The organism is Gemella massiliensis (assembly GCF_900120125.1).
Lineage (GTDB): Bacteria > Bacillota > Bacilli > Staphylococcales > Gemellaceae > Gemella > Gemella massiliensis.
In genome coordinates this window covers 1-57671 of the sequence record NZ_LT635544.1, presented here as the reverse complement: position 1 = coordinate 57671, position 57671 = coordinate 1, and the positions used below count along the sequence as shown (strand labels likewise).

General features: G+C 29.6%; 57 protein-coding genes, 1 tRNA gene, 1 rRNA gene and 1 riboswitch (1 of these 60 running past the window's edge). Of the genes, 33 read left to right on the top strand and 26 right to left on the bottom strand.

Annotated elements, in window-relative coordinates; genetic code table 11:
• The 3 genes in view from BQ7358_RS00330 to BQ7358_RS00320 are tightly spaced (at most 3 nt apart) and all read left to right on the top strand, a layout consistent with a single transcriptional unit that may run on beyond the window.
• On the top strand, positions 1–163 hold the final stretch of the coding sequence (locus BQ7358_RS00330) for an SAM-dependent methyltransferase (RefSeq protein ID WP_062172163.1). Its footprint begins 767 nt before the window's first position; only the last 163 of its 930 coding nucleotides appear in the window; the start codon falls outside the window, past its left edge; it ends in the stop codon at positions 161–163.
• Positions 156–713 carry a tRNA 5-(aminomethyl)-2-thiouridylate-methyltransferase MnmM gene (locus BQ7358_RS00325; protein ID WP_062172161.1) on the top strand — a complete coding sequence of 186 codons (558 nt, stop codon included), beginning with the start codon at positions 156–158 and terminating at the stop codon, positions 711–713. The genes BQ7358_RS00330 and BQ7358_RS00325 overlap by 8 nt, the downstream gene beginning before the upstream one ends.
• A 3-nt stretch (positions 714–716) precedes the next feature.
• The gene (locus tag BQ7358_RS00320) at positions 717–1298 is read left to right on the top strand and encodes a CYTH domain-containing protein (protein ID WP_062172159.1); all 582 of its coding nucleotides are present in this window, start codon (positions 717–719) and stop codon (positions 1296–1298) included.
• Between the two features lie 150 nt (positions 1299–1448).
• Here BQ7358_RS00320 and BQ7358_RS00315 read toward each other — a convergent pair whose 3' ends face one another.
• From BQ7358_RS00315 to BQ7358_RS00305, 3 genes are all read right to left on the bottom strand, one after another.
• On the bottom strand, positions 1449–2993 hold the full coding sequence (locus tag BQ7358_RS00315; RefSeq protein ID WP_062172157.1) for a thiol-activated cytolysin family protein: 1545 nt from the start codon (positions 2991–2993) through the stop codon (positions 1449–1451).
• 408 nt (positions 2994–3401) lie between these two features.
• A complete protein-coding gene (locus tag BQ7358_RS00310) occupies positions 3402–5015 on the bottom strand; it encodes an ABC transporter ATP-binding protein (protein WP_062172155.1) in 1614 nt (537 codons plus the stop codon).
• On the bottom strand, positions 5015–6736 hold the full coding sequence (locus tag BQ7358_RS00305; protein WP_062172153.1) for an ABC transporter ATP-binding protein/permease: 1722 nt from the start codon (positions 6734–6736) through the stop codon (positions 5015–5017). Before BQ7358_RS00305 ends, BQ7358_RS00310 begins: the two co-directional genes overlap by 1 nt.
• Before the next feature lie 324 nt (positions 6737–7060).
• Here BQ7358_RS00305 and BQ7358_RS00300 point away from each other — a divergent pair, with 324 nt between their 5' ends.
• Positions 7061–7354, top strand: a complete 294-nt coding sequence (locus BQ7358_RS00300) for a PspC domain-containing protein (protein WP_062172151.1) — start codon at positions 7061–7063, stop codon at positions 7352–7354.
• Between the two features lie 216 nt (positions 7355–7570).
• Here the strand turns inward: BQ7358_RS00300 and BQ7358_RS00295 are convergent, their stop codons facing one another.
• Positions 7571–8131, bottom strand: coding sequence for an ECF transporter S component (locus BQ7358_RS00295; protein ID WP_062172149.1), 561 nt, complete (start codon positions 8129–8131; stop codon positions 7571–7573).
• Between the two features lie 148 nt (positions 8132–8279).
• Positions 8280–8392: riboswitch (FMN riboswitch) on the bottom strand.
• 274 nt (positions 8393–8666) lie between these two features.
• A complete protein-coding gene (locus BQ7358_RS00290) occupies positions 8667–9098 on the bottom strand; it encodes a Dps family protein (protein WP_062172147.1) in 432 nt (143 codons plus the stop codon).
• 359 nt (positions 9099–9457) lie between these two features.
• Between BQ7358_RS00290 and yidD the strand changes: the two genes are divergently transcribed.
• Both yidD and hemH read left to right on the top strand, forming a co-directional pair.
• Positions 9458–9700: a membrane protein insertion efficiency factor YidD gene (gene yidD, locus BQ7358_RS00285; RefSeq protein WP_021753478.1), complete on the top strand. Its 243-nt coding sequence runs from the start codon at positions 9458–9460 to the stop codon at positions 9698–9700.
• A gap of 408 nt (positions 9701–10108) precedes the next feature.
• Positions 10109–11182 carry a ferrochelatase gene (gene hemH / locus BQ7358_RS00280; protein ID WP_234971548.1) on the top strand — a complete coding sequence of 358 codons (1074 nt, stop codon included), beginning with the start codon at positions 10109–10111 and terminating at the stop codon, positions 11180–11182.
• Between the two features lie 632 nt (positions 11183–11814).
• Here hemH and BQ7358_RS09095 read toward each other — a convergent pair.
• Positions 11815–11943, bottom strand: coding sequence for a hypothetical protein (locus BQ7358_RS09095; RefSeq protein WP_256386959.1), 129 nt, complete (start codon positions 11941–11943; stop codon positions 11815–11817).
• A gap of 715 nt (positions 11944–12658) precedes the next feature.
• Between BQ7358_RS09095 and BQ7358_RS00260 the strand changes: the two genes are divergently transcribed.
• The 11 genes from BQ7358_RS00260 (at position 12659) to BQ7358_RS00215 (ending at position 23938) form a co-directional block, all read left to right on the top strand.
• Positions 12659–13177: a rhodanese-like domain-containing protein gene (locus BQ7358_RS00260; RefSeq protein WP_062172144.1), complete on the top strand. Its 519-nt coding sequence runs from the start codon at positions 12659–12661 to the stop codon at positions 13175–13177.
• Positions 13178–13634: 457 nt separating this feature from the next.
• Entirely contained in the window at positions 13635–13967 is a 333-nt protein-coding gene (locus tag BQ7358_RS00255) for a PadR family transcriptional regulator (RefSeq protein ID WP_062172142.1), read from the top strand.
• A gap of 378 nt (positions 13968–14345) precedes the next feature.
• The gene (locus tag BQ7358_RS00250) at positions 14346–15251 is read left to right on the top strand and encodes an ABC transporter ATP-binding protein (RefSeq protein ID WP_062172140.1); all 906 of its coding nucleotides are present in this window, start codon (positions 14346–14348) and stop codon (positions 15249–15251) included.
• 1 nt (position 15252) lies between these two features.
• The gene (locus BQ7358_RS00245) at positions 15253–16452 is read left to right on the top strand and encodes an ABC transporter permease (protein ID WP_072520088.1); all 1200 of its coding nucleotides are present in this window, start codon (positions 15253–15255) and stop codon (positions 16450–16452) included.
• A 356-nt stretch (positions 16453–16808) separates the two neighbouring features.
• Positions 16809–18002 carry a dicarboxylate/amino acid:cation symporter gene (locus tag BQ7358_RS00240; protein WP_062172136.1) on the top strand — a complete coding sequence of 398 codons (1194 nt, stop codon included), beginning with the start codon at positions 16809–16811 and terminating at the stop codon, positions 18000–18002.
• 211 nt (positions 18003–18213) lie between these two features.
• Positions 18214–18840: a superoxide dismutase gene (locus BQ7358_RS00235; protein WP_072520087.1), complete on the top strand. Its 627-nt coding sequence runs from the start codon at positions 18214–18216 to the stop codon at positions 18838–18840.
• A gap of 174 nt (positions 18841–19014) precedes the next feature.
• Complete coding sequence (locus BQ7358_RS00230; protein ID WP_106388760.1) at positions 19015–20112, top strand: metallophosphoesterase; 1098 nt, start codon at positions 19015–19017, stop codon at positions 20110–20112.
• 190 nt (positions 20113–20302) lie between these two features.
• Positions 20303–21058: a DeoR/GlpR family DNA-binding transcription regulator gene (locus tag BQ7358_RS00225; RefSeq protein WP_062172132.1), complete on the top strand. Its 756-nt coding sequence runs from the start codon at positions 20303–20305 to the stop codon at positions 21056–21058.
• Entirely contained in the window at positions 21058–21975 is a 918-nt protein-coding gene (locus BQ7358_RS00220; RefSeq protein WP_062172130.1) for a 1-phosphofructokinase family hexose kinase, read from the top strand. Before BQ7358_RS00225 ends, BQ7358_RS00220 begins: the two co-directional genes overlap by 1 nt.
• Positions 21976–21992: 17 nt before the next feature.
• Entirely contained in the window at positions 21993–22520 is a 528-nt protein-coding gene (locus tag BQ7358_RS08830) for a PTS sugar transporter subunit IIA (RefSeq protein WP_234971547.1), read from the top strand.
• A 32-nt stretch (positions 22521–22552) separates the two neighbouring features.
• A complete protein-coding gene (locus BQ7358_RS00215) occupies positions 22553–23938 on the top strand; it encodes a PTS fructose transporter subunit IIC (protein ID WP_234971546.1) in 1386 nt (461 codons plus the stop codon).
• 93 nt (positions 23939–24031) lie between these two features.
• Here the strand turns inward: BQ7358_RS00215 and BQ7358_RS08825 are convergent, their stop codons facing one another.
• From BQ7358_RS08825 to BQ7358_RS00180, 8 genes are all read right to left on the bottom strand, one after another.
• Positions 24032–24241, bottom strand: coding sequence for an SH3 domain-containing protein (locus tag BQ7358_RS08825; RefSeq protein WP_234971560.1), 210 nt, complete (start codon positions 24239–24241; stop codon positions 24032–24034).
• A complete protein-coding gene (locus BQ7358_RS00210) occupies positions 24237–24710 on the bottom strand; it encodes a CHAP domain-containing protein (protein ID WP_234971545.1) in 474 nt (157 codons plus the stop codon). The genes BQ7358_RS08825 and BQ7358_RS00210 overlap by 5 nt, the downstream gene beginning before the upstream one ends.
• 2 nt (positions 24711–24712) lie before the next feature.
• Positions 24713–24868, bottom strand: coding sequence for a YvrJ family protein (locus tag BQ7358_RS09240; protein ID WP_082729109.1), 156 nt, complete (start codon positions 24866–24868; stop codon positions 24713–24715).
• A 39-nt stretch (positions 24869–24907) separates the two neighbouring features.
• The gene (locus BQ7358_RS00200) at positions 24908–25120 is read right to left on the bottom strand and encodes a DUF2922 domain-containing protein (protein ID WP_062172124.1); all 213 of its coding nucleotides are present in this window, start codon (positions 25118–25120) and stop codon (positions 24908–24910) included.
• Between the two features lie 17 nt (positions 25121–25137).
• On the bottom strand, positions 25138–25332 hold the full coding sequence (locus BQ7358_RS00195; protein ID WP_062172122.1) for a hypothetical protein: 195 nt from the start codon (positions 25330–25332) through the stop codon (positions 25138–25140).
• Between the two features lie 204 nt (positions 25333–25536).
• Positions 25537–27897, bottom strand: a complete 2361-nt coding sequence (locus BQ7358_RS00190; protein WP_072520085.1) for a V-type ATP synthase subunit I domain-containing protein — start codon at positions 27895–27897, stop codon at positions 25537–25539.
• A 26-nt stretch (positions 27898–27923) separates the two neighbouring features.
• A complete protein-coding gene (gene ytpR / locus BQ7358_RS00185) occupies positions 27924–28532 on the bottom strand; it encodes a YtpR family tRNA-binding protein (RefSeq protein ID WP_062172118.1) in 609 nt (202 codons plus the stop codon).
• A 25-nt stretch (positions 28533–28557) separates the two neighbouring features.
• Positions 28558–29358: a DUF1444 family protein gene (locus tag BQ7358_RS00180; RefSeq protein ID WP_062172116.1), complete on the bottom strand. Its 801-nt coding sequence runs from the start codon at positions 29356–29358 to the stop codon at positions 28558–28560.
• 435 nt (positions 29359–29793) lie between these two features.
• Here BQ7358_RS00180 and BQ7358_RS00175 point away from each other — a divergent pair, with 435 nt between their 5' ends.
• From BQ7358_RS00175 to BQ7358_RS00140, 8 genes are all read left to right on the top strand, one after another.
• Positions 29794–30510: a YebC/PmpR family DNA-binding transcriptional regulator gene (locus BQ7358_RS00175; protein ID WP_021753449.1), complete on the top strand. Its 717-nt coding sequence runs from the start codon at positions 29794–29796 to the stop codon at positions 30508–30510.
• A gap of 9 nt (positions 30511–30519) precedes the next feature.
• Positions 30520–31080: an RDD family protein gene (locus BQ7358_RS00170; protein ID WP_062172114.1), complete on the top strand. Its 561-nt coding sequence runs from the start codon at positions 30520–30522 to the stop codon at positions 31078–31080.
• 20 nt (positions 31081–31100) lie between these two features.
• Positions 31101–31847: a DeoR/GlpR family DNA-binding transcription regulator gene (locus BQ7358_RS00165; protein ID WP_062172112.1), complete on the top strand. Its 747-nt coding sequence runs from the start codon at positions 31101–31103 to the stop codon at positions 31845–31847.
• A 926-nt stretch (positions 31848–32773) separates the two neighbouring features.
• The gene (locus BQ7358_RS00160) at positions 32774–33943 is read left to right on the top strand and encodes a CD0519/CD1768 family membrane protein (protein WP_062172110.1); all 1170 of its coding nucleotides are present in this window, start codon (positions 32774–32776) and stop codon (positions 33941–33943) included.
• A gap of 146 nt (positions 33944–34089) precedes the next feature.
• Entirely contained in the window at positions 34090–34593 is a 504-nt protein-coding gene (locus tag BQ7358_RS00155; RefSeq protein WP_062172108.1) for a YceD family protein, read from the top strand.
• 36 nt (positions 34594–34629) lie between these two features.
• Positions 34630–34806, top strand: a complete 177-nt coding sequence (gene rpmF / locus BQ7358_RS00150) for a 50S ribosomal protein L32 (protein ID WP_021753442.1) — start codon at positions 34630–34632, stop codon at positions 34804–34806.
• Between the two features lie 228 nt (positions 34807–35034).
• Positions 35035–36360, top strand: a complete 1326-nt coding sequence (locus BQ7358_RS00145; RefSeq protein ID WP_062172107.1) for an FAD-containing oxidoreductase — start codon at positions 35035–35037, stop codon at positions 36358–36360.
• A 190-nt stretch (positions 36361–36550) separates the two neighbouring features.
• On the top strand, positions 36551–36817 hold the full coding sequence (locus BQ7358_RS00140) for a hypothetical protein (protein WP_062172106.1): 267 nt from the start codon (positions 36551–36553) through the stop codon (positions 36815–36817).
• 134 nt (positions 36818–36951) lie between these two features.
• On the opposite strand, the gene BQ7358_RS00135 is transcribed toward BQ7358_RS00140, so the two are convergent.
• The 5 genes from BQ7358_RS00135 to BQ7358_RS00115 all read right to left on the bottom strand — a co-directional run bounded on the left by BQ7358_RS00135 (position 36952) and on the right by BQ7358_RS00115 (position 43326).
• Positions 36952–38937 carry an ABC transporter permease gene (locus BQ7358_RS00135; RefSeq protein WP_062172105.1) on the bottom strand — a complete coding sequence of 662 codons (1986 nt, stop codon included), beginning with the start codon at positions 38935–38937 and terminating at the stop codon, positions 36952–36954.
• Position 38938: 1 nt separating this feature from the next.
• Positions 38939–39691 carry an ABC transporter ATP-binding protein gene (locus BQ7358_RS00130; protein WP_062172104.1) on the bottom strand — a complete coding sequence of 251 codons (753 nt, stop codon included), beginning with the start codon at positions 39689–39691 and terminating at the stop codon, positions 38939–38941.
• A gap of 193 nt (positions 39692–39884) precedes the next feature.
• A complete protein-coding gene (locus tag BQ7358_RS00125; protein WP_234971544.1) occupies positions 39885–40727 on the bottom strand; it encodes a sensor histidine kinase in 843 nt (280 codons plus the stop codon).
• 143 nt (positions 40728–40870) lie between these two features.
• A complete protein-coding gene (locus BQ7358_RS00120; RefSeq protein ID WP_062172100.1) occupies positions 40871–41539 on the bottom strand; it encodes a response regulator transcription factor in 669 nt (222 codons plus the stop codon).
• 509 nt (positions 41540–42048) lie between these two features.
• Positions 42049–43326 carry an O-acetylhomoserine aminocarboxypropyltransferase/cysteine synthase family protein gene (locus BQ7358_RS00115; RefSeq protein ID WP_062172098.1) on the bottom strand — a complete coding sequence of 426 codons (1278 nt, stop codon included), beginning with the start codon at positions 43324–43326 and terminating at the stop codon, positions 42049–42051.
• A 645-nt stretch (positions 43327–43971) separates the two neighbouring features.
• On the opposite strand from BQ7358_RS00115, the gene BQ7358_RS00110 reads away from it, so the two are divergent.
• A complete protein-coding gene (locus BQ7358_RS00110) occupies positions 43972–44256 on the top strand; it encodes a GNAT family N-acetyltransferase (protein ID WP_072520084.1) in 285 nt (94 codons plus the stop codon).
• A gap of 296 nt (positions 44257–44552) precedes the next feature.
• On the opposite strand, the gene BQ7358_RS00105 is transcribed toward BQ7358_RS00110, so the two are convergent.
• The 7 genes from BQ7358_RS00105 to rpmH form a co-directional block, all read right to left on the bottom strand.
• Positions 44553–45080, bottom strand: coding sequence for a GNAT family N-acetyltransferase (locus BQ7358_RS00105; protein WP_072520083.1), 528 nt, complete (start codon positions 45078–45080; stop codon positions 44553–44555).
• Between the two features lie 2 nt (positions 45081–45082).
• A complete protein-coding gene (locus tag BQ7358_RS00100) occupies positions 45083–45847 on the bottom strand; it encodes an exodeoxyribonuclease III (RefSeq protein ID WP_072520082.1) in 765 nt (254 codons plus the stop codon).
• Positions 45848–45889: 42 nt separating this feature from the next.
• Complete coding sequence (gene mnmE, locus BQ7358_RS00095; RefSeq protein ID WP_072520081.1) at positions 45890–47272, bottom strand: tRNA uridine-5-carboxymethylaminomethyl(34) synthesis GTPase MnmE; 1383 nt, start codon at positions 47270–47272, stop codon at positions 45890–45892.
• A gap of 129 nt (positions 47273–47401) precedes the next feature.
• Positions 47402–47770: a response regulator gene (locus BQ7358_RS00090; protein WP_062172088.1), complete on the bottom strand. Its 369-nt coding sequence runs from the start codon at positions 47768–47770 to the stop codon at positions 47402–47404.
• 18 nt (positions 47771–47788) lie between these two features.
• A complete protein-coding gene (gene jag, locus BQ7358_RS00085; protein WP_062172086.1) occupies positions 47789–48571 on the bottom strand; it encodes an RNA-binding cell elongation regulator Jag/EloR in 783 nt (260 codons plus the stop codon).
• Positions 48572–48584: 13 nt separating this feature from the next.
• Positions 48585–48917 (bottom strand): ribonuclease P protein component, encoded by a 333-nt coding sequence (rnpA, locus tag BQ7358_RS00080; RefSeq protein WP_062172084.1) that lies wholly within the window; start codon positions 48915–48917, stop codon positions 48585–48587.
• A gap of 289 nt (positions 48918–49206) precedes the next feature.
• Positions 49207–49341 carry a 50S ribosomal protein L34 gene (gene rpmH, locus BQ7358_RS00075; RefSeq protein WP_062172082.1) on the bottom strand — a complete coding sequence of 45 codons (135 nt, stop codon included), beginning with the start codon at positions 49339–49341 and terminating at the stop codon, positions 49207–49209.
• 523 nt (positions 49342–49864) lie between these two features.
• Between rpmH and dnaA the strand changes: the two genes are divergently transcribed.
• The 7 genes from dnaA to BQ7358_RS08710 all read left to right on the top strand — a co-directional run.
• The gene (gene dnaA, locus BQ7358_RS00070; RefSeq protein WP_072520080.1) at positions 49865–51340 is read left to right on the top strand and encodes a chromosomal replication initiator protein DnaA; all 1476 of its coding nucleotides are present in this window, start codon (positions 49865–49867) and stop codon (positions 51338–51340) included.
• A 136-nt stretch (positions 51341–51476) separates the two neighbouring features.
• Positions 51477–52616, top strand: coding sequence for a DNA polymerase III subunit beta (gene dnaN, locus BQ7358_RS00065; RefSeq protein ID WP_072520079.1), 1140 nt, complete (start codon positions 51477–51479; stop codon positions 52614–52616).
• Between the two features lie 137 nt (positions 52617–52753).
• Positions 52754–53944, top strand: a complete 1191-nt coding sequence (locus BQ7358_RS00060; RefSeq protein ID WP_062172073.1) for an MFS transporter — start codon at positions 52754–52756, stop codon at positions 53942–53944.
• A 640-nt stretch (positions 53945–54584) separates the two neighbouring features.
• Positions 54585–55538 (top strand): L-lactate dehydrogenase, encoded by a 954-nt coding sequence (locus BQ7358_RS00055; RefSeq protein WP_062172069.1) that lies wholly within the window; start codon positions 54585–54587, stop codon positions 55536–55538.
• Positions 55539–55886: 348 nt separating this feature from the next.
• Positions 55887–56927: a LacI family DNA-binding transcriptional regulator gene (locus tag BQ7358_RS00050; RefSeq protein WP_062172064.1), complete on the top strand. Its 1041-nt coding sequence runs from the start codon at positions 55887–55889 to the stop codon at positions 56925–56927.
• Between the two features lie 457 nt (positions 56928–57384).
• Positions 57385–57458, top strand: a tRNA-Gly gene (locus BQ7358_RS00045).
• A 118-nt stretch (positions 57459–57576) separates the two neighbouring features.
• A 16S ribosomal RNA gene (locus BQ7358_RS08710) occupies positions 57577–57671 on the top strand; the annotation flags it as partial.

Below are 57671 nucleotides of genomic sequence, written 5' to 3'. Positions count from 1 at the left end.
AAAACTTAGAGAAAATAGCAAATCTAGTGATTTATCTCAAAAAAATACAGAGTTGCTGGCAAAGTTAATAAATACAGCACTGGATTTTACAATAGCGGGTGACAGCTATTATGAATTTTCGGATATTTTAGATGAAATGAAAAAGGATAGAAAAAATGGATAATGTTTTAATTTTTTCCAAGAAAATATTAAAAGAAAAAATTGATAAAAACAGCATAGTTGTAGATGCGACATGTGGAAATGGAAATGACACGTTATTTTTAGCGAAAACCTCCGCTAAAAAAGTTTTTGCTTTTGATATTCAAGAACAGGCTATTTTTAATACAAGACAGTTACTCCTAAACAATGAGGTAGACAGTAAGTGTGAACTTATTTTGGATTCTCATTTTAATTTTGATAATTATATTAAAAGTAAAGTACGTGCCGTAATGTTTAACCTTGGATATTTACCTAAAGGAAATCACAATATCACGACGACAGCTGATACAACCGTTACGACAATAGAGAAGTTTCTGAAAGTTTTAGAAATTGGAGGAATTATTGTTATTGTTGTCTATTGGGGTCATGAAAATGGTAAAATAGAAAAGGCGGCACTTTTAGATACGCTAACCGCACTTAATCAGCACAATGTTGAAGTTTTGCAGTATCAATTTATTAATCAAAAAAATAATGCACCTTTTGTTATTGCACTTGAGAAGAAAAAGGAGTTTTAGGCGATGAGAGAAAAAGAAATAGAATTTAAAAATTTATTGACGGAAGATGAATATCAAAGATTATTCACAGCCTTTAATTTAGGAGAAATTAATACAATTATTAATAAAAATTATTACTATGATGATAATGAAAAAACATTAAAGAAATTCGGTGCGGCATTACGATTGAGATTTAGTGGGAGAAAAAATGAAATAACACTAAAAACAAGAAAATTAAAGGGTAATATTGAGATTAATGTTCCGATAGACAACAAGCTTTATCCTAACGCTCCGCAAGTTTTATCGTCATTGCCGGAAGTAATAATGGCGGAATTGAAAGCCATGAATGTAAACATTAAAACACCACTCCTTTTTCAGAAAATAACAACCATACGTAAGGAATTAAGACTATCGCAAGGGTTATTAGTTTTGGATAAAACAATATTTTTAAATGATGTTGTAGACTACGAATTAGAATTTGAAGTTAGTGATTATAACGATGGGAAATTAGCTTTTGAAAAAATACTAAGGGAATTTAATATAATAAAGCGTTCGACAAAACCGAAAATCGCAAGGGCGGAGGAATATGCTAAAAACAAATTATAATACTATATTAATAACGTATTATTCCTTTGAAGTTGAATTTTTCAAAGGAGTGTTAGCATCTTGTATTTATTATACAACCATAAAAAACCTAACTCCATTAAATTATGGAATTAGGTCTTTTTTTCTTTTTAAATTAATTTTTCGTTTTAACTAGTTATTTTTAACTTCTTCAGATAATCTTGGGCTTAAAGTAGTTCCCCAATGACTGATAGTTCTATTTTGTACTAGAGGTATATCGGTTTTGTCATAAATAGTTCTCCACCATTCCCAAGCAAGACCTGTACATTCTTGTACTTGAACGTGTAAGTTACGAACATTTCCTTTAAATTCAAGGGTTGTTGAGAATCCTGAAGTACGACCGTATCCGTTATATGTCCAAGATTTAGGAGTTAGAATTTCGTTTCCTTTAGCATCATAGCTAACTTCATTCCAAGTAACATAGTATCTAGCTACATAAGCACCGCTGTGGTTTAAAGTAAGATAACCATTTTTGTAAGAAGTTACTTTTGTTTCGATGTAATCTGTATTATTTTGAATAGTAGCAGGTTGGTTGTCTTTTAAGAAGTTAGTTGTATAAGAAATAGCAACGCCGGGGTTATTTTTATTAAACATACTACCCTCTTGGATAAGTTTTTTGAAATCATCAATATTTCCTGTAACGACTTTGCTGGCACCATTAGCGTTACCACCTAGAATAACCGCTGTAATAGAGGTGTTTTTCAAAATGTTGCTATATTCACTGTTAGCTTTAATGTCAACTCCTTTAATAAGTGCATTAATAGCTGCTTTTACTTCTGTACTTTTACTTGTAGTTTCAAATTTTACGTACATACTTCTACCATAAGAAACATTTGAAACATATACAGGAGGTGTTTTTTCATTAACGCCACGATTTATTAAATCTTGAGTAGTTGTATTTTTTCCTAAGAAATCTGCAGGATTGTTAGGAGCATCTACACTGGCATTAAAGTACACTTGTTTAAAGTTAACGACTTGAACTTGTTTTTCTCCTGAATGTACAGCAGAGAAATCAATATTAAGAGGTACACCGATTTTTTCAAAGTCAGCACCGAATTTTGCTTTTAATTGGCTCATACTATAAGCGGTAGTTTCATCGTATTGCATTTTTGCAGGGATACTATAAGAAGAACCGTATTTTGAAAACCATCTGTCTACCAGTGCATTAACTCCACCTCTTACTGAACTTTGTGTAGGATTATCAACGGTTAAGCGTCCGTCTTCGCCGCTCATACCCGGAAGATCAACACTTAGTGTAACAGGCCCACGATTTAAAGAGATTAAAGTAGGGTTATTTTCAAGAAGAGCACTATCCCCTTTTAATAAAGCTCCCGGAAAAACTACGTTGCTGTTATTAGCGTTTATGCTGATGTCGGAAGTTCTTTGTGATAATGAACGTTTGATTTTTTCAACAACAACAAATTCTCCATTTTTGTTCGTACCCGTTTTGTTAAACATATTAGAAAGAGTTTCACCCTGACGTGTTAAAACAGTGCGACTGTCGTAAGAAAGACCATATAAATACTTATTAAGGTCAGCTGAATTATCTTTCTCTTTTTCTGTAACGGAAGTTCCGGCATTCTGAACAGGAGTATCATTTGCAAGAACTTGCACAGTTAGTAAAGACATAGTGGTACTTAATGTTAAAAAAGTTTTGAATAATAATCTTTTATTCATAGTTTCATCTCCTTATATAATATTTTATATAAATAATATAATATATATAAAATAAGATGTCAAATATTTTGAAAGGGAATTCATAAAAAATTATTAATAATATTAGATAGCGTTATTAGAAGCAACAGACAAATACATTGTGCTACAATAGAAAATATCTTCTAAATGTATTTTGTAGATAATTATAAAGTAAAATCAAATAATAAAAAAATAAATTTTCCAAGATTAACAAGGTAGAAAGTTATACATAATATCTTTAATATAAAAAATTGTTTTTTGAGTAAAATATATTATTTTATTTATAAAATAGGATAATAATTTTATTATTTAGAAAATTATTTTAGTTCCAACATTTTGAAAATAATTCAGAAAAAAGTACGAGCAATTTACATATTGCCCGTACTTCGGTTATTCTCCTAATTTTATTACTCTATCACAGATAGATAAAGTGCTTTTATTATGGGATATTATTATAGTGATTTTGTCATTTTTATCTTTTTCTAACGCTTTTAATACCTCGATTTCGCTAAATATATCGATATTTGCAGTAGCTTCATCTAAAATAAGTAGCTTGCTCTCATTGTAAAACGATCTGGCTACGGACAATCTTTGTTTTTGTCCTGAGCTTATATTAGCGCTACGCTCACTTATAGTTGTATCAGTTTTATTACGCAGGCTATCAACATGATTTTTTAGATTTGTATTTTTTAACGCTTTATCAATTAAATTTTTATTAATAGTTTTATCAAAAAAAGTAAGATTATTTTTAATAGAGGTGTTAAAAAGATAACTGTCTTGTAAAATAATAGATGAATGTTTTCTAAAATACGCATTATCAATATCTTGTACGTTAACACCATCAATAATAATATTACCGCCCATTTTACTATTGTCAATAAATTTCATAATAAGTTTTGCAATAGTTGATTTCCCACAACCGCTTGGGCCGCTAATACCGATAATTTCACCTTTATTAACTGTAAAGTTAATATCTTTAAATACAGTTTTATCATCATAATGATATGATAAGTTTTTAACAGTTAAGGTATTAAAAGGAACTTTTACACCGTCATTAACATTTTCTTCCGGTGTATTCATAAGTTCAAGAAATCTTTTACCGCTTGCCATAGTTTGACTAAGTGTTGAAGCTAAGTTACCCATATACAAAATCGGAATAAATGAAACTATAAACATTGCCGATAAGGTGATTATTATATTAGGGTTGTTTATGTGTTTAGTTGCAGCAAAAATAAATGCAAGAACTCCAAAATTATAAGTTACGATATTAAGTGCATTCAAATCAACAAGAAATTTATTTTTTAAATAAGCACTATATGTTAATTCCTCAGTTTCGCTGACTAAATCTTTTTTGGTTTCTCCTATTTTATCATATTGGACGGTTTCAAAAATACCATATGCTTCTTCTGATGAGTGGTTATTAACCTCTGCTAATTTCCTTCTATAACTATCGCCTACCGCCTGTCCTTTATTTTTAAATGTCAACGGGTAGATAAGTCCGATAATAATATAAATGACCAACGCCAATATACCTAGCGGTACGCTAAATATCATAACAAATATTGAAACAACACATGCTTGGACAATATATATCATAAATGGAGTGATAGTATGAGCGTAAAATACTTCAAGTAATTCGATGTCCGTTGTAATCATCGTCATATAATCACCCGAACTGTTTTGTGTGAAACTGTTGATGGATATTTTTTTGAATTTATCCATAACCTTAATACGCAATACATGTAGTACCTTAAACGCAACATAGTGGTTAAGCAGTTGTTCTATATAGCTGAATAATCCTTTCAGTATTGCTAATGCAAGGATTATAATAAAAAGTATAGCTGCTACAGTCGTAATTTTTGCAATAAAGAATAATGTAAGGAAGTAAGTGAAAATAACAAGTGTTAAATGTCCTAAACTCCCAAAGAGTGTTGCACGTAGTAGAGGGCGTTTAAACTCTTTTGTGATATTAAGCAATTGTTTTAATTCTTTTAATGATGTCATTACTCTCCCTCTTTAATTAAAAATTTTGTTTTTAATTCTTGTTGCTCGGTAAACAGTTTTTTGTAAAGTGTTTCGCTATTCATAAGGGATTTATGCGTGCCGGTTTCAGCCACTTTATGGTCGCGAAGTACATAAATATTGTCGGAATCTCTAAGAACATCAAGATCGTGAGAAATAACGATAATTATTTTATTTTCTTTTACGGCATTAAAAGCATCTAAGACAATACGTTTACTATAATCGTCAATATTTGATACAGCTTCATCCAAAATATAAATATAGCTGTCCTTTAATATAGCTTTAGCAGCGAGTAGGCGCTGTTTTTGTCCTCCGGATAGATTACCTGCACCGGCAGAAAGCGGATAATCAAGCCCGCCGTTATTTAGGACAAAATCTTTTAAATTCACCTGTTCCAAAGCGTGCCACATTTTATCTTCTGTAATATTTTTATTAACTGAAAGATGTTCGCGGATAGTTCCTTTTACAAGGTAGCTGTCATTGGTGATAAGTGTGAATAATTTCGAGATTTCTTTTGTAGGAACAGTATCAATATCGATATTATCGTAACGGATAGTTCCTGAATAATTCGAGTATAAACCTAATATTAATTTTATTAATGTAGATTTTCCGCTACCGCTTTCTCCGACAAGCGCTATTTTAGTGCTTGGTTTAAATATCATATTGATATTTTCTAATATCGCTTTATCATTGTATGCAAAACCTACATTAGTTAATGCAATATTTTTTCCGGGTTCAATGAAAAGGGAGTTATCTTTTTCCTGTTCAGGATAATCAAGCAGTTTATAAATATTTTCCAGTTCAACATTTCCTTTCATCGAAATATGGAATAGACCGCCTAAGGCACGAAGAGGTTTAAAACATTCCAAACTTGCTACAATAATAAAAATAATGTATTTATTGTCTTTTATTGTAAAGATTGCGATAATTGATAAAATAAAAATCGAAATATAAGTAATCGCATCCATAACATTAATAGAATTAAGTTGATGGCGAAGTAACTCCATTGTAGATTTTCTATAGCGAGAACTGCGAGTATCAACATCACGGGTAACATTATCTTCTTTTCCATAAATTTTCGCTGTTGTAAAGCCGGATAACCTATCATAAAAAACTTCAGATAAACTTAGGAAATCACTAAAATTTTTCTTATTAGTTTTTTTTGATTTTTTCACAATTACCATAATAGAAATAGGTATTAACGGATACAAAACAAGCATTGCAACAAATAACCAAATATTAATGCTGCCGTAAATGATAAATGAACTTAGAACGATAAATATAGTCGCAAACATCTGAGGAACAAATTTATTAAAATAAAATTCAATATTAACGATAGATGATGAGTTCATTACGAGTAGTTGACCGGTATTAACGGCGTTTGTGTAGTTAAGCGACAGCTTTTCAACCTTATTATAGATCTCCGAACGCAATGCGGTTCGTACTTTGCGTGAAATATTGTGGCTAAAATAATTATCGCCGGTAGTTGCCAAATAGTAGATAATTAAGCTGAGTACAGTACGCAGTGTAAATATTAGAATAAAATTATCGTCGTAGTTATTATTGAGTAGATAAAATAATAAATCGACAAAATTATAAACAAAGTATAATGAACACCAAAATGTGAGTAATTTGCATAAAGCAACGATATATACTTCCCTTTTTATATTAAAGAGTGCTAAAGCACGTTTATCGATTTTCATAGAAACTCCTTTCCGATGATAATAGTTATCACTTGTTGTAGCCTTAATTATACTATATAACTTCATTAAAGAAAATGAAAAATAAGAATGTTACGAAAAAATTCAAAAAGATAAAAAGATGACAAAAAATTATTATTTGACTTGTTTATTAACGGTGATATAATTAAATTATAAAATACGAAAACAAGACATATTGTTGAAATTTTTTATTTAACGAAAAAATTAATGATGTAAAAAACAGAAATTGTTAGATTTATTAGGGAGTTTAATGCACATTTTAAGTGTTGATGTTACAATCTTCAAAAGAATAGGAGTGGTAGATTTATGATTAATAATTTAAATAAATTGTGGGAAAGATTTTTAGGTTACTTGGAAGATAAAAAAATTTATAAAGAACCTAGTGGAGCGATGATTGCCGGAGTTTGCCAAGGACTATCCAATCGTTTCGGTATCAATATAACATTGTTGCGTGTTCTATGGCTTTGTGTCAGTTTAATTTCATTCGGTGGAGCGATAGTGGTATATATTATTTTAGCGATGACGCTTCCGACAAAGCCACGTAAAAATAATTATCAAAAATCTAATTATATTAACGGTAATGCTTGGGAGAAAAAATAGAATATAACGGAAAAGCACGTTGAAATAATGATAAAATAGTATAGAGAACTGTTTTGAAGTAATTGAAACAAATACCTATTTAACAGATAGGAAATACCAAAAAATAAAATTGGGTTTAAACAAAGGTAAAATGTAAAATCTCGTCGTGCGAGCGAGTAATCTTTGAATTATACCCGTAAAGAAAAAGCCACCCCTTAAAAAAGGGGTGGTAATTTTTTAAGCAAATCTTGTTTTAATACTCGCCGGTATAGACTTATAAACTCTTTTCGTAACAAAGAATAAGAAAGTAACCAACGAACCTTTTATAAGATTAAACGGAATAATCCCAACACTAACTATAGTTTTAATATTTTTTACAATGTCGCCTAAATTCATAATATAACCATAAGCCGGCAACAAAACGAAGTAGTTAAATAGAGCCATGAAAAGCGTAATTGCAATTGTTGCGACAATACCGCCTATTATAATTTTGAAAATACCTTTTTTATAAACCAGTATAATAATACTAAGGAAAATAAATTCTACCGCAATATTTGCCACAGCTCCTACCGGTTCATGAGAAACAAGTGCGAAGTGTAAGAAGTTTTTTAAAAGAGAAACTACCAACGCTTCCTTATAACCAAGAAGTAATATTGCCATAAATAATGGAATAAACGTAAAATCAAATTTTAGAAATGGTGGCAAAAACGGCACAGCAAAACTAAAAAAAGATAGAAGTAGAGCGATAACTGCAAGCATTCCGCTAAGAACCAGCGAATGAACATTTTTTTTATACATATTAAACCTCTTTCCTATCTTCATAGGCAAAAAAATAACCGTATTCTAAAATACGGGACTAAAGGTATGAAAATAATTTTATTAGAGAAAAGTACAACAAATATACGTACGCTAAAAAGAGTACCACTTCAAATCAAAAATTATTATTCTATATCTTCTATCATCCAGACTATACTGTCGGTTTTGGAATTTCACCAAATCAACTTTCGCTCGCGGACTTTAACCGCCGGTCGGGAATTACGCCCTGCCCCGAAGATAATTTATATTATTTTTATAGTTTCATTATACAACTATAAAAGTTAAATGTAAATAATTATGTTTTAAAAAATTTAATTAAGTTTCAACATAGATGATAAAATATTGAATATTGGTAGAATTTTTCTTGTATTATAATAATGTAATAACCCTTTTAATTTTGAAATTTTGTTGTAATAAAATATTATTTTTCAGTTAAGAATACAATTTATTATGTAAATTAAAAACCTAAACGATGATTTTATCAAAGTTCAGGTTAATAAAAAATTTTAAATAAATATTATGCTAAGTATGCTTTTAACATCCACACATTTTTTTCCAATTCTGTTTTTACCCCAAGTGCAAAGTCAGAAGTTCCTTGGTCTCCTTCGTTTTCTGCTACGCTCATTAGGTAGGTAAGATCATTGATTAATAATTCGAAATCTTTTAACACTTGAGCGACCATTTCTTGTGTTGTTTCTTTTTCTGTTGCTTCCTTAATAGTTGCCAATTCTAAAGAACCTTTTAATGTAGAAACCGGATGCCCGCCAATAGCTAGTAATCTTTCAGCTGCTTCGTCTAAAGTTTCAGTTACGTTATTATAGTAATTTTCAAATACTTGGTGAAGAGTATAGAACGAATGTCCTTTAACATACCAGTGAAAACTGTGTAATTTCGTGTATAATACTGTTAGATTTGCTACTAATTTATTTAATTCTTTTTTATGTGTCATATTTAAATCTCCTTTGTAAAATTTATATAGGTTATATATCAACATTTTGAAATTAAAAGCTGATTAAGAATGATTAATATTCTTAAAACCATAGTTCGATTATAACATCGTGAAAATTTGATGTAAAGAAAGACGGGTTTTGAAAAATAATGAGAATTATTATCGTATCTTTTGCCGGTGAAAAAACACTAAGTTAAAAATTTATAATGAAATTTAAAAAATAATTAACTTAAATAAAAACTTTTGGTAATTAACTGATTTAGAAAAGACAAAAAAACCAATAGACATTCAGCAAGAGTTTTGATTAGTTGAAATAATAATTGTCACTTGGTAGAATTAGTGTAGAAAAGAGGTGTACGATGGCAAAACTATGTATATTTTTAATTAATTTATATCGAAAACATTCTGCCCATACTCCAAGTACGTGTCGATTTTCTCCGACTTGTTCGGCGTATGCTTTGGAGAGTTATCAAAAATTCGGATTTTTTCTGGGAACATACTTAACTGTAAAAAGATTACTAAAGTGTCACCCACTTTATAAGGGTGATTATTTTGACAATGTACCTTTATTTAAAGAGGATATATTTAAGAAGAAAAAATAAAAAATATAAACGGGAGTGACTTGAAAATCTTGATTTCGTTAGAAATAGATTTTCAGTCGCTCCCGTCCAGTTTATTAGATTTTAGGGAAGCTCTTTAAAGCGAATTTCCAAACTGATGAACCCTTATGTTTAATTGCTAATAAGAAAATTCTATTAGAAATTTCAGTTTTGAATTCGTTTTAAGTTGTATCTATCAATACTAGGCGGAAATATATGGAATATTATTTTATAATTTTTATTTTGGTTATACCGCTTTTAAAAATGATATAATATCTTTAATAATTTTCTTCAACTCGAGTTTATTTTTTTTATAAAATATAAAATTTTGTTATCTTTTGTAACATTTTTTCGCTTTTTTAATTTATAAATGCTATAATGTAAATATAAAATAAAAATGAGGTTTTTAGTATGGTGAAAAAAGCAATTTTAGTTATGACATATGGTTCTCCTGCAGAATGTACTTTTGAGGGCATTGCGGAATTTTTTACAAATATTCGCCGTGGGGTTAGGCCAAGAGATGAAGAAATAAATATTTTATTAAACAATTATTTAAAAATTAATGGTTCTCCTTTGCAAGAAATTACTAAAAAAACTGTAGAATTATTTACAAAAAAAGTTTCAGATGAGTATCAAGTATATTTTGCAAATAAATTTTCTGCTCCGTTTATTCCGGATGCGATATGTCAAATGGAAAATGATAATATTGATGAGTGTATTTGTTTAATACTTGAACCGCATTATTCTTTTTATTCCATAATGGGGTATGAGAAGTTTATTAAAAGTGAAAAAATTAAATTTAATATTATTAAATCGTGGTATGATGAAGAAAAATTGATTAATTATTGGGCAACGGAGATTGGAAAAATAATTGAGAATAAGGTTAAAGGTGATAGTTATAAAGTTATTTTCTCAGCACACAGTGTACCGGAAATAGCTTTTAAATATAGTGATCCGTATATCGAACAAGTTTTTAATATGACAGATTTAATCGCAAATACCATTCGACTTGAACCGGAAAATTACGTTAATACTTGGCAGAGTGAAAGTGATATTGGTATGCCGTGGGTTAAACCTGATGTGTTGGAGTATTTAAAAGGACAAAGTTCTCATCCGGAACACTACATTTTTGTTCCGCTTAGTTTTGTCAGCGAGCATATAGAAGTATTGTTTGATAATGATGTAGAATGTAAAGACCTTTGTGAAGATTTTGGTGTTAATTATCACAGACCGCCGATGCCGAATTTTGATGAGCGTTTTATTGATATTTTGGTCAGTGTTGTTGAAAAAAATAAACATAACGAGTTTAGATTTTCAAATCCGGAGAAAAGTACCTTTGATGAGATGAATCCTGATAGTATGGAAGACAGTGTACCTGAAATGCCGGAGTTCGTTAAAGAACTTATCGCTAAAAAGGGTGGAAATGTGGAAATGCCGGAGTTTGTTAAACAGATGTTAGGGCGTACCGACAAATCTGCAAAATAGAGAAAAAGAGAGTGGAAAAGGATAGTTGATTTATCAGGAGGATACTCCTTGCGGCATAAACCGCAAAATAAGAAATGGAAGCCAAAAGAGAAATTAGAATTAATCTATTAAAAATATCCGGCTTATCTTTATACTTAGAATTAAAAAAAACAATGTTTTAAATATAAATCCTGTAATAAAAAGTTTATAGTTATTATACCGTTCGTAGATAAATGATGAGAACAATGTCACTTATGACAAATTTATATTTAATAGGGATTTTAGGGGTTTGGTAACAAGATGTGATATTTTAGATTACATATTTTAGTTGTTTCTAGGTGTAAAAAATTTTTATTTAAATAGTAATTAAAAAAATGCTAAACAATAGGGTGTTGCTTAGCATTTTATTCTTATTCTTTCGTTCTTCGTATTTGCTAATGAAGAAAATTTAATTGTATCTGTTTATTTAATTTTTTTATTCTTGTTCCTAATTTCTTCCAAAGTATGCCAATTTTCTGCGTTGTCATTCTTATTAAGTTCTAATATTTTCTTGAAAATAGATATAATCAAATCTACTCTACTTACCCAAATCCGTGTAATAAAAAACCATATAATACAAATGACTAAAAAGATTAAAAAATATGTTAGCCACCTCATAGCTTATTTACCAGAAATTTTTTTGAAAATGTATCAAATTTGTCATATTCTTCCGGTTGGTATACATAAGCAAGAAATTTTTCATCATTTCCTGCCAAAGTTGCAAATTGAGTATATCCTGCCATCAATCCGCCTTGATGATAAATGGTATACATACCTATAGCAATTTTTGCTTTTTTAATATTGTCTTTTCTAAAAATTTCAGCTTCACTGCATCCCTCAAGTACCGGAGTTGTTTACAAGAGAGCTATGCTCAATAATTAAACTTGTATATGTGTATGTGGTTTTACGCGCCAAAATATAATCACTATTTTTATATTTAAATTATACTCATAAACAATATCATAGGAGTCTCCGTCCTCCATAACCCTATTAAATAATTCTCTTAATCTGCTCTTGTTTGCGTCGGATTTTTAAGTATCCCATTCTTTCTTCTTTCCAAACCAGCCCATAATATATTCCTCCTGTGTAATTGTAATTTTACTCCATAAGATTATAATATATAAAAAATGAAGCGAGTTTTTATAAATTAATTATATTATTTTAAAAGTAAATTTTATAATATAAAGGTGTAAAAATTAGTTTAAGATAATAAAAATCCCCTTAATATTTTTTAGGCAACTAATTTAATTTTATAATCTTCATTTAATTTTATTTATAGTTTATGCTTGTATTAATTAGGTGAAATAGCGATCAAAGTTTGAATTACGGCGTGAAGTTATAAAAAATTTTTTTCTTTAACTATTAACCTTATTTATAGTTGTTATACATCATTATTTTTACTTTGTTTTTATGTTATAATTGTAGTGTAACTATATAAATATAAAGGAGATATATTATATGAAAAAATTTAAAAAAATCAGCACCGGAATAATGGGGTATCTTTTAGCAGTTACTATTGCGGGATGCAGTAGTGGGGACGGACTTAATCGTTCGGCAAAAGACGGTAAAGAAAATGCTGTAGAAAAATCTGCGATTAGGTTGGTAAACGCAACTAAAGAGGGAGATTATAATCTTATCAGTACAGATGAATTAAAAAAAGCGATTGATTCTAACGAAGATATACTTTTGATTGATACAATTCCTGCAGAGCGATTTGCTGAAACTAAAATTAAAGGAGCGGTTAATGCTGGGCTTCCTAAAGAGATGAAGGATTTAAAACAAGAAGAAAAAGATAATTTCTTGAAAATTTTAGGAGATAATAAAGATAAAAAGATTATTCTTTATTGCGGATTTACATCATGTGAAAGATCTCATGTCGGTGCTGTGCTTGCCAGACAAGCAGGATATAAAAATGTTTATAGATACCCCGGAGGTATTGCGGCGTGGTTAGATGCAGGGAATAAAGTTGATAAGTAAAACTCTTTGGTAATGATTTTATAAGGTGACTTTAAAATTGAGGTTTAGAAGAAATCTATTTTGTAAAGCTGGCTTTGGAGATTATTAGGTATTTAGAAGTTTTTGTTAAGTAGATTTGGACAACGGTTAAATCAATTATAGACATCTTTATAAAGTTGTTGGTTTAAGACAAGTCCACGAGAAAAAATAATTGATAAATTTTGTATTAAGTTTAATATGGAACATGAAAAAATTCAGGTTCCATATTTTATTATGCAATCATTTATTAATAAATTCATTGCAGGGTTTATGATTAAGAAATTACAGAGATATAAGAATGTTTTAAACAACAATTATTTTAATTTGAATTTTTCTTGACATATATTCATAATGGATATACAATAATATCAATGATGGGTATATCTATTATGGATATTATGGATATAGATAATCTCTAATTAGCGAAAGGAGTGTAGTAATGGCAAAGTTAAGCCCCTATGAAACAGGAGAGTTAACTGATAGCATCTTCTTTACGTTATTGGTGTTAACTGAACCGATTCATGGGTATATGATTATGCAACGGGTGAACGAGTTAACGCAAGGTAAAGTTATTATAGGTCCTGCTACAATGTATACAACACTTGCAAAAATGGTTGCTGCTGGGTGGATTGTCGAACAAGAGGTTGATAATTCGAAAAAAGAATATTACATAACAACTAAAGGACGTGAAATTTTAAATAATAACTATAAACAACGTGTATTTCTGCTTAGTGTAGCAGAAAAAATATTAGGAGGTGCGAACAATGAGTAAAAGGAAGTGGTTGGTTAATTTTTCTTGGAGTAATAAACATTGTATTCGTAGACCGGAATATATGAGTAGCCTAGGATGGCATTTTAATTGTTTGGGCATTTTATTATAGCTAACTTATATATGGATATATTATATATAATAGCCGCCTTACGCAGTGGTATATTTGAGTTTGGTGTAGGAGGTCTATGTATTTTTATTCCAAAGTATATTAGATTGAAAAAAGAATTAAGTGGCGAGTAATTAAAATTATTATGAGCTGATAATAAAAAATTTTACACGCTATATATGTACTTTGTTTAAAATAGATTTTTAAGTTGTATATTAAAAAGTTTTAAGAAAACTATTGAATAGAATAAAAAATGAAGAGGAGTTACGAATATGATTTTGGAATTTAGAAATATAGAAAAAAAATTTGGTGATAAAAAAGTCCTTAAAGGAGTAAATTTCACCGCTAAAAGTGGTGTTGCAAACGGATATTTAGGGAGAAACGGTAGTGGTAAAACGACGAGTTTTCGAATATTGTTAAATATATTCAAGGCTGATAAAGGAGAAATTTTAATTGACGGTAAACCTATTAATCATAATGACATAAAAATAGGATATCTTCCGGAAGAGCGTGGTATGTATGACGGCATCGGTTTAGTAGACCAATTAGCGTATTTCGGAATGTTAAAAGGGATGACAAAATCGGCAGCAAAAACCGAAGCGAAACGTTGGTTAGATTTTTTTGAATTGGAGGATAATAAAAAAGCGTTAAAAACTTTGTCAAAAGGTAATGCCCAAAAGGTACAAATTATTCAGAGTGTTATTAATAATCCGGATATTTTAGTTTTTGATGAACCTTTTAGCGGACTTGATCCTGTTAACGTCGGAAAATTGAAAGAAATTATTACAAACTTTATAAAAAAAGATAAACTCGTTATTTTTTCTTCACATCAAATGCCGGTCGTTGAAACTTTCTGTGAAGATATTAATATATTGGAAAAAGGAAAAATAGTTTTGAGCGGTAACTTAGATTACATAAAAAAACAACTTGGGCATGGTAAAATGCTGTTAAGTGTCAGCGATATTCAAGCAGAAGAATTACTTGCTAATCTTAAAACTATTCCGCTCGGGATTGATTATTCATTGAACAACGATATGGTTCTCCTTGATTTTAAAGAAGAAGAAGCTAAGAAAAAACTTTTTTATAAGTTGTCACAAAGTAATTTTAATGTTGAAGAGTTAAAACTTTATAAACCATCTTTAGAAGAGATTTTTGTAGAAAGTATCGGGGGTAAGTAAGATGAAGAATTTCAGTACGGTTTTTAATTTCGAATTTAAACAGTTTTTCGCAAAAACTTCAAACAAGGTTATTCTTTTTGTTTATCTTATAATTGCTATTGGAATAACTTTTGTTCCATCTATAATGAGCAGCAGTATTTTTAAAGGTGAAGATAATTCAAGTTTTCAACGTAGTGCCTATGTCATAAAAGATGTGACCGTTTCAACGGATAATTTAAAAGAGGCGAAAAAATATGACAGTAAGGAAGCGGTTGAAAAGGATATTAAAGAAGATAAACTGGATGAAGCGATTGTTTTAACTAAAGACAGTTATGAATATATTTCTAAAAAAAGTATTTTTGGTAACTCATCTTCTGAATTTTCTAATGCTTTTAATCAAAATATAGAGCGTTTAGTCTATTCTCAAAACGGCTTGGATTTAACTAAGATTAATGAAGTTAAAGCCAGTGTACCGCAACCTAAGATTATAAATGTAAGTTCGACGGATAACCAAGAAAGACAAGCTGTTAATACGGTAGTTGTTTATGTGCTAACATTTATTATTTATATGACAGTTATTCAATTCGGTAGTGTTGTTGCTTTAAATGTTGTTAAGGAAAAAAGCAATCGTGCCATGGAGCTTTTAGTAATTACTGTAAATCCGATAACCCTTATTTTAGGGAAAGTTCTTGCACTTTCTATCGGAGTTTTAATTCAAATGGGAGTTATTATAGGTGGACTTGTGGTAGGTATAAAGTTAAATTTATCAAATTATAGTGATAAGTTAAAATTTGTTGTTGAAAACTTAGATTACAAAGTTGTCGGCGTTGGATTGCTGTTTACTTTAACGGGATTTGTAATGTTTATGTTCTTGTATGCGGCATTCGCTTCGTTAGTTAGTAAGGTGGAAGATGTTAACGGAGCTATAACAATACCTATGATATTATTTATCGCAGCATTTTTTATTAATTTTTATTTGATGGGTTCAAGTGCTAATACAAAATTATCAGAAATATTATCGTATTTTCCATTAACTTCATATTTTGGAATGGTTACTCGTTATGCACTGACTGATGTAAGTTATTCTAGTTTATGGTTATCATATGGAATATTAGCTTTAACAACTTTTGTTTGTGCTTTGGGTAGTGTTAAAGTTTATCGCTTGGCAACATTAAGATACGGGCAAAAATTAAACTTTTTTAAACTATTGCTAGGTAAATAAAAGTATATATTTATATACAAAATATTATTTTTTGCTGATTTTATAGTGGTGTAGCAACCTTAAGAACTAACTGCTACGCAGTTTTCTTAAGCTTCACCTGAGCTTATAATCTCAGGTGAAGCCAGTATTCCACCACTAAGAACAGCAACGAACTTAATAGCAATCAAATGGGTGATAATGAAATAAATTTTTAATAATATAATAATAATTTTGTGTTGTTTATTATTTATTATTTACAAAATTTGTAGAATATTGGCTTATTTTAGAGATTATTTCCTTTACAAAGTCGAAAAATTCTTGTATAATACACATATGTCTTTTTAGAAAATACAATAAATTGTAAAGGAGATTTGTATATGAGTATTTATAAAAGAATTCCATTGCTCGTTAAATTAATAGCAGCTATAGCACTAGGTATTATTTTAGGGGGTATTTTACCAACATCTATTATCCGAGTATTCGTGACATTTTCATCAATATTTAGTTCATTTTTAGGGTTTACTATTCCACTAATTATCGTCGGATTTATTGTCCCGGGGATTAGTCAAGTATCAAATAACGCCGGAAAACTTCTGGGACTTTCAACCGGAGTGGCTTATATTTCTACTTTGATAGCGGGAACGTTCGCTTTTATCGTGGCTAAACTGGTTCTTCCGGGCATATTGGCTAATGCAACCCTACAAACATTTCAAAATCCGGAAGAGCTAATGCTTAAAGGTTATATCGAATTTAAAATGAACCCTATTTTTGATGTAACAACAGCACTTATTATTTCGTTTGTTTTAGGAATAGGCATTTCTGCTGTAAAATCAGAAGGTTTAAAACAAGGATTTAATGATTTTGGCGAGATTATTGAAAAATTACTTTCAGTTGTAATTATTCCGTTACTTCCATTGTATATCCTAGGGGTATTTATGAATATTACCGCTTCAGGTGAAGTATTTAAAATTTTAAAAATCTTTATTTTTGTTTTTGCGGTGATTTTAGTCTTACATATTATCATTATTCTTGCTCAATATACTCTTGCCGGAACCGTAAATGGACGTAATCCGTTTAAAATGCTGGCAAACATCATTCCGGCTTATATGACAGCCGTAGGAACTCAGTCATCAGCAGCAACTATTCCGGTAACACTTCGCAGCACTAAAAATATGGGAGTAGATAAAAATATTGCTAATTTTACAATTCCCTTATTTGCTACTATTCATTTATCAGGAAGCACAATCACATTAACCACTTGTGCAACAGCTGTTTACTGGCTACAACACGGTGCAATATTCCCGACAACAGCAGTAATGATTAAATTTATTATTCTTCTCGGAGTAACAATGGTAGCCGCTCCCGGTGTCCCCGGCGGTGCAGTTATGGCAGCTCTTGGTTTATTGCAATCAGTTTTAGGTTTTAATGAGATTATGTTATCATTAATGATTGCTTTATATATTACTCAAGACAGTTTTGGAACAGCTTGTAATATTTCAGGTGACGGTGCATTATCTGCAATAGTGGATAAATTAAATCAGATATTATTTAAAAAGAAAAAAACAACTTAAAATATAAAATCAAAATAACAAAAATAAAGAACTATATGTATCTCAAAAATCTTAATTTTATTGGAAGTTGATTTTGGTCAAGTAGCTTTCTATAATTTAAAATACTTTTTCCAATAACGTGAAAAAAATATTTATTAAGCAAGTTTGTTGTTAAATTTTAAGTTTTTTCTTATAATTAAACTATAAATGTTTACCTTAGGAGGATTTTAAAATGACATTCAAATTACCAGAATTACCTTATGGATTTGATTTTTTAGAACCGGTTATCGATGCTAAAACTATGGAAATTCATCACGATAAACACCATGCTACATATGTTAATAACTTAAATGCGGCATTAGAAAAACACCCTGAATTCGAAGCGAAGTGTGTTTGTGGTTTACTTCGTAACATAGAAAAAGTTCCAACCGACATTCGTCAAGCTGTAATAAATAATGGCGGCGGACATCACAATCACTCACTATTTTGGAAATCTTTAACTAAAGTAGACAGCTCAGAATTTTCAGGATTAATTAAAGAAAAAGTTGATGCTGAATTAGGTGGATATGAAGAATTTGTAAAAAGTTTTTCTACTGCTGCAGCTACAAGATTTGGTAGTGGTTGGGCATGGTTGGTACTGAATAAAGAAGGAAAACTAGCAGTAACTTCAACAGCTAATCAAGACAGCCCATATTTGAGCGGTTTATACCCATTATTATGTCTTGATGTATGGGAGCATGCTTACTATTTAAACTACCAAAATCGCCGTCCGGATTACATTAGAGAGTTTTTCCGCATCGTAAATTGGGACTATGTAAATGAACGTTTAACAAAAGGTTTAGAATATTTTAAAAAATAATTATTTATAGAAGGAGAGTTGGAAAACAATTTTTAACTCTCCCTCTATTAAATTTAATAAAAATTTTTTAACTTTATTTTAACATCTTATTTTATACTATTAGTTACTTTAGGAGTAGGGCAACCTAACTCCTAATTTTTATTAGAAAAGTAAGTTAAGTTTGGAGGATTTTTTATGTTGGGTAATTGGAAAACATTCGCCGTATTTATAGGGGTTGCTGTTTTTTATGAATTTTTGATACTTCTTCTCTGGTTTGGTTTAAAATGGATGATAACTCCATATACAACGCAAAAAGTTAGACTTTGGCTTTGTATAATATTGTTTATAGTTGCCGATTTTTCAATATTAAGTTATATACTGAGACTTGGTGCACCTATTGTAAATTATGGAAATATTTGGTTTTTCTATTTCAGTAACGGCTTTGTGGCTTTAGTTGTTTTGACTATTTTATACCGGATACTAAAATTATTTAAAATAAGTTTATCACAAGGCATAAGTTTAACACTTACAGGTATATTTTTACTAAATATGACTGCACTGGGATTATTTTGGGCATATTCACCGACAGTAAAAAATCAAACTGTAAAAGTTAATAAACACCTTGAAAAACCACTTAAAATCGCTATGGTAGCCGATTTACATCTCGGAACCTTCTTCGGTAACAATCAACTTGAAAAGTTAAACACAATAATAGAAAACCAAAAACCTGATGTTGTTATTATTGCCGGGGATATAATGGATGATGATATGGTTATGTACAAAAAACTTAACATGGGAAAAACTCTTAGCAAACTTCACGCTCCCCTCGGTGTTTATACTGTAATGGGAAATCACGATCATAACACGGAAGATATTATTAATGAAATTTCTAAAACAGGGATAAAAACTCTTGCGGATGAAACCGTAAAATTAACCGACGATATAACACTCGTCGGGCGTAAAGATAGAAGTGTTAGTAGAGATAGATTAACGACTATGGATTTATTAAAAAATGTTGATACCGATAAGACTACAATTTTAATAGATCATCAACCGAATGCCGTAGAAACACACAGTTTATTACCGATTGACGTACAATTATCCGGACATACTCACCGTGGTCAAATTTGGCCGTTTAATTATATAACAGATAAGGTCTATGTTTTAGATCATGGCTATAAAAAAATCAATAATAAACACTTCTTTACTACAAGCGGTTACGGTTTCTGGGGTCCACCATTCAAAACAACCGCTCGCTCGGAAGTTTGGATAATAAATTTAGAAGGGAAGTAAAGTTAAACTTACTAAAATATTAATTCACTGCATAATAAAACGCTCCTCATAATGAAAAACATTCAAGTAAAACAAAACAAACACTCAAAAACAATCTATAAAATGACTGTTTTTGAGTGTTTTTACTTGAAAAAGATTGTACAACTGTATTACATTAGATATAATAAAAGAAGAATAAGGAGATTAGTTGATGAGAAACGAAAGGCACAATAAAATATTAGAGTTATTAGAAAAAAACGGTTTTGTTACTCTTCAAGAATTAATAGAAAAACTCGGGGTGTCAGAGGCAACCGTTCGTCGTGATTTGACCTTGCTTGAAGAAAAAAATCTACTTTACAGAACTCATGGCGGTGCATCTAAAAAAACATCAGCACGCGGTTTAGAAGAAAGTGTTATTATTAAACGTTCAGAAAATATTAAAGATAAAAAAGAAGTTGCAAGATATATAGCAAACAATATTATAGAATCCGGTCAAACAATTTATCTTGATGCCGGGACTTCAACATTTGAAATAATTGATTTTCTTCGTGATAAAAGAATTACCGTTGTAACTAATTCAAGTTATCACTTAGCAAGATTAATACACAACAAAATCCACACTATTATTTTAGGTGGAACAATTAAACACTCAACACAAGCTGTAATCGGTCATTCCGCAATAAAACAACTTGAAAATTACAGTTTTGATATGTGTTTTGTCGGTTGTAACGGTGTAGATGCGAAGTTCGGGCTTACTACCGCCGAAGAGAGTGAAGCATTTATTAAACAAATAGCCCTAAAAAATAGTAAAAGAAAATTCATCTTGGCTGATAAAACAAAATTTGGGCATAGAAAATTTCAAAAATTTGCAGATTTAAAAGATGTAACGATAATATCATATTCCGTTCCGGAAGAATTTAAAATATATGACAACATAATAGAAGTAAAAACAAAGGAGGATAAATAGTGTATTATACAATAACTCTTAATCCGGCTGTCGATATGCTAGTTAGTGCTGAAAATTTCGAACTTGGAAAACTTAACAGAACAAAAGAAGCGCAATATGTAGTCGGCGGCAAAGGAATTAATATTTCAATGTTATTAAATAATGTTAATGTAGAAACTAAGGCACTTGGTTTTGTGGCAGGTTTTACAGGTTATTTTATAAAATCAGAACTAGATAAGCTAGGTATTCATTATGATTTTGTAGAAACTGCCGGAGTAACAAGAATCAATATGAAACTTAAAACCGAAACCGAAACTGAAATAAATGGACAAAGTAGTGCTGTAAATAATAAAAATATCGTAGAATTTTTTACGAAATTGGAAAATCTAACAGACAATGATGTCGTTTTTCTATCAGGAAATGTTATTAGCGGTATGAATATTGAAAATTTTAAACGTATTGCTAAAACTATTTCACAAAAAGGTGCCTTACTCGTTGTTGACAGTAATAAAGATCTGGTATTGGAAACATTACAATATAAACCGTTTGTAGTAAAACCGAATGAATTTGAACTGGGAGAAATGTTCGGAGTAAAAATTATCAACGAAAAAGATATTTTGACTTATGCAACGAAATTAAAAGACCACGGAGCAAAAAATGTCCTTGTTTCACGTGGAGCAAAAGGAGCAATACTTCTTACAGAAAACAATGAAGTTTATTCGGTTAATGTAGCTAAAGGAGATATTATTTCAACGGTGGCAGCAGGTGATAGTATGCTTGCTATGTTTGTTGCTATGTATAATAAAACAAAAAATTATGAAATAGCGTTAAAATATGCCTCTGCGGCAGGGGGTGCTACGTCATTTTCGGTCGGTGTCGGCAGTAAAGAATTAATTGAAACGGTAGTAGAACAAATAAATGTTAAAAAAATAAAATAAGTTATAAGGAGAATAAGATGAAATTAACAGATGTTATAAATTTTGACTTAATACAATTTAATTTCAGTGCAACTGATAAACAAGAAGCATTGGATAAACTTACAACATTATTAGTTGAAAAAGATATTATCGCTAACAAGAAAAGCTTTTATGATGCTTTAATGACACGTGAAAAGCAATCAACAACAGGTGTTGGTGAGGGTATTGCTATTCCTCATGCTAAAAGTGCAGATTTTAATAAAGCTATGATTATTTATGCAAAAAGTGATACCGGTGTTGAATGGGAAAGCTTTGACGGTCAACCTGCCAACCATATCTTTATGATTTGTGCACCGGACAGTGGTGCTGATGAACATTTAAAGGCGTTAGCTTCACTTTCGCAAGCATTAATGGATATTGATGTGAAAAACGGTTTAAACAAAGCAACTACAAAAGAAGAAGTAGAAAAAGTATTTACAAACTTTATAGCAAAAACCGAAACTACAAAAAAAAAGAAAACCAAGAAAAATTATCGACCGAAAAAAAAACTTATATTATCGCTGTAACAGCATGTCCTACAGGTATTGCTCATACATTTATGGCAGCTGAAAAAATTAAAGAAACAGCAAAAGAGATGGGATTGGAAGTTAAAGTTGAAACGAACGGTCAAATCGGTATTGAAAACAAATTGACAAAAGATGATATTAATCGTGCAACAGGCGTTATTGTAGCTGCGGATAAAAAAGTTGAAACAGCACGTTTTGCAGGTAAACCGACTATTATAACAAAAGTAGCAGATGGAATTAACAAACCGCAGGAATTAATTCAAACAATTTTAGACGGTGAAGCACCTATTTACATTCATGACGGAGCAAATGAAAAAATACCGGATAATACCGGTGATGAAACAGTTTGGCGTAAAGCCTACAAACACCTAATGGAAGGTGTTAGTAATATGTTACCGTTTGTTGTTGCAGGTGGTATACTAATCGCTTTATCATTCTTCTGGGGAATTAATGCTTTTGATCCGAAAGACCCATCATATAACAAAGTAGCAGAAGTATTATTCTATTTCGGTAAAATTTCATTTAGTATGATGTTACCGATATTAGCAGGATTTATCGGACGCAGTATTGCGGATAGACCCGGATTTATCGTAGGTATGATCGGCGGTATATTGGCAGACCCAAGTATTTTAGGATTAAAATCTGATTTATTAGCTTATATGCCGTCAGGATTTTTAGGTGCATTGGTTGCCGGGTTCTTAGCAGGCGGTATTATCCAAGTATTAAAAGCGGCGTTTAGCTGGATGCCTCGTTCATTAGACGGTATTAAACCTATCTTCTTATTCCCAATTCTCGGGTCACTTATTATGGGATTATTAATGATCTATGTAATCAACGCACCGATGGCAAGCGTTATGGAAGGTTTGAAACACTTTATCGAAAGTCTTAACGGTAGTGGAAAATTTGTTCTGGGATTTGTTGTAGCATCAATGATGGCTATAGATATGGGTGGTCCTATCAATAAAGCATCTTATGTAACAGGAACAGCACTGGTAACAGCAGCTGGTACGGCAGGCAGTGATGTAATGGCAGCTGTAATGATAGGTGGTATGGTTCCGCCGTTAGCGATAGCAGTCTCAGCGACAATTAATAAAAATATTTGGCCAACATCACAACGTAGCGGTGCATTGGTAAACTATGTAATTGGCTTATCGTTTATCACTGAAGGAGCAATACCGTTTGCAGCAAGCAATCCGGCGCGTGTTATTCCACCATTGTTTATTTCCAGTGGAGTAGCGGGAGCATTAAGTATGACATTCGGTGCAGTATCAAAAGCACCACACGGAGGTATTTTTGCTATAATTGCCGGAGCGGTAAGTAATTGGCAGATGTACTTGCTGGCTTTAATAATAGCTTCAATATTAGGGGCGGTATTATTAATAGTTTCATTAAGTTACGGTAAAAAAACAGAAAAATAGAAAATAAAAACCAAGATTTTGAGAATTATACATTTCTCTAATCTTGGTTTTTACGTTATCAAATTAGCTGTTTTCAAAAAATTCCACTAATTTTTATTGTTCTTTAAATTCACCCCAGCTACTGGTACATTTGTTTCCATCATGTGTTCCGGTTGCTACATAATGACGTTCTCCGCCAAAAGAAATATAACTAATCCAGATAAATCCTTCATTAATAACATAGTTGTCATAATAAATAATTTCTCCTTGCGAATAATTATCTACTATTTTTGCTGTAACGCTGGGTTTAACCCGAACATTAATAGAAGTAACAAGAACAGTAAATTTTCCATTTTCTTTTTAATTCCCAGTTACGACTTTCGTCATAAAACGGGCGTATAAAACCTACCAAATGAGCATTATCTCGAGTTTTAATTCTAGCAACTCCGCCACGTTCCGGCGTGCCGTCAACATTTTGTTCAACTGAGGTTATAAGGTTATTATTGACAGAAATTACAATACCGACGTGCCCAAAAATATCATTAGCACTCCATTGCCAAATAGCAATATCTCCGGCAGCAATTTTTTCTTCTTTTGCAGAGTACCTTATCCAATTTTTAGGAATAGGATTTTTTAAATAATCAAGGGCATTACCGTACATTTGGTATCCACCGAATATTTTAGTATAAGCCATAGTTAAATCAACACATTGCGCTCCATAATAACCGTCAATATCAATCCAACGATAAACGCAATCTTTCGCCCAATTAATCATTTCTTCTTTTGTTGCCATACTTATTCCCCCTTAGAAAGCAATTTTTCTTTAATAATATTAGTGAGTTCATCGACATTGTTGCCAATATTTTGTAAAGTTTTATCAAGCTTAACCAAGAAAAATACAGCAACAAAAATCGGAAAACCGACAGTATTAATAAAATTTAATATATCCATAATAAAAAAGGTGTGACGTTTGCCACACCAACCTCCCTACTACTCTAAGACCGCTTCTTCACGAGTTACATAAGCAACTTTTTTTAAAGAAGTAAGAACACGTTTATCGCTATTAAACACTTTGCTGTCAATAATTTTTTGTGCTACAGGTTCAACAGCAGCTTTATTCAAATTATCTTTAGGGTGATTAATATTTACACGATAACTTTTTTTGTCTTCAGTAATAAAATCTAAAATTAATGTTTTTTCCATAATAAATCTCCTTTATATTATATTAGTGCAGTGGTAGTAAGCGATACATTCTCAATATTTTTTTCAACTAATTTAGAAAGTTCATCCCCTACTTCTTTAAGCACTGAATCTTCAATATTTGTATTTGCTTCAAAGTTGTAACTTTTTTGAACAGTTTTCTCACCTTTTGGAACTGAATAGTTAAGGTGCAAAGTTTTTTTAAGTGTTTTCATTTTTAAAATCTCCTTTTATTTAAAATATATTTTGTGTCTTTGGCCTCTGACATTATATATATCGTACTAAAAATAAAAAATTCTCAAAAATAAAAAAAGAAACGACTTAAAAATCGTAATTTCATTAGAAATTGATTTTTAAGTCGTATCCGTACAATTCATTAGATTCCCGGTTTTCAGGTCAATCACTTAAAATTGGAAAAGTTATTTTTTTGTTTTTTTGTTTTTTACTTTATTTTTTGGAACACGCTTTGCTGATCCGATATTCCAAACAGTTTCTTCTTGAGAAGCAATTTCTTTATAAAGATTCGCATCCGTTAATTTTGATTTTTCTTCTTTTTTTTGAGATAATTTGGATTTTGTCGTTTTTTTGGTAGAATTACTATTAACAATATTTCTAGGACCTGATCCATACACAGAAGAATAGACAGGTGTAGGTTTAAATTTTCCTACCGGAGCCTTAGGAGTAATAGTATTTGTTTCCATTATTGTAGCGGTCACCGATTTTTTTGAAGGTGTCAGATTATTAGAAGAACATTTTTCAAAAATAGCCTCCAGTATTTTTTGATTATTTTCGATTTTTTCCTTACTAACAGGTCTATAGCCTCTATCTACAGTTTTATATTCCCCTAAAGTATAACCTTTAGATTTTTTAAAATAATCATCCACTTCATTACTGTAAAGTTTTTCGGTATATTCAATACCACGTTCAATATCCTCCTCTTTATTTTCCTTATCCTCGGTTTGTTCTACCGTTTCGGTTTGTTCAGCTGTAGAAACTTTTACTTTCGCCGGCATTGTTTTTTCCTCAACAAATTTATCAATATCGTTGTTTAGATTAACACTCTTCACACTCGGTGCCACTTCACGTGTTAGACTGTCAATATCCATATCATCGGCGTAAGTTTCAATTTTATTTTGTTTTTGAAGTTCTTTTATTTCATCTTCGTCCAAATGATAATCGCTATAATCCGCTAAAATATCTTTAGAAGAATTTTTTATTTCATCATAATCTTCGATTTCAATATCTTCTATATGAGCAGCCCTTTGAATAAGTTCTTCATCTGAAATTTGTTTTTTAGTATCACTTACTTCAACCGTATTTTCTTTTTTCAATTCTGCTAAATTAGAATTTAATTTTTCAATTTCTGAAAGAGTTTTTGTTTTCTTATTAGCCAAATCTATGTTTTCACTAATAATTAAATTATCCAGTTCAGTTTTTTCCGGTTCTTCTTCATTTTTTTGGTAAACATCTTTTCTAAAATTCATTACATCTTCAGTAGGCAGCTGATTTTCTTTTTCAAAATTTTCACCAATAGTTTTTTTGCTGGTACGATCAATATCATCTTCAAACAAATCCTCTGAGCCTTCCAATACATCATCAACACTTGTATATTTTAATTTTTCACGACGATCTTCTATAGATTCCAACTCTCTTACGTCAATATCTTCTACCAGTTTTTCTTTTGTTTTTTCTTCTTTTTCTTTAATATCGGAGAAGATTTTCTCCAACTTATCGTCTTCTTTTTTTGTTAAAGGTATGTCCGAAGTAACTCTGTCTTCTTTTCTGGCAATTGTATTAAAATCCGAGTTCAGTTGATTGCGTTCTTCCTGATGTTTAGAATTACGTTTTATTTGTTCAGAATAGCTGTCTTCAACGGTATTTGTTATTTTAGGGGTGATATTTTCTTTAAACTCTTTGCTGTCTTTTTCAAGAATCAAATCGTTACTTAAATTATCCATTTGATGATCTTGTTTAAGTCGTTTAGTTCTCACAGCTGCAAGTGTAGGATGTGTTCTTCTTTCAGTTTTATCAGCAAAAATATCAACATCTTTTATTTCAACATCATCAACTCCAAGTTTTCTCAATGTCGAGTTTAAATTTTGAGTATCTGTTTTTTCAGATTCATTGAAATGTTCCGGTATTACTTCGCTATTATCAACGTCTTTTTGGACTGTTTCAAATTCTTCTTCGAAAGTTTCCTGTTCTACATCTTTCGCTTTATTATTTTCTTCTTCAAAATCATCAAGGATAGTATCCAACTCTTCTTTTTCAATATCTTTATCAGAAACAGCAAAAAGTTTATCCTTTAACTTTTTCAAACTGTTTAAAAAGCCGCCTTGTTCTTGAACGTCATCTTCTTCGGTCTGTATATCATTATCCGATTGCGTAGTTTCTTTTTTCTGACGTTCTAAATAAGTTTTATAATCTTCCGTCTTTTCGTCTTTTTTAATATCGTCAAATTCTTCTAGTAAAGTTTCATCTTCATCATCATAACCGACCTGATCTTTTGTACTGAATAGATTTTTTAATTTATCAAAAAAACCGACTTTCTTCTCAGCACGAATATGGCCATCTTCATTATCTTCTAAAACTTCATAATCTTCTAAATAAAGATCATCTTCACCGGCGTCTTTGTCAGATGATGTATCGTAATTTTTAGAAAAAATTTCTCCCTCGTCATCAGCAAACTCTATATCAAATTCGTTATCCTCTTTTACCTTTTTTTCTTCAAAAACAGTGTCTTCATCTTCTTCTGAAAACCATTTTTTCCAGTTTACCATAATATTGCTCCTCCTTATCTACAGTTTTATTTTAGATTTAAGTCCTTAAAACGAGTTCCTACTTCCGTATTTTTATCCAAAATTAAGATACCTTTTACCCCTTCTTCATAAGAAAGTCCCAATTCCCTACGAGAACAAAGCATACCGTCAGATTCGACACCACGAAGTTTAGATTTTTTAATCAATAATCCGCTCGGTAACATAGCACCGATTAGGGAAACTACAACTTTTTGTCCCACATCAACATTAGGTGCACCACAGACAATTTGCAATACTTCAGTATCTGAAACTTTTACCGTAGTTACTGATAATTTATCGGCGTCGGGATGTTTTTCTTTTGTAAGAACCTCTCCAACGACAAAATAATCATCATTATTTCCTTCCGAATCAATTTTAATACCGTTTTTTTCAAGGCTAGCTTGAAGTTTTTCTTTTTGTTCGTCAGTAAGATCAATACTTCCTTCTCCGGATAATTTTAAATTTTCAACGTTAAAAATATTTAAACCGACAAGGATATTATCCTTATCTCTAATCAGTGTAATATTCTTTTTATTTTCAAAAGTAACTCTGTCTTCATTTTTAATAGTGATTAATAGCGTTTCACCTAACATTTTTTTATTGTAAAAAAATAACATAACACAATCTCCTAAATTATTTCTTTTATTCTATAAATATAAACAAACTTTCGATATTGCTGCCGTCATATTTAAAAGTAATTGTTGTAATAGGAACCAACCCTTCGGTAAAAAAATGAATCATCATTTTTTGCAAAATCTCCAACCCTTTTTTATTTTTTATGTCAGCTATAACGAGAACATCCTGATGAGGCAATCCCAAATAATATTCACCGCCAATTTTATCATAAAAATAATTAAGAACTTTTTTATCAAGAATTCTGGCGCCGTCATAACCGTCTTTAGCATTTAAAAAATAAAATGTATTGCCTGCTACAATGTCCGTATTGAATTTTAACGGTAATTTCTCCAAATTACTTTCTGCAATTTCCAGTAAGGTTTTTTTATTTGTATTTAGCTGTTTCAGTATGTCTTTGTCTAATAATTTATATCCTGTATCAAAATCATAAGCTAAGTATATAGCCGTTTCATTGGTATGACTGAATTTAATCAAATCTACCTTATTATCTTTATTAAAACCGGTAGATCTGATAACGGGATATATTTTTTTAAAACTATCTTCTTTGACTAATTCATTTTGAGTAATTTTGTTTTGAGAGATAAAATTCTGCTCAAGATGATAAAGAAACTCTTCAAATTTTTTATCACTAATTTTTGTTTTATCATTATTTAATCGTTTAACAAAATTATCAATATCAACCTTAGCCTTATGCCCATTATAATCTAAAATAAAAATACTTTTTTCCTTCAACTTACGTTCATAAATTTTAATTTTAGGTAATTTTTCTAAAATTTTTTCTAAAATATAATCTCTTGTATAAGACATAACGCCCCCTATTAATATATAATATGGCTATTTAATTATATCATAAAATACAACAAGCAAGCAATACTAACAAAGGGGACAATCTATTAAATTAGAATTTAATAAAAAGATAAATTTTTAAAGGCTGACATAAAAAAGATTATTACAATACTTTAAATAAAAAGATTATAAATTTTAAAATTTAGTTTAGGGTTGCGATTTTGTTCAAATAAACAATAATTAAAGTGTTGAAAAACTATAATAAATATTGTAATATAGAGAGGTATATAACATTGTTTTACATCAATATTAGATTTAATATTTTTAGTGTTGTTTAGTATGAAATTTTTATTTAACGATGATGTTTGAGAATGTTTATAAGATAAAATACAATGTGATTATAAAAAAACTATAATCTACTAAGAAAATTTAAAATAATAGAAAGAGAGAATTATTATGGGTCGTAAATGGAATAACATTAAGGAAAAAAAAGCGGCAAAGGATGCGAATACCAGTAAAATTTATGCGAAGTTCGGAAGGGAGATTTACCAAGCCGCAAAAAGTGGTGAGCCGGATCCCGAAAGCAACAGAAACTTAAAAGTTGTTTTGGAGCGTGCTAAAACTTATCGTGTTCCTAAAAACATTATTGACCGAGCTATAGAAAAGGCTAAAGGCGGCAGTGAGGAAAACTACGATGAACTGCGTTATGAAGGATTTGGCATAAGCGGGACAATGATTATTATTGATACGCTTACCAATAATGTTAATCGTACTGCGGCGGAAGTTCGTACAGCTTTAGGAAAAAATGGCGGTAATTTGGGTGTGACTGGTTCTGTGAATTATATGTTTGACAATACGGCTGTTATCGGTGTCGCAGATAAAAGTGCTGATGAATTGTTAGAAATCTTGATGGAAGCGGATATTGATGCACGTGATATCGTTGAAGAAGAAGGATTGGCACTCGTTTACGGAGAGCCTGAAAACTTCCACGAAATTCAAGAAGCATTAAAATCTGCCGGAATAGAAGAATTTGAAGTAGCTGAAATTTCTATGATTCCACAAAATGAAGTAACATTAACCGAAGAAGACAGGGTAAAATTTGAACGCATGTTGGATATGCTTGATGACTGTGACGATGTTCAACAAGTATACCACAATGTTAACTTGGATTAGAGGTTAGCGATGGTAAAAAAAATAAAGAAAAATAGTTCATACAGCTATAATGATAGAAATGTAAAGCCGACTTTTTCCACAGAAGCAACAAGATCTTTAGTAAAAAATTTTCCGGATATAGTAAACGAAAATGCTAAAAGTGGAAAAAGAGTTATCGCTTATGCAATAGATTTATTAACTTACGTGCCGATAGCAGCGTTATTTCATTTTACAACATTAAATTTACGCCAAGCAGGTGGGGCTGAAAATGAAAGAAATGCAATGTATATGATGTTGGCGATTGTTGTCTACGCTTTACTGTTGTTCGGTTATTTACCAAACAAATGGCAAGGGCAAACTATTGGGAAAAAATTACTAAAAATTCGTATGGTTCCGACAAATAACCAAAAAGTAGAATTTTCAAAATATATTATAAGAGAATTTTTAATTAAAATTGTACTAGGTTGGATATGCGTACCCGTTATTTTAGCACATGGTTTATATAAAAAATTATTTGAAAAACAAGCCGATATTACATTATTGCACGATAAATTATTGCAGACAAGGGTTGTGGAAATATCCCAAAAATAATTCTTTAGAGGTGTTATATGATGAAAATGGATAGACATGCTTATATACTGGAAGAATTAAAGAAAAAACACTTAGTCAGAGTCAGTAAACTCGCTTATGATATGAAGGTTACGGAGATGACTATAAGGCGTGATTTACAAGAACTGGAAGATTATGGTCATTTAACTCGTATCCACGGTGGAGCAAAATTAAAACCCAAAAATTTTTATCAGGAAGATAACTACAACAAAAAAATTCTGATAAATGTTGAAGAAAAAAAACAAATTGCTAAAAAAGTAGCGGATATTATAAAAAATAATGAAACAATTTTTATAGGGGCAGGGAGTACAACGAGTTACTTAGCGGAGTTTTTACAAGATAAAAGCATTAACATAGTAACCAACTCCATTACAGTTTTTGAGCAATTTAAAGATAATAATTCATGTGATTTGATTTTTATTGGCGGAAGGTATCGCCCCAAAACAAAAGGTTTTGTAGGTTATTTTACACAAGATGCCCTCAGCAAAATAAGTGTCAACAAAGCATTTGTAGGAGTGAACGGTATTGATTTGGAAAAAGTTACAATTTCCGACGAAGAAGAAGGGCGTTGCAATGACACTATACTAAACAATGCGACTGAACGCTATGTTTTGGCAGACCACAGTAAATTTTCCACTCATGCTTTCTATTCTTTTTATCGCTTAAAAGACTTAACAGCGATAATAACTGATAACATACTGGACGAAAATATTAAAGAGCAGTATAAAAAAGAAGTGGAAATTATTTAACTACAAAAAGCTATATTTAATCATTAGCTATTAAACAATAAAATATACAAATTTTAAAAAAAGCAGAAAAATTAACTATACCGGTTAGTTTTTCTGCTTTTTTCTAAGGTTTTCATTTAACTTGGTCTATTTTGTTACAATATTCAAAAACAAAAGAATTGTTCAGTCTTTATAATAGTTTGAAATTATTATAAAGATTTTTCAAAATTTAGTGGACTGTATGTAATAACTTGATAAAATCAATTTATAATGAAAATACAAGTTTTGAATTGGTTTTATATTTTTTAGATTAAGAAAATTATTAAAACTTAGATAAAAGTTAACCCCACTACAAAATCTCACATAATTTTAAAAATTTTAGTTGAATGTATCTCTCAGTTAGCAAATTTTATTATAAAATATGATACTAAAAATTATAGAAATTATTTTTAAGTAATGTAATATATATTATAAAAATAAGAGTACAATGATTAAGAGGTATTTTTAAATTTTTCTTTTCATTAATATTACAAAAAAAATTTAAGTGTTGAAGATAGATGGTCAATGTTTTTTGGACAAAGACAAAAAATTTCAATTAACGAAAAGATACAGCTGTTTAAAACTGTATTAAATACTGTACTAGGGCGAAATTACCCTTAAGCAATTACTAATTATCTCTTAAATAGAATAACTTTAAGTTATGGATAAATTTTTTTTATATTATTTTCAAGTTATGATAAGTTTTTTTCACAAAAATTATAAAAATAAAGAAATTAAAATCATAAAATATTAAGGTGTTGATTTAAGAGAACACTAGAGGGTAGTTGAAAAAATATTTTATTGTGATATAATATAAGTACAGAGTTGTAGTATAACAAAAGTTAATATAAACTTAGCAATAAACAATAGTTTTTAAAAATTAAATAATTAAAGAAAGGTTGATTTATATGGATGCAGACAGGAAAAAAAAGAGTAAAAGTATTGTAAAAAAGGCAATCAGTATTGAAACATTTGTTTTTCTTATCGTGTTTTTATTAATCTTCGGACTTATGGCACGTAAGATGGGAACTCCTTTAATGTTTAAAACAATGATGGCAACCGCCCACGACTTGCTACTTAATACAGTATTTTTCATAATGGCGATGGCGGTCATTGCTGGGGCTATCAGTGCATTATTATCAGAATTTGGTGCAATAGCACTTATTAATAAAATTTTCGCACCACTTATGAAACCACTTTGGGGAATGCCCGGTGCGAGTGTAACAGGAGCAGTTGCGACTTATTTATCAGATAATCCGGCTATTATCCCTTTCGCTAAAGATACTCGTTTTATATCATTTTTCAAAAAGTATCAAGTTCCGGCATTATGTAATTTAGGAACCGCTTTTGGTATGGGGCTTATTGTTACTATGTTTATGATGGGACAAGGTACAGGTTTTGTTAAAGCCGCACTAATCGGTAATGTAGGAGCTATTATCGGTAGTATTATTAGTGTTCGTTTAATGTTAAGACAAACGAAAAAATTTTTTGGTGATAAGGCTTACGAACCTGCGATTGAAGTTAAAGATGGTGAAGAAGACCCTAATAAAGTCCGAATTATTCGTGACGGTAATATGTTCCAACGTGTACTGGATACCATTTTAGAAGGAGGTAAAACCGGTGTAGAAATGGGTATGGCTATAATACCGGGTGTTTTAATAGTTTGTACATTTGTTATGATGCTAACTTTTAAAATGCCGGCTAACGGATATACCGGTGCTGCTTATGAAGGTGTTGGTTTCTTACCTTGGTTAGGAGAAAAATTAACATTTATTTTAGAACCGTTATTCGGTTTCAAATCAGCAGAAGCAATAGCGTTCCCAATCACAGCATTAGGTGCTGTTGGTGGCGCAATATCATTAGTACCCGAATTTCTTAAAGGAGGACTTATTGGACCTAATGATATTGCTGTTTTCACAGCGATGGGAATGTGTTGGAGTGGATATTTAAGCACTCATATAGGAATGATGGATGCCTTAGGTGTAAGAAAACTGTCATCAAAAGCGATTGTTTCACATACAATCGGTGGTATAGCAGCAGGGATAGTTGCACATTACTTATTCTTGTTATTAGGTTAAATTAAATTTAGGATATTCATAAATAAACCCGAACCTCACTTTTAATTATTAAAGTGAGGTTTTTTATTACTTAGGTTCAATAAAAAAACTTGACAGCTAATTTTAAAAGATATATAATAAATATTGTGTTTATGGGGTGATATTTAATGAAATGGTTAAGATCTTCTTTATTCAAAAATAATAGTAATACTTTTACTTTTGAAGAGAAAATTAATATTAACGTAAATCACTATAATGCCTCTTTAAAAAATATTAAAGATGTTATTGTTAGTGGAACTTTAACTAGAGGCGGTAAAGATAAAATATACGCCGATTTAAAAATTATTGGAGTTTTCGAAATGATTTCCGGTAGAACACTAAATAGTGTTGAATTGCCGTTTGAAATTCTTGAAAAAGAAGAGTACATTGATAAATCATTAATTGGAAATGACATAATTGATGTAAATCTTATGGATATGTATATTGATTTGAAACCTTTAGTACATGAACTTATAATTTTAAATATTCCGATTACCTCATCAGCTGATGAACAAATGGAGTTGGTTTCCGGCAAAGATTGGAAACTGCTTTCTGAAGATACTTTAGTGGATCTTGCGAAAAAAAAAGAATCTCCATTTGCTGCACTTAACGGATTATTTAAAGAACAGTAAGTATGTGATTTTTATAATAATTGGAGGAAATTAACTATGGCAGTTCCTTTTAGAAGAACATCAAAAACAGCTAAAAGAAAAAGAAGAACTCATAAAAAACTATCTGCACCATCAATTTCTATCGATAAAACAAGCGGTAACTATGTAATGGGTCACCGTGTTGATAAAAAAACCGGTATGTATAAAGGCAGACAAGTTCTAGATGTAAAATAATTAAGTATTACCGAAAAGACTAAGTTACACTTGGTCTTTTTTTTTGTATATATTTTTTCAATAAATTTACACTTTAATTTTATTACAGCAAAAAGATATGTTTTACAAAAATAACTTCTAATTTTGAATTAAACTCTAAGCAAAAAAGTTGTACCGTTCGGTAAAAGAGTGTATTATATTTTATAAAAGTTATTTGAAATAAATTATTAAAATTTTAAGGAGTTAATTATGGTAAAATATGATTTATTAGTAATCGGCTTTGGGAAAGCCGGAAAGACCTTAGCAACCACATTAGCAAAAGAAGGAAAAAAAGTAGCCGTTGTTGAAGAAAATAGTAAAATGTATGGAGGAACTTGTATTAATATCGGCTGTATTCCGACAAAAACTTTAATTGTCGCAGCTGAAAATAAAAAAAGTTATGCCGAAGCAAAAGCTACACGTGACAAAGTCGTTTCAAAATTAAACGCTAAAAACTTTGCAATGTTAAATAATAATCCTAATATTGATATTTATACTGCAAAAGCAAAATTTATCTCCAATAAAGTGATAGAAATTTTCGAAAACGGCGAAACTAAACAACTGGAAGGTGAAGTTATCGTTATTAATACCGGTGCTAAAAATAATACTTTGAATATTCCCGGTTTAACAACATCTAAAAATGTTTATGATAGTACCGAACTTCAAAAGTTAAAAACACCTCCGAAAACATTAGGAATTTTAGGTGGAGGTAACATTGGTTTAGAATTTTCCAATCTTTATTCTAAATTAGGTGTTAAAGTGACACTTATAGACTTTTCACCGACTGTTTTAGGTCGTGAAGATACTGATATTTCAATACTTGCTCAAAAATATCTCAAAGAACAAGGGGTAGAATTTAAACTTGGAACTGCTACTAAAGAAATTCGCAACAACGGTAATAAAGTAATTGTTGATACTGAAAAATATGGAAACTTGGAATTTGATGCCCTACTTCATGCGACCGGACGCCGTGCTAACACCGAAGATTTAGGCTTAGAAAATACCGACATCAAACTAGCGGCTAACGGCTCTATTGTAGTTGATGAATTTTGTCGCACTAATGTAGAAAATATTTTTGCTGTTGGCGATGTAAATGGCGGCTTACAGTTTACTTATGTATCACTGGATGATTTTAGAATAGTAAATAATTATCTACATGGTAATAAAGAATATACACGTCTAAATCGTGAAAATATACCTTACTCAGTATTCATTACCCCTACCTTATCACGTGTAGGTCTTAATGAAAATCAAGCACGCAAATTGTATAAAAATATCGCCGTTGCCAGTCTACATGTAGCAAATATGCCGCGCGGTGCAGTTAATCAAGATCAACGTGGAATTTACAAAGTAATTGTTGACAAAGATACAAATTTAATCCTAGGTGCTACATTATTTAGTAAAAACTCTGAGGAAATAATTAACCTTATTAAACTGGCAATGGATAATAATATTCCTTATACCTATATTAAAAACCAAGTATTTACCCATCCTGCAATGGCTGAAAATTTAAACGATGTTTTTAAATTAATTTAGTATCCCTTTAAATCGTAAATAATTTTTAAAACAATTTTAATAAGAGTAACGACAACTTATAAAAAATGTTAAACAGTTAATATAAAACTCTACACTAAGAAATTGATACTAATTCTTTTTAAATATATTGCTTTGTGGCAATAAACACTATATAATAGAATTAATCTAATAAATTTAAAGGGGTATAACCATGAATCTTAATACATTTTATGTGTTGTTCGGTTTCTTAGCTCTCTACGGAATTATCACTACTCTTCGTGATAAAAAGAAAAAAAGAGATGAAATTAGTAAAGAAGCCTTAACAAGATTGCAAGATAGACAATATAAAAAAGAATTGGAAAAAGTTATAAATTTTAGCCAAGATGATGCCATAAATATTGCTGAACTAAGAAAAAAATACTTCTTAAACTACAAAGATGCAAAGCAATTACTTGAAATTATAAAAAATAAAAGATAATATACAATAAAATTATCCCACCTAATTTTTATAGAGTTAATTAATTGTTTTCTATTTTAAACAGTTAAAAACCAAGATTAAGAAAATATCATTTTCAAAATCTCGGTTTTTTATCTTTTAAATCAACTTCTTTTTTAATCCTTTATAATTCTATAATAGACACGTGATGTTAAAACATAGACTATCAGATAAAATAAGGTAAATACTCCTACTGCACCCGACATTCCTATTAAGAAAGCTGTTGTCTTTTTCAATAAAAACAAATTCATTATTTTTTCAATAAATGGAAAAGCTACCGCTGTATGTATTGTCGCTATGACTAATGGTGCAAAGAAAATCAATAATACTTGCGAACGAATTGATTGTTTTATTTGTTTTTCTGTTAAACCGACTTTTCTCATTATTGAAAATTTATTTTTATCTTCATACCCTTCAGATATTTGTTTATAATACATTATTACCACTTGTGAAACTATAAAAATCAAACTGATAAAAATTCCGATAAATAGAAATGATGCGAACATTGCTTTAAATTCATCTTTATTTTCATATTTTGACTCTGAAAAAACTTCATATTTTTTATTTAAATTATTAATATCTTTTACTATTTCTGCTTCTTTATTCGGATTTTTTATATTAAACATTATGTTTGTTGTCAGCATTTCATCAGATTTACTTTTTTCAGCACTTTCAGTGACCATTAATTTCTCAGCTATTTTTGTCCTAATACTTTCATCTTTTACAACAATATAATAAGTTGGCATAATATTTGCTTCTGTATGCCCGATTTCTCCTGTTATTTGATTCAGTTTTTCTTTTACCTTAAACTTCTCGTTTAGAATTTGTATATCACTATGTTGATATTTTGCCTTTTTGTCAAGATAAAGTAGCACTTCGTCAGGTTTTAACGTTTTATTTTCACCATTCATTTTATTATAATCGCTTAATGTGCTTACAATAACAATTACCAAATTGCTTATTTTATTGTTTTCCGGAGCTGTTATTTTTCCGTCTTCCATTTCTCCTGCCGTCATTAAGGTATTATAGAATACTTCATCAGATTTTTTTACGTTATGTTTTTTCAAAATTTTATCAATTTCTTTTTGTACTTCACTTGCTATTTCTTTATTACTATGTTTCACCCCAACACTTATATCTCTTGGATATCTATTTTCATATGCTTCGTTTACTCCTGCATACATTGTACTGGTAGCTCCCATCGTAACAAGAACCATTGTCGATAGGATACAAATATTTGCAAGCCCTACCGCATTACGTTTCATACGATACAATAATCCCGATACACTGATAAAATGTTTCGGTTTGTAGTAGTAACGTTTATTATTTTTCATTATTTTTAACACAGTAATGCTTACCGTCATAAATATCAGATAGGTACCCAATATTACAGCCATAACGGCATAAAAGAATGATGTTAATGCTTCAATCGGATTTCCTGCAGTAAGTGCCGTATAGTAACCATATCCTACCAATCCGATTCCTATTAATGTTAAAATAAATCGTGCCTTAGGTTCTTTTTCACCCGTACTTCCTTCTTTTAACAAAGTTATTATTTTTAAACGTGATATTTTTATAACAGTATACAATAAAATTAAAAAGTAAATCCCTCCGAACAAACCAATCGTCGTAACAACGGCAATTACCGGTATATCAAATCCGAATACCACACCTTTGCTAAACAATTTTAAAAGTGCCAATAAGGTAACTTTACCGAACATTATTCCAAATGCTAAACCGAACGTTAATGTGATAAGACCGATAAATATTGTCTCTCTCATTAAAATTTTGGCTATTTGCTTTTTAGTCATTCCAAGCACAGCATAAAGACCAAATTCTTTAATACGGCGTTTAATCAAAAAGCTATAGGTGTAGAAAAGAAAAATCATTGAAAATATCGCTATTACTATAAGACCTAACGACAAAATTTGTTTTGTTTGAGCTGAACCGTGTTCCAATTTATTTAAACTTGTACCAAGAGCAATAGAGCCTAATATATAAAACGATGCTATTGTAAAAATTGATGCAAATATATATGGTAATACCAACTGTTTGTTTTTAACTATATTATTCCATGCAAATCTACTATAAAAGAATCTCATTTTACTCACCTGCCTGCATTAATGTTAAAGTATCGTTAATTTTCTGATACATTTCACTATGGTTTTGCGTTCCTCTACGCAACTCATGAAATACAACTCCATCTTTAATAAAAAGTACGCGTTTTGCTCGACTGGCTGTTTTTACAGAGTGAGTAACCATAATAATAGTTTGACCGGCTTCGTTTAACTTATCAAATACTTCCAACAATTGCTCTGTTGATTTTGAATCTAACGCTCCGGTAGGTTCGTCCGCCAATATTAATGCCGGATTGGTGATAATGGCACGTGCTACAGCAACACGTTGTTTTTGTCCACCCGATACTTCATAAGGATACTTATTAATCAATTTATCTATACCAAGCGGTTTTATTATATTATTTAATCTCTTTTCCATATCTTTATAATTTTTGTTTTCTAATACCAACGGTAGTAAAATATTATCTTTTATAGAAAAATTATCCAACAAATTAAAATCTTGAAACACAAACCCCAAATTTTCGCGACGAAAATTTGCCAATTCTTTATCTTTTAGTTTACTTAAATCTGTTCCGTTTAACCTTATATTACCGGATGTAGCTTTATCAAAAGTAGCGATAATATTAAGTAATGTAGTCTTACCACTTCCGCTTTCTCCCATAACTGCTACATATTCTCCTTTATCTACTGCAAAATTAACATTTTTCAACGCCTCCGTACTATTTGTACTTAATATAGTTGCATATACTTTTCTTAAATTATTTACCTCTAATAACATATTTATAACTCCTTTATCATTTATTCGATATACTTTATTGTGTTTTACAATTATTATTTTACAGCAAAGTTTTCATTCGTTCTATCGAATTTCCTTACAAAATATAAATAAACCTTACAAAATCGTAAGGTTTGTATATTTTTATTTATATAATTGACCGAAATAAAGTTATGTTTTACTTATAAGTATCTTTTCACTCTCTATAATTATAATTTTGAGAAAATCCTATTTCTACCGTTGTTCCAATTCCTGTTGTTGACGTAATTTTTATCGTGTGTTCAAGATTATCAAGTATTTTTTTACACAAATATAAACCTATACCACTTGATTTTTTCTCATAGCGTCCGTTAAACCCTGTAAATCCTTGTTCAAATATCCTTGGTAAATCTTCTTCTTTTATACCTATACCGTTGTCAGTTATTGTTATTTTATTTTCTTCCAAAGTTATCTTCACCGTACCGCCACGTGATGTATATTTTATTGCATTACTGATAATTTGTTCCAATGCAAAACTGAACCATTTTTTATCTGTTATTACAAATGTTTCTTGTGGAACAAAATTAAGAGTTAATTTTTTGTTGATAAATAAGCTGGCATATTTTTTTAATATTTCTCGTGTTATTTCACTTAATTCAATTTTTTCAAATACATAATCGGTATTTTCACTTCCAAGCCTTATATATGTCAGCACCATTTCAACATAACATTCTATTTTAAATAATTCTTGTTCCAACATATAATTATCATGTTCACTGTTATCCAATATAAAATGTATTGCCGCTATCGGTGTTTTAATCTGATGTACCCACATACTGTAATAATCAACTAACTGCGTTTGTTTTTTACGATTTTCTTCAATAGTTTTTTCTAATTCATTAAATAACCTTGTAATTATTTTTTGATAATACTGAACCCTAATATCCAAACTAATCGGCAATTTATCTAAATCATTAATAAGATTATCTTTTAAAAAATGCAACGCACTGAAACTTCTTTTATAATTGTTAAAATCAAAAACACTTACGATTATAGCCAAAGTAAAACACAATAACCCGCTATAGTAAAGAACTTCTCTCGGAATATCATACAGGTAAAACATTATAAAAAAGATTATAATAAAAGAACAAAAAAGTAGGTATATTTTTAAATTTTTCTTTAAATAACTATATAATACTTTCATTAAACTAAATATCCCTTTCCTTTTTTAGTCATTATTAAATCATTAACACCGATTGACTTTAACTTTGCACGCAAACGATTAACATTAACCGATAAAGTATTCTCATCAATAAAATGATCACTCTGCCACAGTGTTGTCATTATCAATTCACGACTTACAATTTGTTCTCTATGTTCTAATAAGACGGTTAAAATTCTACTTTCATTTTTAGTCAGCTGTGCTGTTTTTCCCTGAAACTTAACCTCGTCTTTATTTATATCAAAAATAACATCTTTATAGGTTATTAACTGTGTATTAGCATTAAAGTTATAAACTCTTCTTAACAGCGCTTCTATTTTTGCTTTAAGAACAACAAGTTTAAACGGTTTTTCTATAAAATCATCTGCCCCTATTGTCATAGCCATTACAATATTCATATCGTCACTTGCAGAAGAAATAAACATTACCGGTACTTTAGAGATATTACGTATTTCTTCACACCAATAATACCCGTCAAAATAAGGAAGATTTATATCCATTAATACCAAATCAGGTTTTTTCTCAACAAACTCCGTCAATACCTGTTCAAAGTTATTTACTTCATAAGTAGTAAAATTCCATTTCTCTAAATATTGTGCTATGCTGTTAGAAATTACTTCATCGTCTTCCACTATCATTACTGTATACATATTTATTTACCTCTTATTATTTATCACCTATCACTTTACAAAATTATACCACAAATTAATCTCAAAAGTTAATATTTCCATAATTGTATTTTTTATTTATATAATTAATTTTTTATTATTTATCTCTACGAAGAAATATTTATATAATGATTATTTTTTTATTTTTATATTCTTAAATTTAACCGTTAATCAGGAAAATATTAAAAAAAATTAATTAATTGTTAAATTAATATATTTTTATAAAATAAATAATCTCTCCGTTACCGAAGAGACTATTTATAATTTAAAAAGAGAAAATTGAATTTTTTGTGGGTCAAGATAGAGAGAATTAATTTCCTTTAACAAACTTTATAAATTACGTTCTTGACCCACATTGGAGAACAACTTAAAACTTATGATTTCTTTAGAAATCGACTTTATTAAGCTACCTTAGACGTAGTATATTAGATTACTGTTAATAAGATATTCTACCAAAATTTTAACCTTTAGCATCATAAACCTCTAAAAGATTATATTTGTTCTAATGCCAACCGTAAATCTTCTATTAAATCATCTCTATTTTCTAAACCGATTGACAAACGAATTTGTGTAGGTGTTATCCCTGTATACGCTAATTCCTCAGGACTAAGTTGACCGTGCGTAGTCGAAGCCGGATGTACTACCAAACTTTTCGCATCTGCAACATTTGCTAAATTGGAAAAAATTTCTAAACTGTCTATTACCTTACGTGCGGCTTTCTCTCCACCTACAACATCAAACGAAAAGATTGAACCACTTCCTTTTGGTAAATATTTTTTAGCTAATTCATAATATTTGCTATCTTTTAATCCCGGGTAATTTACATGAGCCACTTTCGGATGATTTACTAAGAAATCTACTATTTTTTCTGTATTTTCTATATGACGTTCAACACGTAGTGATAATGTTTCCAAACCTTGTAATAATAAAAATGAATTAAACGGTGATATTGCTGCCCCTGTATCACGTAGAAGTTGTGTTCTTACATTTGTAATAAATGCCGCCTCTCCAACATCACGTGTATAACTTAAATTATGATAACTTGGATCTTCTTCTACTAATTGTGGAAATTTCCCGCTTGCTTCCCAATCAAATTTCCCGCTATCAACAATTACTCCGGCAATTGATGTGCCGTGTCCACCAATAAATTTAGTTGCAGAGTGAACAACTATATCCGCTCCATGACTAAATACATTAATTAAGTAAGGTGTAGCAAATGTATTATCTACTACAAGAGGAATATTATGACGATGTGCTATTTCCGCCCATTTTTCCAAATCCGCAATATTAGCTAACGGATTTCCCAATGTTTCGACAAACAATGCACGTGTATCATCTGTAATAGCTTGTTCTATTTCTTCAAAATTATCAGGATCAACAAAGGTAGCATTTACACCATAACGAGGCAAAGTCAATTTTAATAAATTATACGTTCCGCCGTAGACATTTTTTGATGACACAATATGATGCCCGGCATGTGCCAAAGTTAAAAATACATATGTTAATGCAGCCATTCCCGAAGCAGTCGCCAACGCCCCAACTCCCCCTTCTAACGCATTAACACGTTCCTCAAAAACTGCCGTAGTAGGGTTAGTTATTCTTGTATAAATATTTCCATTTTTTCGTAATGCAAACGAATCTTCTGCGTCTTGCGTATCGTCGAATACGTATGATGTTGTTTGATAAATAGGAACTGCTCGCGATTTTGTGTCCCCAACCGTTTGCCCTGCATGTAATTGTAATGTTTCAAAACTAAATTTTCTTGTCATAATTATTCCTCCTTTTCAAGTTCATTTACCTTAATAATAGACGTTTTAAGATAAATAAAAAATCGCCCTCATTGCCCTAAGACAACGAAGGCGAACTGTTAATTCGCGTTACCACTTCGATTTATATTAACCTTGCGATTAATACCTTATTCAGTACCATCATACTGCGTGCTTTAACGTGCCACTTTCCGTCATTACCTATTAGATAACGATAACTAAAAGACCATTTTCAATTAACCTTCACCACGTTTTCTCACACCAACCGAAAACTCTCTGTTTTAGCTACGCTATTAATTTACTTATCCTCTCAACGTCCATTATTAAATTTAAACTAATTGTACATCTGTTTATTATTTTTGTCAACACCTTTTTTTAAAATTTTTTTGAAACCTTCTTGCTGTAAGGTGGATTTTTATTTATAACTTTTACGATAATAATTTATCTAAATATTTATTATAAAATATATTTTCTTAATAAAATCATTTATTTATTAATAAAAATTTTATTAAATTTTAATTCCTTAATAATATAATAAAATTAATCTAAAAAATAGTATCTAAAACGTTTTTATGTTATAATTACATTATCAAAGGTTTTAAAGAAATAACAAATTATTACTATTTATTAATTTTTAGGAGGTTTTTTATGGAATTTATTAAAACAGAGAACGGTTTTGTTAAATACGACGAAAACGGTCGTGTTATTGCCGAAATTACTTATAAACAGACTAACGATCCTAATATAGTTATAGCTGATCATACTTTTGTTGATTCCTCTTTACGTGGACAAGGTGTTGCAAAAAAACTACTTGACACCTTGGTTGCTGATATTTCAACACAAAACAAAAAAATTAAACCGACTTGTTCTTACGTTGTTAAAAAATTTTCAGAAGATTCTTCTTACGATTTTATAAATGCAGAAAAAAAATAATTTTTTCTATATTTTAAAATTTTTAAAAAAATAAAAAACAAGAATAACTTTTTAAATTTATTTTAAAATTCTATTATTCTTGTTTTTTTACCGTTTTTTAGTATATGTTTTATATGAAACAATTAATATTATATGTTTATATAAGTATTCAAAAAATTCTATCCCGAAATAAATATAGCCGACTTAAAAATTTAAATTTCAGATTAACAACACACCGAATATAAGCAACTGCAATAATATTTTGTAAGAAATTATATAAAAAATATGTTATATTTTCTATTTATCTTAATAATTTTTTATAAGTTGATTATTGCTTTTTCTATCTTAAATTCATAGGCTATTCTTTTTTTATCATCTAAATTATTTTTTATTGAAAGTGTTATTTCTCCTAGTTCTCTAAATCCAAAATTTGTTAAAAATCTTCTCATTATAATATTATCTTTATGAGTATCCACTTTGATACTTTTGATATTATTATTTTTAGCATATTCTATAATTGAAAACAAAATTTGTTTAGCAACACCTTTTTTACGAGCAGATTTTAATACTGCTAATCTATGGAGTGCAAGATACTTTTCAGATGTTGACCAAAGCGTTGATTTTTCATAATCAAAATCATAATTTGCTAATTTTAACGTTGCTACAACTTTATTTTCTAATTCATAAACAAAGGCTGTTTTTTCTTTTATATCATTTTTAATATCTTCAATAGATAAAGAGCCGTGTTGCCATTGATTAATATTCTGCTCCTTTAGAAATTTTTTACCGTCTTCCAGTATTTTCTCCACTATTTCTAAATCGCTATACTTGGTTTTTCTCAACATAACTACAATATTTCCTCTTTCAAAATTAATTCCACAGGGCAATGATCACTTCCAAATATATCGTTATGAATTTTTGCAGATTCTAAATAACATTCTATTTCTCTACTGATAAGAAAATAATCAATTCTCCACCCGGCATTATTTTTACGTGCATTAAAACGATAACTCCACCATGAATATACTCCTGTTAAATTTGGATAAAAATATCTGAATGTGTCAATAAAGCCTGCATTTAACAATTCTGTAAATTTCCCACGTTCTTCTTGTGTAAAACCTGCATTTTTTGTATTAGACTTTGGATTTTTTAAATCTATTTCTGTATGCGCTACATTTAAATCTCCACAAACCACTACACCTTTTTTAGTATTTAACTTAATTAAATAATCTTTGAAATCTTTTTCCCATTCCATACGATAATTAAGGCGCTTCAGTTCACTACCTGAATTAGGTGTATAAACCGTAACAAAGAAAAATTTTTCATATTCCAGCGTAATAACCCGTCCTTCCGTATCGTGTTCATCAATACCTAACCCATAGGTCACCCTTAAAGGTTTATGTTTCGTGTAAATAGCCGTTCCTGAATATCCTTTTCTTTCTGCATAGTTAAAATAACTATAATAGCCGTCAAACTCTAAATTTAATTGTCCTTCTTGCATTTTTGTTTCTTGTAAACAGAAAAAATCTGCATCCAACTTTTTAAAATTTTCTTCAAAATTTTTCTGGACGATTGCTCGCAATCCATTAACATTAAAACTAATACATTTCATTAATCATTCTCTCTTTCTTTTTTTTTGTTTCATATGAAACTTTTATTTTCCCAAACAAAATCGACTGAACAGTTCGTTAATTAATTCATCACCAGAATTTTCCCCTATAACTTCACCTAATAAATTGAATGTAGCCGTATAATCTATTAATACCATATCAACTTCAAGTCCCGAGCTTGCTGCACTGATCGCCTCATTTAAACTGGCTAACGCTTTTTTTATTAAATTTATTTGACGTGTATTAGATAAATAGGTGGCATCTTTCGGCTTTGTTGTGCCGTTAAAAAACATATCTTTAATATTTTTTTCAAGCAGTTCTATTCCTCTATATGTTGTCATAGAAGTTTCAATAATAGGGTGGTTGTACGATAATTTTTTCACTTCTTCTACGTCAATTTTTGTTTCTAAATCAAGTTTATTTAAAATAATTATGGTTTTTTTCTTTTCTGTCAATTTTAATAATTCTATATCTTCAGTTGTTAGGTCTTCGTTGCTGTTAAGTAAAAATAATACTAAATCCGCTTTTTCTAACGCTTCTCTGCTTCGTTTTACACCTATTTTTTCTACGACATCATCTGTTTCCCGGATACCTGCCGTATCAATCAATTTTATCGGAACTCCTTTTATATTAACATACTCCTCGAGTATATCTCGTGTTGTCCCCGCTATATCAGTAACAATAGCTTTATTTTCCTGTAATAAATTATTAAGTAAAGAACTTTTTCCTACGTTCGGTCTACCTATTATTGCGGTATTTATTCCATCTTTTATAATTTTTCCTTGTTTTGATGTTTCTAACAATTTTTCCAAACGAACTTTAATTGCTGTTGACTTTTCCAATATCGTTTGTGTAGTTTCTATCTCTAAATCATCATATTCAGGATAATCTATATTCACTTCAACTACTGCCAATATATCCAAAATATCCGCTCTCAATTTTTTTATTAAATTTGATAAACGCCCTTGCATTTGATTATTAGCAATCATACCGGCTTCTTCTGTTTTACTTTTAATAAAATCTATTATTGCCTCAGCTTGCGTTAAATCTATACGTCCATTTAAAAAAGCTCTTTTTGTAAATTCCCCCGGTTCAGCCAATCTTGCTCCACATTCCAGACATAATCCCAGTATACGCTGTATTGTAATAATACCGCCGTGACAATTAATTTCTACAACATCTTCTGTCGTAAAAGTGCGAGGAGCTTTCATTTTCACAACCATTACTTCTTCTATTTTTTCTTTTGTTTTAGGATCTATAACATGACCATAGTTTATAGTGTGTGTTGAAACTTCTTGAATAGTTTTTTCTCTCGGTAGTTTTATAAATTTATCCGCTATTTCAAACGCTTTATCTCCGCTTAATCTAACAATACCAATAGCACCTTCTCCTAATGCGGTCGAAATTGCACAAATTGTTTCCGCCATTGTATCACTCCTTATTTTTTCTTCTTTCTTATTATAACGATAATATTATAAATATTTAATTTATTTGCTTATCCACTCGAAAAGAAAGGCAGGATAGAACGTTACTTCTTATCCCACCCGTATAAATTTTTATTTTAATAACTCTATTTCTGATAACGCATCTTCCAAATCATCAATATCATATTCCTTAGATAAAACTCCGACTGCTCCATTATTAAAAGCCTGTCTTTTATATGTAGGAACATGACCTACGCTGCTACAAATCAATATTTTCGCTTTTGTAGGATATAAATCATGGATAATACGTGTTGCTTCTAATCCATCCAATACCGGCATACAAATATCCATCGTAACTACATCCGGTTTTACTTTAGAAAACATTTCTATAGCCTCTTTGCCGTTTTTAGCAAAATAACACTCAAAACCTGCCATCTTTGCTATTTCTGCACCACGTTTGCGATAATATGCACTATCATCAACAATCAATATTTTTGCCATCTGTTTTCTGTTTTACTCCTATCTAGCTGTAATAACCAAATATCTAAAAGGTTCTTCTCCTCGTGATTCCGTTTCTACATTTTTTATGCCGGTTAAGGCGTTATGAATAATTTTACGTTCAACACTTGTCATCGGCTCTAATTCTACAGGTCTCCCCGTTTTCTTAGATTTTTTCGCCAAATTTAATGCCAATTCTTCCAATGTTTTTTGGCGAGTTTTACGATAATCATCACAATCAACCGTTATTCTAAAGAAATGTGAACTGAATTTTTTTGCGTAATTATTTACTAAAAATTGTAAACTATTTAGAGTAGCACCACGTTTTCCTATAATTAAACTCGTATTTTCTTCTGTTTTTATATTTAAAGTAAAATGTCTGTTCCCTTCTTCTTTAAAATCTACATTTACATCAGGGTATCCCATTGCTTTAACTATGTTTGTAAGATAATTTACAATTTTTTCTTTGTTTTTTATTATATAATCTTCTCTTTTTTCTTTTTTTTCCGTTTTTTCTTCTCTTAAGATTTTTTCTTCTTCTTTTTCTTCTATTTCAATATTTTCTTTTTCAACATTTTCTTTCTCTTTTATTTTTTCTGTTGTTTTTTCTAAAACATCAGCGTTTTCCAATTCTAACGGTGTAAGTTTTACCTTGGCATTTTTTTTGAATAAACCAAAAATACCGTTTGCTCCACCTTCAATTACTTCTATCTTTACCTTATCTTCAACTAAATTTAATTCAGCCAAGCCTTTTTTTATGGCTTCATCAACTGTTTTTTCTTCGTATATATATTCTTTTTCCATTTTTAACTCCTCTTTATCTTAATAATTTACAACCTTTCAGTACATGATTTATAGATTTATCGAAATCTTCAAACGATAAATCTACCGCACCTTTCCTTACTATAATAATTACATCATAATTTTTAATAAAATCTTTTCTTATTTTAAAACATTCTCTTACATAGCGTTTTAATTTATTTCTCTTATATGCTTTTCCTAACTTTTTACTTACAGATATACCTAAACGCATATGATCTAATTCGTTTTCTTTAAAATAAATAACAAACTGCCTATTGGCGAAAGATTTTTTTTTTCTTATAATACTATCAAAATCACTACTCTTTTTTATTCTATATTCTTTTTTCATTCTAAAACCTTTCTCACCTTATTATTTTAGCAGTTTATTAACAAATTTACAACTATATTCTCATGTTATATTTTTTAATAAGATAACTTATAAACTAAACTCAACTGAAGATATAAAAAATTGAGCGACTAAAAAATCGTAATTTCACCAGAAATCGATTTTATTAAGTCGCTCTCATATAATTCATTAGATTTAAAAAGCTCTTTTAAGCAAATTCTAAAATCATCGAACTGCTGTTATAAGTAAACTCTATTAGAATTTTTAACTTATAGCTTGCTTACTAAAATTATTAAGCTGAAAGAACTTTTCTTCCTTTAGCTCTACGTCTTGATAATACATTTCGTCCGTTTTTATTGCTCATTCTTGCTCTAAATCCATGTACTTTAGAATGTTTTCTTTTATTAGGTTGATACGTACGTTTCATTTTGCCCTCCTCGAGTTTTCTTTTTCTTATGATAGATGTAATAACCAAATTAGTCTATCATATATATGTGAATTAATCAAGTGAAAAATAATTTTTACATAAATGCTCCTTATTTTATAAATTCTAAACTTTTAAACAAAATAATATTTTTTATGTGAAGTTTTATTAACAATTCTAAAAAAAGATATTGTTAAAAACTTCTAATTTCTTTATTTTTACCTCTTCAATTTAACATTTTATTACTTTTTTATTAACATTTCTAACAATTTCACCTTAAAGTTTTTCCACAGGTTGTTAATACTGTGTTAAAAACTTTTTATTTCTCTATTTTTACTTGTTAAAAAATTTTTAATATATATGATTTTTCTTTTTATTTCTTTTTAATTTTCCAGAAAAAAATATATTTATTACTAAAAGTTATTAACAAGTTTATAACTTTTATTCACAGGTTGTTAATATCTTTTTGTTTTCTTTTTCTTTTTATGTTATAATATTCTATATATTTTTTAATTGGAGGTTTTTTGTGAGTAATTCTAATTTTTTATGGGAAATTATTTTAAAAGAATTAAAATCCGAATTGCCTGAGGAGGTTTTTGAAACTTGGTTTTTAGCCGCCTCTATCGATGAAGTTGATTTTGTTAATAAAAATATTTCTATTACAAGTAAAGAAATTCTGGTTTCTCAATATTTAAAAGGTGCTTTTGATTATAAACTCAAAGCTATCCTTTACAAAACTACCGGACTTAATTTTAATATAGATTACGTTTCTTTAGATTCTTCAGCTATTTCTGTTAAAAATAATCATAATATTAAGGAAAATACTATCCCTGCTGAAGATATTATTAAACAAAATTTTTTACAAGGTGATAAACCTTCCGGTGCTCAAAACTTTTATCAAAAGCAGAGTTTTTCTTTAGAAGGTTATAAAACTCCTACACCTAATAAATCACTTCCTATAAGTAAAACTAATCCTACCCTAAATAAAAACTTTACCTTTGATACTTTTATTGTTGGTGAAGGAAATAAATATGCTCATGCTGTTGCGTATACTGTTGCAGGAGACCCGGGTAAAAATTACAATCCCCTTTTTATTTATGGAGGTGTAGGTCTTGGAAAAACTCATCTTCTTCATGCCATTGGTAATGAAATTGAACATCACTTTCCTGATTTTAAAATAGAGTGTATTTCTTCTGAAAAATTTGTTAATGAATTTATTTCTGCTATAAAAACCAATAATAATACAGATGAAATTTTCAGAAAAAAATACCGTGAAGTTGATGTTCTTTTAATTGATGATATTCAATTTTTAAGTGGAAAAACCGAAACTCAAAATGCTTTTTTCCATACTTTTAATGATTTACAGATGAATCAAAAACAAATTGTTCTTATTAGTGATAGAGAACCTTCTCAACTTAATGATCTTCCTGATAGACTTGTTTCCAGATTCCAACAAGGAGCAACCGTCGATATTACTCCACCGGATTTTGAAACTCGTATGGCTATTTTAAAATATAAGTGTGAACAATTTGAGGTTCCTCTTGATGAATCTACCTTAACTTTTATCGGCAATAATGTTTCTTCCAATATTAGAGAACTTGAGGGAGTTTTAAAAAAAATAAAGCTTATTGCTACGACTAATCATGATGAACCCTCGTTGAAAATTGCCGAGAGTATCTTAAAAAATGTTCGTTCTGCCGGTAGAAAAAATATTTTACCTGAAAATATTATAGGAATTTGTTCTGATTATTATCGAATCAGCAAAGACGATATGCTTTCTTCTACTCGAAAAAAAGAGGTAGTTCAAGCTAGAAATATCGCTATTTACTTATGTAGAGAACTTACAAATCTTTCTTTTCCGGCTATCGGTCAACATTTTAATAAGGATCATACATCTATTCTCTATTCATTTAATAAAATCGCTAATTTGAATAGAGATGATTTTCCTGTTTTATTTGAAGATATTGAAATATTGAAAGAACGATTAAAAAAAAATAGTTAATTTTTATTTACAAGTTTTTAACAAATTTTTAACAACTGAAAACTTTCTTATTTTATTAGTTTTTTCAAGTTTTAAACAATTTTAACAATACTTATTACTATTATTATATATAAATATATTATATAAGGAGAAAAAAATGAAATTTACCATTCAAAAATCTTACTTTCTTGAAGGCTTAAATCATGTTTCAAGAGTTATTGCACCTCATTCTATTTTAGAAATTTTAAAAGGAATAAAACTAGAACTTATTGATAATAAACTTATTTTAAAGGCGAGTGATTCTTTAGTATCTGTCGAATATGCAATAGATCAATATATTGATGATAAAGAAATTATCAATATAGAAGATGAAGGACAAGTAGTTTTGCCTTCCAGAAATTTTATAGAAATAATAAGAAAAGCTCCTACTGATTTTATAGAAATAGAGAAAGTTTCTAACAATATTTTAGTTTATTCAGGAAACAGTGAATTTAATATTAAAGGATATGATCCTGAAGAATATCCGGAATTTCCTGTTATTTCTAAAGATAACAGTTTTAAATTAGATACAAAAATTTTTAATGATGTTATAAGAGAAACTGTATTCTGTACGGCTCCTAATGATCAAAGACCTATTTTAGAAGGCGTTAATCTTTCGTTAAAAAACAAAATTCTAACCGCTACTGCGACCGATTCGTATAGATTAAGTAGAAGAGTTGTTATTTTAAACGAAGAAAATTCTGAAAAAGAGTTTAATCTTATAATTCCGAGAAAAGCACTACAATATTTCCAAAAAATGATTGAAAACGGGCAAGGAGAAGTGGAAATCTTTTATGAAAATAATCGTATAGTATTATATTATCAAAACGTAGTATATACGGTACTTTTAATAAGCGGAAATTATCCGAATACGGACAAATTAATTCCAACTAATTTTGAATGTACTCTTGTTTCAAACAGCAGAGAATTTTTTAATGCGGTAGATAGGGTTTCTTTAATGAGTAGAGAAGATAAAGACGATATTATAAAATTAATTGTTTCTGAAAATTCATTGGAAATTTCATCACAATCAAAAGAATTGGGTAGTGCGGTAGAAGAAATGAATGTAAAATCTATGCTGGAAGATGATAAATTTGAAATTTCAGTTTCAGGAAAATATTTAAAAGATGCTGTGAATGCCGTTGCTTCAGAAGAAATTATCATTAAATTTTCCGGTGAATTAACAGCATTTATAGTCCAACCGAGCGATTATCATAGGGATATAATTGAATTAATATTACCTGTAAGAACATACTAAAGGTTAAATATTATAAATGTAAAAATTATAGAAAATTTTTTAGAAAGTTCAATTTTCTTATATTTAATAATATTATTATAACTTTCACAATAAATAAAATAAAAAAGAAAGCTATATTTTATATAAAAGGTAAAAAAATGTCTAGTAAAAAAAATAAATTAATTATTTTGTTAGGAATTATTGTTTTAGGAATGCTTTTAAGAACACCTATTACATCGGTAGGTGCTATATCCGGAAATTTAAAACAATTACTTAATATTAATAATACTATGGTCGGCTTTATTACGACTATTCCATTAATAGCATTTGCTTTATTCAGTTCTGCTGTTATTAAAATTTCACATAAAATAGGACTTGAAAAAACAATTCTTTTAGCTGCAATAGTTACTACATTGGGTTTAACTTTAAGATTTTATCTTAATACGTCTATATTCTTTTTGGCAACATTTATTATAGGATTAGGTATTACGGTAGGTAATGTATTATTACCCGGTTTAACCAAAAAATATTTCCCGGAAAATCTTGGAGTTATGACAGGATTCTATGCTGTTGTTATGACAATAAGTGCTTCTATAGCGGCAGGAATAAGTTATCCGATAGCCAGTTCAAATATAATAAATGAGAAATTTTCTACAGCACTGGCAGTAAATATATGGTTGGTCGTAGCTGTAGTAAATGTAATAATATATTCAGTTATAGCAAAAGGAAAAAAAGTGGAAGTTTTTGAAAATGAGGAGAAAGTTAATAAAAACTTATTAAAAAATCTAAAACTTTGGTCTATTACTATAAGTATGGGATTACAATCTGCACTATTTTATTGTAGTGTATCATGGTTTGCTGAAATAATGATAAGTAAAGGATTTAGTCCGGAAATGGCAGGCTTGTTATTATCTATCAGTCAGTTCGCTCAGTTTCCATCAACATTTTTAGTTCCGGTAATGGCTGATAAATTGAAAAATAAAATGATAATACCTGTAACTATTACAGTAGGATATATAGTTGCGTTGTTAGGAATAGTAATAACCAATGCTAATTTCAGTCTAATGGCGATATGGATAATAATATATGCTTTATCCGGTGGTGGATCATTCTCATATGTGATGTATTTATTTTCAGCAAAATCAAAAAATGAAAAAGAATCAGCAACCGTTTCAGGTTTAGCACAGTCCGGCGGTTATCTGATAGCAGCTATATTTCCACCGTTATTGGGATATATAAGAGATATATCGAACTGGAACATAGCTTTGTATGTATTACTGATAACAGCGGGAATTTTATTTATAAGTTTAATACATTGTAGTTCTAAAGGTAATATAATAGAGAATTAAGTTGATAGGAAAAATAAAAAGTTCTAATAGAATTTACTTACTAACGGTAAGATACAATGGTTCATTGATTTAAGAATTTGATAAAAGATATTTTTAAGCTAATGGATTATAAGGAGCGACTCTATAAAATTGATTTTTTAAGAAATCGTAAATTTTAAGAGGCTCTTTTTTAATGAAAATTTTTGTAAAAAAATCAATTTGTTTTTCCGGTAAAAATTTTATTGTATAAAAATATAGAATAAAAAAGCATAATAGATAGAAAAATAAAGTAATATAGTTAAAAAATAATAAAAAAATATTTTTTGAAAAAATAAATTAAACAGTTTAAAAAAATAAAATTAAATTCTATGTTATATTGTTAATAAATCGGTATATATGTTTGAAAAAATAAAATAAATAATTAATAAAAAATTATAGTTAGCACTTTCAAAATATATTCAAATTAAAAGAAAATAATTATTTTAATAATAAATTTAAAGATGTAAAAACACTTTCTTTTTTTCAAAGATTATGATATAATTTAAAGTGAAGTGAATGAAAGTGTTTTTATTAGGGATATGAAACTATTTTGTTCATAAAAATTTAGTAAAAATAATTACTTAAAATATCTAAAACTATATATTATAACGGAGGTTTTTTTATGAAAGCGAAAAACAGAAAAGTAGTTTTAATAGGAGCAGGAATGGTAGGGATGAGTTTTGCTTATCAATTATATTCAAGCGGTGTATGTGAAGAGCTTGGACTAATTGATTTCTTCCCGGAAAAAGCTGAAGGGGAAGCAATGGACTTAAACCACGCAGGTGCTTTAGTACCACCTATTAAAGTAACATCAGGCGGATATGAACAATGTGCTGATGCTGATGTTATTGTTATCGCTGGAGGTCTTCCTCAAAAACCAGGTGAAACACGTCTTGACTTAGTAGATAAAAATATTAAAGTTGTTAAAGATATGTCTGAACAAATTGTTAAATCTGGATTTGACGGAGTTATCGTTATTGCATCTAACCCGGTTGACGTGTTGACAAACGCATTACAAAAATTCACCGGATTCCCAAGAAACAAAATTGTTGGTTCTGGAACAACTCTTGATACTTCAAGATTCCGTTACATGTTAGGTGATAAATTAAATATTGCCCCAAATAGTGTACGTGGATATATCGTTGGTGAACACGGTGATACTCAATTAGCGGCATGGAGTAATGTATATGTATACGGAAAACGTTTCGATGATTTCTTAGCTACTTCTAAATATACTGCAGAAGATTTTGAGGAAGTTGAAGAAAAAGTTATGCGTGCAGCATATGAAGTAATCAACCGTAAACGTGCTACTTACTATGCTATCGGTCTTGCATTATTCACTATCGTAAAAGCTATTTTACGTGATGAAAATACAGAACTTGCAGTTAGTGGTTACTGTGAAGGTCAATACGGAGTTGAAGGATTATACATCGGTACTCCGGCAATTATTGGTCGTGAAGGGGTACGTGAAATTGTAGAACTTCCATTGAATGAAGAAGAAACAGCTAAAATGCAACATTCTGCCAAAGTATTGAAAGAAACTTTAGAAAAAGCATACGCTTCATTAGAAAAATAATTAATTATAAATAGGTAAATATATAGGAGAATTAGATTTTTGTAGTCGTAATTTGTTACGACGAAGAGAATTTAATTCTCCTTTTATATTATATAAAATTATAGAAGGAAAAAAAGTTATTAAAAAATTAATTATCTTAGTTAATGAAATTTAGGTTATAAGAGATTGTTAAATAAAGAAAAAATGAAAACCTATAAAGAAAAATAAAAAAATATTGAAAATATTGTTTTCAAACACTAGACTTTTAATTATTTTTTTGATACAATAAAGCTGAATGAAAAGGTTTTAAATGCTTTTATTTATGAACTTTTAGTTGCTTTTAATAAAAAAATGTAAAGGAGATTTATAATGACAATAACGATTTATGATGTAGCGAAAGAAGCAAAAGTATCTATGGCAACAGTTTCACGTGTTGTAAATAACAATCCTAATGTTAAAGAAGATACAAGATTACGTGTTCAAGAAGTAATTAAAAAATTAAGATATACTCCTAATGCGGTAGCAAGAGGATTGGCCAGTAAAAAAACAACTACAATAGGTATAGTTTTACCTGATATAGCAGATCTTTCCTCTGCAGAAATAGTTAGTGGAATAGAGTCTGTAGCTAATATGTATAAATACAATATAATTTTGGCGAATTCTTGCGATGATAAAGAAATAGAAAAAAGCATATTTAATTCGTTTGTAAGTAAACAAGTAGATGGGATTATTTATTTAGGACATTCTTTATCAGATAGTTCAAAAAATTATTTGCACGATACTCAAATACCGGTAGTATTGGCAGGAAATATAGGTTTAGACTCTGAGTTTTATTCAGTTAATATAAATTATGAAAAAGCTGCATATGAAGTGACAAAAGAATTTATAGAAAAAGGCTCTAAAAATATTTCTATAGTAATAAATAAATACGAATCGCAAAAAGCACAGAGAATTATAAAAGGGTACAAAGAAGCACTTGCTGATTGTAAAGTAGAATTTAAATCTAATTTAATAGTAGATGGTTATAAAACGTATAAAGATAGTAATCAAATATTTAAAACTATACGTAATATAAATGCGGAAGTGGTTATAACCATGTTTGATGAAGTAGCATTATCAATAATGCATCAAGCTTTAGATACCGGGGTTAATATTCCTAATGAATTGGAAATAATTTCATTTGAAAATACTAAGTTGTTGGATATGACAAGACCTAAAATTTCTTCAATATTTCAACCAATCTTTGACGTAGGTGCTGTATCAATGCGTATTTTGACAAAAGTAATTGATGTAGAAAAAGCTAAAAGAAAAGGTGAGCCGTACGAAAAAGAAGATCTGGAAGAATTAGAAGCACACGATAATGAAATGTACTTACCTTACAGAATAATTCATAGACAAACTACAAAATAATTAAAGATAAACTCAAGAGTTGATAAAAAAACTAAGATTTAATTTATTAGACACAGCAGTTTGTCAGCATTAAATTTTATTTTGTTAGATTTGCGAAAATTTTTAAATACATGAAAAATAGTAAGGGTGAGATCTTAAAAAATTTAGGTAAGAACAATTACGATTTTTAAGAATCTCCCCTTTTTCTATATCTATTTTCAAAAAAAGGTATTGACATAATATAACGGTAGTGATAAAATAGTAAAAGTCTTCATAAAGAAGAAAACGAACAATAATTAAAAATAAAGTGATAATTGTTAAGTTTTTAAAAAAGAACTTGACAATTAATGAAAACTATAGTAGAATGGAAAACGTCTTCAAAAAAAGAAATTTTTTAAGGATGATATTAAAAAATACTTGACAAATTATTGTTTATAAAGTATAATTGTAAAGGTGTTTTTACACAAATAGTAAATATGCGGGTGTAGTTTAGTGGTAAAACCTCAGTCTTCCAAACTGATGTTGTGAGTTCGATTCTCATCACCCGCTCCATATTATTTTGAACATTGAAAACTAAACGAATTAAGTCAACGTAATTCCAAAAAAGGACAGTTCAAAAAGGAACTATAAAACTTTAAAAAGAGCTAAATCAAGCAAACAAATAAGAAAATATTTGGAGAGTTTGATCCTGGCTCAGGACGAACGCTGGCGGCGTGCCTAATACATGCAAGTCGAGCGAAGAATTATTGGTGCTTGCACCGATAA

Coding starts and splice junctions, on each gene's coding strand:
- BQ7358_RS00325 (WP_062172161.1), top strand. CDS start 156: ATGGATAATGTTTTAATTTTTTCCAAGAAAATATTAAAAGAAAAAATT.
- BQ7358_RS00320 (WP_062172159.1), top strand. CDS start 717: ATGAGAGAAAAAGAAATAGAATTTAAAAATTTATTGACGGAAGATGAA.
- BQ7358_RS00315 (WP_062172157.1), bottom strand. CDS start 2,993: ATGAATAAAAGATTATTATTCAAAACTTTTTTAACATTAAGTACCACT.
- BQ7358_RS00310 (WP_062172155.1), bottom strand. CDS start 5,015: ATGACATCATTAAAAGAATTAAAACAATTGCTTAATATCACAAAAGAG.
- BQ7358_RS00305 (WP_062172153.1), bottom strand. CDS start 6,736: ATGAAAATCGATAAACGTGCTTTAGCACTCTTTAATATAAAAAGGGAA.
- BQ7358_RS00300 (WP_062172151.1), top strand. CDS start 7,061: ATGATTAATAATTTAAATAAATTGTGGGAAAGATTTTTAGGTTACTTG.
- BQ7358_RS00295 (WP_062172149.1), bottom strand. CDS start 8,131: ATGTATAAAAAAAATGTTCATTCGCTGGTTCTTAGCGGAATGCTTGCA.
- BQ7358_RS00290 (WP_062172147.1), bottom strand. CDS start 9,098: ATGACACATAAAAAAGAATTAAATAAATTAGTAGCAAATCTAACAGTA.
- yidD (WP_021753478.1), top strand. CDS start 9,458: ATGGCAAAACTATGTATATTTTTAATTAATTTATATCGAAAACATTCT.
- hemH (WP_234971548.1), top strand. CDS start 10,109: ATGGTGAAAAAAGCAATTTTAGTTATGACATATGGTTCTCCTGCAGAA.
- BQ7358_RS09095 (WP_256386959.1), bottom strand. CDS start 11,943: ATGGCAGGATATACTCAATTTGCAACTTTGGCAGGAAATGATGAAAAA.
- BQ7358_RS00260 (WP_062172144.1), top strand. CDS start 12,659: ATGAAAAAATTTAAAAAAATCAGCACCGGAATAATGGGGTATCTTTTA.
- BQ7358_RS00255 (WP_062172142.1), top strand. CDS start 13,635: ATGGCAAAGTTAAGCCCCTATGAAACAGGAGAGTTAACTGATAGCATC.
- BQ7358_RS00250 (WP_062172140.1), top strand. CDS start 14,346: ATGATTTTGGAATTTAGAAATATAGAAAAAAAATTTGGTGATAAAAAA.
- BQ7358_RS00245 (WP_072520088.1), top strand. CDS start 15,253: ATGAAGAATTTCAGTACGGTTTTTAATTTCGAATTTAAACAGTTTTTC.
- BQ7358_RS00240 (WP_062172136.1), top strand. CDS start 16,809: ATGAGTATTTATAAAAGAATTCCATTGCTCGTTAAATTAATAGCAGCT.
- BQ7358_RS00235 (WP_072520087.1), top strand. CDS start 18,214: ATGACATTCAAATTACCAGAATTACCTTATGGATTTGATTTTTTAGAA.
- BQ7358_RS00230 (WP_106388760.1), top strand. CDS start 19,015: ATGTTGGGTAATTGGAAAACATTCGCCGTATTTATAGGGGTTGCTGTT.
- BQ7358_RS00225 (WP_062172132.1), top strand. CDS start 20,303: ATGAGAAACGAAAGGCACAATAAAATATTAGAGTTATTAGAAAAAAAC.
- BQ7358_RS08830 (WP_234971547.1), top strand. CDS start 21,993: ATGAAATTAACAGATGTTATAAATTTTGACTTAATACAATTTAATTTC.
- BQ7358_RS00215 (WP_234971546.1), top strand. CDS start 22,553: ATGGCAGCTGAAAAAATTAAAGAAACAGCAAAAGAGATGGGATTGGAA.
- BQ7358_RS00210 (WP_234971545.1), bottom strand. CDS start 24,710: ATGGCAACAAAAGAAGAAATGATTAATTGGGCGAAAGATTGCGTTTAT.
- BQ7358_RS09240 (WP_082729109.1), bottom strand. CDS start 24,868: ATGGATATATTAAATTTTATTAATACTGTCGGTTTTCCGATTTTTGTT.
- BQ7358_RS00200 (WP_062172124.1), bottom strand. CDS start 25,120: ATGGAAAAAACATTAATTTTAGATTTTATTACTGAAGACAAAAAAAGT.
- BQ7358_RS00195 (WP_062172122.1), bottom strand. CDS start 25,332: ATGAAAACACTTAAAAAAACTTTGCACCTTAACTATTCAGTTCCAAAA.
- BQ7358_RS00190 (WP_072520085.1), bottom strand. CDS start 27,897: ATGGTAAACTGGAAAAAATGGTTTTCAGAAGAAGATGAAGACACTGTT.
- ytpR (WP_062172118.1), bottom strand. CDS start 28,532: ATGTTATTTTTTTACAATAAAAAAATGTTAGGTGAAACGCTATTAATC.
- BQ7358_RS00180 (WP_062172116.1), bottom strand. CDS start 29,358: ATGTCTTATACAAGAGATTATATTTTAGAAAAAATTTTAGAAAAATTA.
- BQ7358_RS00175 (WP_021753449.1), top strand. CDS start 29,794: ATGGGTCGTAAATGGAATAACATTAAGGAAAAAAAAGCGGCAAAGGAT.
- BQ7358_RS00170 (WP_062172114.1), top strand. CDS start 30,520: ATGGTAAAAAAAATAAAGAAAAATAGTTCATACAGCTATAATGATAGA.
- BQ7358_RS00165 (WP_062172112.1), top strand. CDS start 31,101: ATGAAAATGGATAGACATGCTTATATACTGGAAGAATTAAAGAAAAAA.
- BQ7358_RS00160 (WP_062172110.1), top strand. CDS start 32,774: ATGGATGCAGACAGGAAAAAAAAGAGTAAAAGTATTGTAAAAAAGGCA.
- BQ7358_RS00155 (WP_062172108.1), top strand. CDS start 34,090: ATGAAATGGTTAAGATCTTCTTTATTCAAAAATAATAGTAATACTTTT.
- rpmF (WP_021753442.1), top strand. CDS start 34,630: ATGGCAGTTCCTTTTAGAAGAACATCAAAAACAGCTAAAAGAAAAAGA.
- BQ7358_RS00145 (WP_062172107.1), top strand. CDS start 35,035: ATGGTAAAATATGATTTATTAGTAATCGGCTTTGGGAAAGCCGGAAAG.
- BQ7358_RS00140 (WP_062172106.1), top strand. CDS start 36,551: ATGAATCTTAATACATTTTATGTGTTGTTCGGTTTCTTAGCTCTCTAC.
- BQ7358_RS00135 (WP_062172105.1), bottom strand. CDS start 38,937: ATGAGATTCTTTTATAGTAGATTTGCATGGAATAATATAGTTAAAAAC.
- BQ7358_RS00130 (WP_062172104.1), bottom strand. CDS start 39,691: ATGTTATTAGAGGTAAATAATTTAAGAAAAGTATATGCAACTATATTA.
- BQ7358_RS00120 (WP_062172100.1), bottom strand. CDS start 41,539: ATGTATACAGTAATGATAGTGGAAGACGATGAAGTAATTTCTAACAGC.
- BQ7358_RS00115 (WP_062172098.1), bottom strand. CDS start 43,326: ATGACAAGAAAATTTAGTTTTGAAACATTACAATTACATGCAGGGCAA.
- BQ7358_RS00110 (WP_072520084.1), top strand. CDS start 43,972: ATGGAATTTATTAAAACAGAGAACGGTTTTGTTAAATACGACGAAAAC.
- BQ7358_RS00105 (WP_072520083.1), bottom strand. CDS start 45,080: ATGTTGAGAAAAACCAAGTATAGCGATTTAGAAATAGTGGAGAAAATA.
- BQ7358_RS00100 (WP_072520082.1), bottom strand. CDS start 45,847: ATGAAATGTATTAGTTTTAATGTTAATGGATTGCGAGCAATCGTCCAG.
- mnmE (WP_072520081.1), bottom strand. CDS start 47,272: ATGGCGGAAACAATTTGTGCAATTTCGACCGCATTAGGAGAAGGTGCT.
- BQ7358_RS00090 (WP_062172088.1), bottom strand. CDS start 47,770: ATGGCAAAAATATTGATTGTTGATGATAGTGCATATTATCGCAAACGT.
- jag (WP_062172086.1), bottom strand. CDS start 48,571: ATGGAAAAAGAATATATATACGAAGAAAAAACAGTTGATGAAGCCATA.
- rnpA (WP_062172084.1), bottom strand. CDS start 48,917: ATGAAAAAAGAATATAGAATAAAAAAGAGTAGTGATTTTGATAGTATT.
- rpmH (WP_062172082.1), bottom strand. CDS start 49,341: ATGAAACGTACGTATCAACCTAATAAAAGAAAACATTCTAAAGTACAT.
- dnaN (WP_072520079.1), top strand. CDS start 51,477: ATGAAATTTACCATTCAAAAATCTTACTTTCTTGAAGGCTTAAATCAT.
- BQ7358_RS00060 (WP_062172073.1), top strand. CDS start 52,754: ATGTCTAGTAAAAAAAATAAATTAATTATTTTGTTAGGAATTATTGTT.
- BQ7358_RS00055 (WP_062172069.1), top strand. CDS start 54,585: ATGAAAGCGAAAAACAGAAAAGTAGTTTTAATAGGAGCAGGAATGGTA.
- BQ7358_RS00050 (WP_062172064.1), top strand. CDS start 55,887: ATGACAATAACGATTTATGATGTAGCGAAAGAAGCAAAAGTATCTATG.